Annotated in this window: 55 protein-coding genes (2 of these 55 running past the window's edge); 33 read left to right on the forward strand and 22 right to left on the reverse strand. The window is 62.3% G+C overall.

The window, feature by feature from the left end; genetic code table 11:
- From AC0QUY_RS18575 to AC0QUY_RS18585, 3 genes are all read right to left on the reverse strand, one after another.
- On the reverse strand, positions 1-128 hold the 5' portion of the coding sequence (locus AC0QUY_RS18575; RefSeq protein ID WP_475387857.1) for a hypothetical protein. Its footprint begins 106 nt before the window's first position; 128 of the gene's 234 nt are visible here — the first part of the coding sequence; the start codon lies at positions 126-128; the stop codon falls past the left edge of the window.
- Positions 129-252: 124 nt separating this feature from the next.
- Positions 253-1,278 carry a histone deacetylase family protein gene (locus tag AC0QUY_RS18580; RefSeq protein WP_475387858.1) on the reverse strand — a complete coding sequence of 342 codons (1,026 nt, stop codon included), beginning with the start codon at positions 1,276-1,278 and terminating at the stop codon, positions 253-255.
- The gene (locus AC0QUY_RS18585) at positions 1,275-2,015 is read right to left on the reverse strand and encodes a GntR family transcriptional regulator (protein WP_475387859.1); all 741 of its coding nucleotides are present in this window, start codon (positions 2,013-2,015) and stop codon (positions 1,275-1,277) included. Before AC0QUY_RS18585 ends, AC0QUY_RS18580 begins: the two co-directional genes overlap by 4 nt.
- A 127-nt stretch (positions 2,016-2,142) precedes the next feature.
- Between AC0QUY_RS18585 and AC0QUY_RS18590 the strand changes: the two genes are divergently transcribed.
- From AC0QUY_RS18590 to AC0QUY_RS18625, 8 genes are all read left to right on the forward strand, one after another.
- The gene (locus AC0QUY_RS18590) at positions 2,143-2,934 is read left to right on the forward strand and encodes a class II aldolase/adducin family protein (RefSeq protein ID WP_475387860.1); all 792 of its coding nucleotides are present in this window, start codon (positions 2,143-2,145) and stop codon (positions 2,932-2,934) included.
- 93 nt (positions 2,935-3,027) lie between these two features.
- Positions 3,028-4,545 (forward strand): ABC transporter substrate-binding protein, encoded by a 1,518-nt coding sequence (locus AC0QUY_RS18595; protein WP_475387968.1) that lies wholly within the window; start codon positions 3,028-3,030, stop codon positions 4,543-4,545.
- Between the two features lie 72 nt (positions 4,546-4,617).
- Positions 4,618-5,589: an ABC transporter permease gene (locus AC0QUY_RS18600; protein WP_475387861.1), complete on the forward strand. Its 972-nt coding sequence runs from the start codon at positions 4,618-4,620 to the stop codon at positions 5,587-5,589.
- Positions 5,586-6,425 (forward strand): ABC transporter permease, encoded by an 840-nt coding sequence (locus AC0QUY_RS18605; protein ID WP_161853168.1) that lies wholly within the window; start codon positions 5,586-5,588, stop codon positions 6,423-6,425. Before AC0QUY_RS18600 ends, AC0QUY_RS18605 begins: the two co-directional genes overlap by 4 nt.
- 2 nt (positions 6,426-6,427) lie before the next feature.
- Positions 6,428-8,035, forward strand: a complete 1,608-nt coding sequence (locus AC0QUY_RS18610; protein WP_475387862.1) for an ABC transporter ATP-binding protein — start codon at positions 6,428-6,430, stop codon at positions 8,033-8,035.
- Positions 8,036-8,052: 17 nt separating this feature from the next.
- Positions 8,053-8,988, forward strand: a complete 936-nt coding sequence (locus AC0QUY_RS18615; protein WP_475387863.1) for a 2-hydroxyacid dehydrogenase — start codon at positions 8,053-8,055, stop codon at positions 8,986-8,988.
- 5 nt (positions 8,989-8,993) lie between these two features.
- Positions 8,994-10,079: a phosphotransferase gene (locus AC0QUY_RS18620; RefSeq protein WP_475387864.1), complete on the forward strand. Its 1,086-nt coding sequence runs from the start codon at positions 8,994-8,996 to the stop codon at positions 10,077-10,079.
- 4 nt (positions 10,080-10,083) lie between these two features.
- Positions 10,084-11,379 carry an aspartate aminotransferase family protein gene (locus tag AC0QUY_RS18625; protein ID WP_475387865.1) on the forward strand — a complete coding sequence of 432 codons (1,296 nt, stop codon included), beginning with the start codon at positions 10,084-10,086 and terminating at the stop codon, positions 11,377-11,379.
- Between the two features lie 299 nt (positions 11,380-11,678).
- On the opposite strand, the gene AC0QUY_RS18630 is transcribed toward AC0QUY_RS18625, so the two are convergent.
- Genes AC0QUY_RS18630 through AC0QUY_RS18640 form a run of 3 tightly spaced genes read right to left on the reverse strand, consistent with a single transcriptional unit; the run spans position 11,679 to position 14,462 of the window.
- A complete protein-coding gene (locus AC0QUY_RS18630; RefSeq protein WP_475387866.1) occupies positions 11,679-12,515 on the reverse strand; it encodes an SDR family NAD(P)-dependent oxidoreductase in 837 nt (278 codons plus the stop codon).
- A gap of 6 nt (positions 12,516-12,521) precedes the next feature.
- Entirely contained in the window at positions 12,522-13,394 is an 873-nt protein-coding gene (locus tag AC0QUY_RS18635; RefSeq protein WP_475387867.1) for an alpha/beta fold hydrolase, read from the reverse strand.
- A gap of 18 nt (positions 13,395-13,412) precedes the next feature.
- A complete protein-coding gene (locus tag AC0QUY_RS18640; protein ID WP_475387868.1) occupies positions 13,413-14,462 on the reverse strand; it encodes a hydroxyacid dehydrogenase in 1,050 nt (349 codons plus the stop codon).
- Positions 14,463-14,781: 319 nt separating this feature from the next.
- On the opposite strand from AC0QUY_RS18640, the gene AC0QUY_RS18645 reads away from it, so the two are divergent.
- The 3 genes from AC0QUY_RS18645 to AC0QUY_RS18655 all read left to right on the forward strand — a co-directional run bounded on the left by AC0QUY_RS18645 (position 14,782) and on the right by AC0QUY_RS18655 (position 16,386).
- Positions 14,782-15,336 (forward strand): thiamine pyrophosphate-binding protein, encoded by a 555-nt coding sequence (locus tag AC0QUY_RS18645; protein ID WP_475387869.1) that lies wholly within the window; start codon positions 14,782-14,784, stop codon positions 15,334-15,336.
- Positions 15,337-15,344: 8 nt separating this feature from the next.
- Positions 15,345-15,959 carry a thiamine pyrophosphate-dependent enzyme gene (locus AC0QUY_RS18650; protein WP_475387870.1) on the forward strand — a complete coding sequence of 205 codons (615 nt, stop codon included), beginning with the start codon at positions 15,345-15,347 and terminating at the stop codon, positions 15,957-15,959.
- Between the two features lie 73 nt (positions 15,960-16,032).
- Positions 16,033-16,386: a VanZ family protein gene (locus AC0QUY_RS18655; protein WP_161853158.1), complete on the forward strand. Its 354-nt coding sequence runs from the start codon at positions 16,033-16,035 to the stop codon at positions 16,384-16,386.
- 62 nt (positions 16,387-16,448) lie between these two features.
- On the opposite strand, the gene AC0QUY_RS18660 is transcribed toward AC0QUY_RS18655, so the two are convergent.
- From AC0QUY_RS18660 to gcl, 4 genes are all read right to left on the reverse strand, one after another.
- Positions 16,449-16,832 carry a DUF1236 domain-containing protein gene (locus tag AC0QUY_RS18660; RefSeq protein WP_161856515.1) on the reverse strand — a complete coding sequence of 128 codons (384 nt, stop codon included), beginning with the start codon at positions 16,830-16,832 and terminating at the stop codon, positions 16,449-16,451.
- 130 nt (positions 16,833-16,962) lie between these two features.
- A complete protein-coding gene (locus AC0QUY_RS18665; protein WP_475387871.1) occupies positions 16,963-17,850 on the reverse strand; it encodes a 2-hydroxy-3-oxopropionate reductase in 888 nt (295 codons plus the stop codon).
- A 26-nt stretch (positions 17,851-17,876) separates the two neighbouring features.
- Positions 17,877-18,662: a hydroxypyruvate isomerase gene (gene hyi / locus AC0QUY_RS18670; protein WP_475387872.1), complete on the reverse strand. Its 786-nt coding sequence runs from the start codon at positions 18,660-18,662 to the stop codon at positions 17,877-17,879.
- Positions 18,663-18,676: 14 nt separating this feature from the next.
- On the reverse strand, positions 18,677-20,476 hold the full coding sequence (gcl, locus tag AC0QUY_RS18675; protein ID WP_475387873.1) for a glyoxylate carboligase: 1,800 nt from the start codon (positions 20,474-20,476) through the stop codon (positions 18,677-18,679).
- Between the two features lie 394 nt (positions 20,477-20,870).
- Between gcl and AC0QUY_RS18680 the strand changes: the two genes are divergently transcribed.
- Positions 20,871-21,839, forward strand: a complete 969-nt coding sequence (locus tag AC0QUY_RS18680) for a tetratricopeptide repeat protein (RefSeq protein WP_475387874.1) — start codon at positions 20,871-20,873, stop codon at positions 21,837-21,839.
- Between the two features lie 240 nt (positions 21,840-22,079).
- Positions 22,080-23,273, forward strand: coding sequence for a metalloprotease (locus AC0QUY_RS18685; protein WP_475387875.1), 1,194 nt, complete (start codon positions 22,080-22,082; stop codon positions 23,271-23,273).
- Positions 23,274-23,365: 92 nt separating this feature from the next.
- Here the strand turns inward: AC0QUY_RS18685 and AC0QUY_RS18690 are convergent, their stop codons facing one another.
- Positions 23,366-23,617, reverse strand: coding sequence for a PepSY domain-containing protein (locus AC0QUY_RS18690; protein ID WP_475387876.1), 252 nt, complete (start codon positions 23,615-23,617; stop codon positions 23,366-23,368).
- A gap of 51 nt (positions 23,618-23,668) precedes the next feature.
- Between AC0QUY_RS18690 and AC0QUY_RS18695 the strand changes: the two genes are divergently transcribed.
- Positions 23,669-25,315 (forward strand): APC family permease, encoded by a 1,647-nt coding sequence (locus AC0QUY_RS18695; RefSeq protein WP_475387877.1) that lies wholly within the window; start codon positions 23,669-23,671, stop codon positions 25,313-25,315.
- A 119-nt stretch (positions 25,316-25,434) separates the two neighbouring features.
- Here the strand turns inward: AC0QUY_RS18695 and AC0QUY_RS18700 are convergent, their stop codons facing one another.
- The 6 genes from AC0QUY_RS18700 to AC0QUY_RS18725 form a co-directional block, all read right to left on the reverse strand.
- On the reverse strand, positions 25,435-25,935 hold the full coding sequence (locus AC0QUY_RS18700; protein ID WP_475387878.1) for a DUF421 domain-containing protein: 501 nt from the start codon (positions 25,933-25,935) through the stop codon (positions 25,435-25,437).
- 81 nt (positions 25,936-26,016) lie between these two features.
- Positions 26,017-26,376, reverse strand: a complete 360-nt coding sequence (locus AC0QUY_RS18705) for a hypothetical protein (protein WP_475387879.1) — start codon at positions 26,374-26,376, stop codon at positions 26,017-26,019.
- Positions 26,373-28,907, reverse strand: coding sequence for a cytochrome c oxidase subunit I (ctaD, locus tag AC0QUY_RS18710; RefSeq protein WP_475387880.1), 2,535 nt, complete (start codon positions 28,905-28,907; stop codon positions 26,373-26,375). Before ctaD ends, AC0QUY_RS18705 begins: the two co-directional genes overlap by 4 nt.
- The gene (coxB, locus tag AC0QUY_RS18715) at positions 28,904-29,809 is read right to left on the reverse strand and encodes a cytochrome c oxidase subunit II (protein WP_475387881.1); all 906 of its coding nucleotides are present in this window, start codon (positions 29,807-29,809) and stop codon (positions 28,904-28,906) included. Before coxB ends, ctaD begins: the two co-directional genes overlap by 4 nt.
- Before the next feature lie 17 nt (positions 29,810-29,826).
- Positions 29,827-30,939, reverse strand: coding sequence for a c-type cytochrome (locus AC0QUY_RS18720; protein WP_475387882.1), 1,113 nt, complete (start codon positions 30,937-30,939; stop codon positions 29,827-29,829).
- Between the two features lie 3 nt (positions 30,940-30,942).
- Complete coding sequence (locus AC0QUY_RS18725; protein WP_475387883.1) at positions 30,943-31,581, reverse strand: cytochrome c oxidase assembly protein; 639 nt, start codon at positions 31,579-31,581, stop codon at positions 30,943-30,945.
- A 210-nt stretch (positions 31,582-31,791) separates the two neighbouring features.
- Between AC0QUY_RS18725 and tenA the strand changes: the two genes are divergently transcribed.
- Complete coding sequence (gene tenA, locus AC0QUY_RS18730) at positions 31,792-32,460, forward strand: thiaminase II (RefSeq protein ID WP_475387884.1); 669 nt, start codon at positions 31,792-31,794, stop codon at positions 32,458-32,460.
- Between the two features lie 123 nt (positions 32,461-32,583).
- On the opposite strand, the gene AC0QUY_RS18735 is transcribed toward tenA, so the two are convergent.
- The gene (locus AC0QUY_RS18735) at positions 32,584-33,219 is read right to left on the reverse strand and encodes a ketopantoate reductase family protein (protein ID WP_475387885.1); all 636 of its coding nucleotides are present in this window, start codon (positions 33,217-33,219) and stop codon (positions 32,584-32,586) included.
- Positions 33,220-33,376: 157 nt separating this feature from the next.
- Complete coding sequence (locus AC0QUY_RS18740) at positions 33,377-34,312, reverse strand: LysR family transcriptional regulator (protein ID WP_475387886.1); 936 nt, start codon at positions 34,310-34,312, stop codon at positions 33,377-33,379.
- Between the two features lie 115 nt (positions 34,313-34,427).
- Here AC0QUY_RS18740 and AC0QUY_RS18745 point away from each other — a divergent pair, with 115 nt between their 5' ends.
- From AC0QUY_RS18745 to AC0QUY_RS18770, 6 genes are read left to right on the forward strand one after another with little or no spacing between them, the layout of a single operon-like run.
- Positions 34,428-35,237: an SDR family NAD(P)-dependent oxidoreductase gene (locus tag AC0QUY_RS18745; protein WP_475387887.1), complete on the forward strand. Its 810-nt coding sequence runs from the start codon at positions 34,428-34,430 to the stop codon at positions 35,235-35,237.
- Positions 35,238-35,282: 45 nt separating this feature from the next.
- Positions 35,283-35,816 (forward strand): YkgB family protein, encoded by a 534-nt coding sequence (locus tag AC0QUY_RS18750; protein WP_475387888.1) that lies wholly within the window; start codon positions 35,283-35,285, stop codon positions 35,814-35,816.
- Positions 35,817-35,862: 46 nt separating this feature from the next.
- Positions 35,863-36,306 carry a cupin domain-containing protein gene (locus tag AC0QUY_RS18755; protein WP_475387889.1) on the forward strand — a complete coding sequence of 148 codons (444 nt, stop codon included), beginning with the start codon at positions 35,863-35,865 and terminating at the stop codon, positions 36,304-36,306.
- On the forward strand, positions 36,303-36,758 hold the full coding sequence (locus AC0QUY_RS18760; RefSeq protein WP_475387890.1) for a carboxymuconolactone decarboxylase family protein: 456 nt from the start codon (positions 36,303-36,305) through the stop codon (positions 36,756-36,758). Before AC0QUY_RS18755 ends, AC0QUY_RS18760 begins: the two co-directional genes overlap by 4 nt.
- Before the next feature lie 60 nt (positions 36,759-36,818).
- Positions 36,819-38,132, forward strand: a complete 1,314-nt coding sequence (locus tag AC0QUY_RS18765) for an epoxide hydrolase family protein (protein WP_475387891.1) — start codon at positions 36,819-36,821, stop codon at positions 38,130-38,132.
- Between the two features lie 27 nt (positions 38,133-38,159).
- The gene (locus AC0QUY_RS18770) at positions 38,160-39,035 is read left to right on the forward strand and encodes an alpha/beta fold hydrolase (RefSeq protein ID WP_475387892.1); all 876 of its coding nucleotides are present in this window, start codon (positions 38,160-38,162) and stop codon (positions 39,033-39,035) included.
- A gap of 16 nt (positions 39,036-39,051) precedes the next feature.
- Here AC0QUY_RS18770 and AC0QUY_RS18775 read toward each other — a convergent pair whose 3' ends face one another.
- Positions 39,052-39,900, reverse strand: a complete 849-nt coding sequence (locus tag AC0QUY_RS18775) for an IclR family transcriptional regulator (protein WP_475387893.1) — start codon at positions 39,898-39,900, stop codon at positions 39,052-39,054.
- 160 nt (positions 39,901-40,060) lie between these two features.
- Positions 40,061-42,226 (reverse strand): acetate--CoA ligase family protein, encoded by a 2,166-nt coding sequence (locus tag AC0QUY_RS18780; protein ID WP_475387894.1) that lies wholly within the window; start codon positions 42,224-42,226, stop codon positions 40,061-40,063.
- Between the two features lie 219 nt (positions 42,227-42,445).
- On the opposite strand from AC0QUY_RS18780, the gene AC0QUY_RS18785 reads away from it, so the two are divergent.
- From AC0QUY_RS18785 to AC0QUY_RS18840, 12 genes are all read left to right on the forward strand, one after another.
- Complete coding sequence (locus AC0QUY_RS18785) at positions 42,446-43,141, forward strand: GntR family transcriptional regulator (RefSeq protein ID WP_057837076.1); 696 nt, start codon at positions 42,446-42,448, stop codon at positions 43,139-43,141.
- A 68-nt stretch (positions 43,142-43,209) separates the two neighbouring features.
- Positions 43,210-44,940: an oxalyl-CoA decarboxylase gene (gene oxc, locus AC0QUY_RS18790; protein ID WP_475387895.1), complete on the forward strand. Its 1,731-nt coding sequence runs from the start codon at positions 43,210-43,212 to the stop codon at positions 44,938-44,940.
- Between the two features lie 63 nt (positions 44,941-45,003).
- The gene (gene frc, locus AC0QUY_RS18795) at positions 45,004-46,281 is read left to right on the forward strand and encodes a formyl-CoA transferase (RefSeq protein ID WP_475387896.1); all 1,278 of its coding nucleotides are present in this window, start codon (positions 45,004-45,006) and stop codon (positions 46,279-46,281) included.
- Between the two features lie 200 nt (positions 46,282-46,481).
- Positions 46,482-46,619 carry a hypothetical protein gene (locus tag AC0QUY_RS18800; RefSeq protein WP_475387897.1) on the forward strand — a complete coding sequence of 46 codons (138 nt, stop codon included), beginning with the start codon at positions 46,482-46,484 and terminating at the stop codon, positions 46,617-46,619.
- Positions 46,620-47,144: 525 nt separating this feature from the next.
- The gene (locus tag AC0QUY_RS18805) at positions 47,145-48,158 is read left to right on the forward strand and encodes a Bug family tripartite tricarboxylate transporter substrate binding protein (protein ID WP_475387898.1); all 1,014 of its coding nucleotides are present in this window, start codon (positions 47,145-47,147) and stop codon (positions 48,156-48,158) included.
- 78 nt (positions 48,159-48,236) lie between these two features.
- Positions 48,237-48,734, forward strand: coding sequence for a tripartite tricarboxylate transporter TctB family protein (locus tag AC0QUY_RS18810; protein WP_161853133.1), 498 nt, complete (start codon positions 48,237-48,239; stop codon positions 48,732-48,734).
- A gap of 27 nt (positions 48,735-48,761) precedes the next feature.
- Positions 48,762-50,279: a tripartite tricarboxylate transporter permease gene (locus AC0QUY_RS18815; protein ID WP_475387899.1), complete on the forward strand. Its 1,518-nt coding sequence runs from the start codon at positions 48,762-48,764 to the stop codon at positions 50,277-50,279.
- Between the two features lie 311 nt (positions 50,280-50,590).
- Positions 50,591-51,883 (forward strand): oxalate/formate MFS antiporter, encoded by a 1,293-nt coding sequence (gene oxlT / locus AC0QUY_RS18820; RefSeq protein ID WP_475387900.1) that lies wholly within the window; start codon positions 50,591-50,593, stop codon positions 51,881-51,883.
- A gap of 261 nt (positions 51,884-52,144) precedes the next feature.
- Complete coding sequence (locus tag AC0QUY_RS18825; protein WP_161853130.1) at positions 52,145-52,576, forward strand: CBS domain-containing protein; 432 nt, start codon at positions 52,145-52,147, stop codon at positions 52,574-52,576.
- 156 nt (positions 52,577-52,732) lie between these two features.
- Positions 52,733-53,815, forward strand: a complete 1,083-nt coding sequence (locus AC0QUY_RS18830) for a ketopantoate reductase family protein (protein WP_475387901.1) — start codon at positions 52,733-52,735, stop codon at positions 53,813-53,815.
- Between the two features lie 238 nt (positions 53,816-54,053).
- Positions 54,054-54,656: a hypothetical protein gene (locus tag AC0QUY_RS18835; RefSeq protein ID WP_475387902.1), complete on the forward strand. Its 603-nt coding sequence runs from the start codon at positions 54,054-54,056 to the stop codon at positions 54,654-54,656.
- A 127-nt stretch (positions 54,657-54,783) separates the two neighbouring features.
- Positions 54,784-55,635, forward strand: coding sequence for a LuxR C-terminal-related transcriptional regulator (locus tag AC0QUY_RS18840; RefSeq protein WP_475387903.1), 852 nt, complete (start codon positions 54,784-54,786; stop codon positions 55,633-55,635).
- Positions 55,636-55,667: 32 nt separating this feature from the next.
- On the opposite strand, the gene AC0QUY_RS18845 is transcribed toward AC0QUY_RS18840, so the two are convergent.
- Positions 55,668-56,712: the 3' portion of an HlyD family type I secretion periplasmic adaptor subunit gene (locus tag AC0QUY_RS18845; protein WP_475387969.1), read on the reverse strand. Its footprint extends 329 nt past the window's final position; 1,045 of the gene's 1,374 nt are visible here — the last part of the coding sequence; its start codon lies beyond the right edge, outside the window; it ends in the stop codon at positions 55,668-55,670.

Consider the following 56,712-nt stretch of genomic DNA (forward strand, 5'->3'; position numbering starts at 1 on the left):
AAAAGAGCGGCGGCGACGTAGATCAAAAGCGGCGAAGCCGAGTGGTCGATCGCATCGCGCCGCGCAGCCGTCCGCGCTCGGGAATAGCTCCATAACGGAGCCAGCACAGCCCGCAAGGCATCGAGCATTCGGCCCGCTCTTCGCTGCATCGTCCCCCGAGCCTAGATCGGCCCCTGGCCAATGTCGAGATTTGGACGTCAGGACATCGTGCCACACCTGCAAGCAGGCGTGGCACGAGCATCGATGCGCGGGCTAGCGCGCCTCTTCGAAGCCGCCGAGCACGGCGGTGAGATTGGCGCCGAGAATATCGGAGAGATAACCGCCCTCCTGAACGAACACCGTCGGCAGGCCGAGCCGCGCGATCGCCGCGCCAATGCGCCGGAAACCGGCGGTCGTCACCGCAAGGCCGGCGAGCGGATCGTGTTCAGAAGCATCGAGGCCGAGCGCCACCACCAGCGCGCCGGGTGCAAACGCGCGGATGGTTTTTTCCGCTTCCCCAATCGCCTTGATGTAGTCGTCATCCCCAGTGCCCTTCGGCAACGGGATGTTCAAATTGGCGCCGAGGCCCGGACCGGCGCCGCGCTCATGCGCGTATCCCCACACGAACGGATAGAAGAAGACGGGGTCGGCGTGGATCGACACCGTGAGCACGTCTGGCCGTTCGTAGAAGATGCCCTGCGTGCCGTTGCCGTGATGCACGTCGACGTCGAGGATTGCGACGCGCTCATGCGTGAGCCGAAGCTGCGCCGCAGCCACCGCGCTGTTGTTGAAGAAACAGAAGCCGCCCGACATGTCGGCATAGGCATGATGGCCCGGCGGCCGGCACAGCGCGTAAACGGCGTCTTCGCCATCCATGACGAGTTGCGCCGCGGTCGTGGCCACATCGGTGGCGGCGCAGGCGGCGGCGTAAGTGCCCTTGCCGATCGGAGCCGCCGTATCCGCCGCGTGCCAGCCGAGGCGGCCGACGATATGGGTTGGATACGTCGCGCCATAGCGGACGGGGTGGATATTGGCGATCATCTCCGCACCGGAATCGCCGAGCGCGACCCAGGCGTCCCAGGCTTCCTCCATGAAGCGCAGATATTCCGCGCTGTGCACCCGCGCGCGCGGGCCCTGACCGAACACCGTCGGCTCGACCAGAGTGTGCTTGCCCGCCTTCAGCCCCGCCAGCAACCGATCGGCGCGTTCGGGCTGCTCGGTGGTGCGCTTGATCACGCCGCGCACCAGAAAGAATTGCGGATCGTGGCTGCGATGCAGTTCGGTGTAGACGGCCTTCACACGGTTACTCCGTTGGTTGGAATGAGAATCCCGCTCGGCGGTTCCGCGGTATTACCGGCCGGCGGCGCAAGCTCTCGCACCAGCTTGCCGACCTCGCGCCAGGCGTGACCGATATGGTAGTCGACATGCGCGGTGATGCGCTCGGGATGACCGGCTTCGATCGCTGCCAACAGCGGCTCATGCGTCCGCGCGATCTCGTGCGGGTCATCATACAGGCGGCCGATCAGCCCGATCACCATGCGCAGCTCTGCCGCGAGATCATCGAACAGCCGCAGCAGGCGGCGGTTATCAGCGATTTCAAAGACCAGCCGGTGAAAACGATAGTCCTCTTCCACCTGCCGCGCCGGATCGTCGAGATCGGCGGTCCTGTGCAGGACATCGATCTGCCGCCGCAGCATATCGCGCGACTCCGGCGTCAGGCGCCGCGCCGCCAGCACGCCGGCGTGCCGCTCGATGCACAGACGCAAATCATAGATCTCGTCGATGTTCCTGATTTCGAGTTTGCGGACAAAGAAGCCGCGCCGCGGGCTCGCAACCAAAAGCCCCTGCTTCTCCAGAAGTCGCGCCGCCTCGCGAACCGGTGCGCGGCTGACACCCAGTTCGCGGGCAATCCCCGCTTCGACCACCTTCGAGCCCGGCGGCAGGCGCCCCTGAACAATGGCCTGCATCAGGATGCGCGCGATCTGGCCGACCAGATCGCTGTCCGCGATCGCCGGTAATCCAACTGGAAGAGACATAGGCCGCATCGGCTAAACCCGCGCCAGTCCGTGACTATTTTTTAATCGTCGATTGTCGACACTTTAATCTTGCCCATGTGCTGGGCCGCACGCAAGCTGAAAATGTTGAAACTCAGTGAAGGCGGAAATGACAAGCGCAGCCCACAACACCGCGAAGGCATGGCCTCCGGCGGTGGACGACAAGACCTTCCAAATCCGGATCGACCTCGCCGCGGCCTACCGGCTGATTCACCGGCTTGGTCTCGACGACAGCATCTACACCCACATCTCCGTCCGCCTTCCCGGCCGGCAAGACCGCTTCCTGATCAATCCCTATGGGCTGCGTTTCGAGGAAGTGACGGCGTCCAACCTGGTGACGGTCGACCTCGACGGAAACGTCATCGACGATCCCTTGGGGCTCGGCATCAACCCGGCGGGCTTCACGATTCACAGTGCCATCCATGCCGCGCGGCATGATGCCATCTGCGTCCTGCACACGCACACGGTGTCGGGCATCGCCGTCGCCTGCCAGAAGCGGGGGCTGTTGCCGCTCAATCAATGGTCGCTGCAGTTCAGCGGCTGCCTCGCCTATCACGACTACGAAGGCATCGCGCTCGATCTGGATGAGCGTTCGCGCCTCGTCGCCGATCTCGGCGACAAGTTCGTGATGGTGTTGCGCAATCACGGCATGCTGACCTGCGGGCGCTCGGTCGCCGAAGCCTTCAAGCTGATGCATAACCTGGAGCGCTCCTGCCGCGCCCAGCTCGCCGTCCAGTCATCCGGCGCCGAGATCATCGAGCTTTCTGACGCGGTGGCCCACAAGACGGCCGGCCAGTACGCGACTTTCTACGATGCGATCGAGCTCAACGGCGTGCCCGACAGCGAATGGGCCGCCTTCAAGCGGATGCTGGAACGGACCGATTCCGATTTTGCGAACTGACGACGCGCTTGACGATGTGAGAGCGCGAAGCCCCTTTTTCTTTAAACGAGGTATGCGATGTCCAAGCGTAGGATTTTGATAAGTCTCGCCACGATGTGCGTGCTGAGTACGACCGCAATGGCCGAGGGGCCGAAAGCAGGCGGCGTCGTCAACGCCGTGATCCAGCCGGAGCCGCCGAGCCTGATGGTCGGTCTGGTGCAGAACGGTCCGACCCAGATGGTGGCCGGCAACATCTATGAAGGCCTGCTGCGCTACAGCCCAAAGCTCGATCCCCTGCCCGGCCTCGCCGAAAGCTGGTCGGTCAGCGAGGATGGCAAGGTCTACACGTTCAAGCTCGTGAAGGGCGTGACTTGGCATGACGGAAAGCCGTTCACGTCAGCCGACGTCCTGTTCTCGATCGAATTCCTGAAGCAGACGCACGCGCGCGCCCGGGGCAATCTGGTTCAGCTCGACAAGGTGGAAGCGCCGGACGAATCGACCGTCGTCTTCACGCTGAAGCAGCCATTCGGCCCGTTCATCGGCATCTTCGAAGTCGGCTCGCTGCCGATGATCCCGAAGCACATCTATGAAGGCACCGATTTCAAGTCCAACCCGGCCAACAACACGCCCATTGGCACCGGCCCCTTCATGTTCAAGGAATGGCAGAAGGGCTCGTTCATCCGCCTCGTCAAGAATCCGAACTACCACGTCAAGGGCAAGCCGAACATCGACGAGATCTATTGGCACGTGATTCCGGACGCCGCCGCGCGCTCGGTCGCCTACGAGACCGGCAAGGTCGACGTGCTGCCGGGCGGCTCGGTGGAAAATTTCGACGTGCCGCGCCTGAGCAAGCTGAAGAACACCTGCGTCACCGGCGCGGGCTGGGAATTCTTCAGCCCGCATTCCTGGCTCTGGCTCAACAACCGCTCGGGTCCCACAGCGAACAAGAAATTCCGCCAGGCGCTGATGTTTGCGATCGATCGCAACATGGCCAAGGACGTGGTCTGGAACGGCCTCGGCAAGGTCGCCACCGGCCCGTCCGGCTCGGCAATCAAGTACTACACGGGCGCGGTGCCGAAATACGATTACGATCCCGCCAAGGCAAAGGCCCTGCTCAAGGAAGCCGGCTACAAAGGCGAGAAGGTTCGCATGCTGCCCCTGCCCTATGGCGAGACGTGGCAGCGCTGGGCCGAGATGGTTCGCCAGAACCTGCAGGACGTCGGGATCAATGTCGAAATGATCGCGACCGACGTGCCCGGCTGGAACCAGAAGGTCTCAGAATGGGACTACGATATCGCCTTCACCTATCTCTATCAGTACGGCGATCCCGCGCTCGGCGTCGGCCGCAACTACGTGTCCAGCCAGATCGCCAAGGGTTCGCCCTTCAACAACGTCGAAGGCTATTCCAATCCCGAGATCGACAAGCTGTTCGCCGACGGCGCGGTGGCCTTCCCCGATGCGGCGCGTGAAGAGATCTACGCCAAGGCGCAGAAGATTCTTGTCGAGGACGTGCCGGTGGCATGGATGCTCGAACTGCAATTCCCCACGATCACGCGCTGCAGTGTCAAAAACCTGGTCACAACAGGCATCGGCGTGAACGACGGTTTCCGCGACGCCTGGATCGAGAAGTAATTCCCCACTCATCGGGCGTCAGGCCTCAAGTCTGACGCCCGGACACCGCACCTCCAACGCCATCGACAGCTCATGATTTCCTTCATCGCCCAGCGGATCGCGAAGGCCGTCATCGTCCTTCTCGCGCTCGTCGTGCTCAACTTCTTCCTGATCCGCATGGCGCCGGGTGATCCGGCGGTGGTGATGGCCGGCGAAGCCGGCGCGGGTGACCAGCTCTTCATCGCTCAACTGCGCGAGAAGTTCGGGCTCGACCAGCCGCTGCCGGTGCAACTCTTTCTCTATGTCAAAGGCATTCTCAGCCTCGATCTCGGATTCTCGTTTCGCCAGCAGATGCCGGTGTCGAAACTGATCCTCGATCGCCTTCCGGCGACCCTGCTCCTGACGGGGACCGCGTTCGCAATCTCGCTCGCCTTCGGCATCCTGTTCGGCGCATTGGCAGCCCGCTTTGCCGGCACCTGGGCCGACACCGCGATCACGATCGCCGCCCTGATCTTCTATGCCACGCCGCTGTTCTGGGTCGCGCTGATGGCGATCCTGCTGTTTTCAGTCACGATGGATTGGCTGCCGAGTTTTGGCTACGAGACGGTCGGCGCAGGCTACACCGGGCTGGCGCATGTGCTCGACGTCGCCGCCCATCTGATCCTGCCGGCCACCACCATCGGCCTGTTCTTCATGGCCACCTACGCCCGCATGACCCGCGCCTCGATGCTCGAAGTCAACCGGCTCGACTTCGTCAAGACGGCGCGCGCCAAGGGCCTGTCGGATGCGGTGATCCAGCGCCGACACGTGCTGCGCAACGCGCTTTTGCCGGTCGTCACCCTCGCCGGCCTGCAGGCCGGAACGCTGGTGGGCGGCGCGGTGCTGACCGAGACCGTGTTCGCATGGCCGGGCATCGGCCGGCTGATGTACGAGGCGCTGCTGCAGCGCGACTACAATCTCTTGCTCGGCGTCTTCGTCGTGTGCTCGGCGATGGTGCTGGCCTTCAACCTGATCACGGACCTGGTCTATCGCTCCGTCGATCCCCGCATCGAGTTCGCATCATGAAACAGGCCTCGCGCGTGCTATTGCGCAATCCCGGCGGCATGATCGGTATCGCGATCCTTTCCATCGCGGTGATCATCGCCCTGTTCGGTCCCCTCCTGTTTCCGACCTCGCCCTGGCGCATGGTGCAGCGGCCATTCCTGCCGCCGTTCACGCTATCAGGCTTTCCACTCGGCACCGACGCGCTCGGCCGCGATGTCATGGCCGGCATCATCTACGGCGCGCGCGTCTCGCTGCTGGTCGGCCTGATCTCGACCCTGGCTTCGCTCGCCGTCGGCATTCCGCTCGGCGCGACAGCCGGATATTTCGGCGGCAAGGTCGACGATGCCCTGATGCGCTTCACCGAGTTCTTCCAGACCGTGCCTAGTTTTGCGCTCGCGATCGTCCTCGTCGCCATCATGCAGCCGTCCATCGTCTCCATCGTCGCGGCCATCGCCATCGTGAGCTGGCCGCCGGTGGCACGGCTGGTGCGCGGCGAGGTGCTGTCGTTGCGCACGCGCGAATATGTCCAGGCGGCGGTCGTGACGGGACAGACCAATTGGTGGATCATCTGGCGCGAGATCCTGCCGAATGCGCTTTCTCCTGTCATCGTGCTTGCCTCGCTGATGGTGGCGACCGCGATCCTGCTGGAATCCTCGCTCTCCTTCCTCGGCCTCGGCGACCCGAACCTGATGTCGTGGGGCTACATGGTCGGCGCCGGCCGCACCGTCATCCGCCAGGCCTGGTGGATCACCGTCTTTCCCGGCATCGCCATTCTGGTCTCGGTGCTGGCGCTGAACCTGATCGGCGAAGGCCTCAACGACGCGCTCAACCCTCGCCTCGCCAAAGGGGGACGCTGAGCATGACCGTCGTCGTCAAGAACCTGAAGCTCGCACTGCCGCCGGGCGGCGACCGCGCTTACGCCGTGGACGGGGTCTCGTTCGAACTATCATCCGGAAAAATCCTCTGCGTGGTCGGCGAATCCGGGTCCGGCAAGTCGATGTGCGCCCACGCGCTGATGGGGCTGCTGCCGGATACGGTGGGGGCCGAATCCGGAGAGATTCTGTTCGAGGGAAAGAACCTCTTGTCGCTCGGCCCTGCGGAATGGCTTGCGCTGCGCGGCCGCGGCATCGCCATGGTGTTCCAGGAGCCGATGACGGCGCTCAATCCCTTGATGCGGATCGGCGACCAGATCGCCGAGATGTTCGAGGCGCACGATCTCTTGACGCCGAAGGAGCGGCAGCAGAAGGCCCTCGCCCTGATCCGCGAGGTCGGCCTGCCCGATCCCGAACGCGCGGTGCGCGCCTATCCCCATCAACTGTCCGGCGGACAGCGCCAGCGCGCGATGATCGCGATGGCGCTGGCGCTCGAGCCCGCCGTGCTGGTGGCGGACGAACCGACCACGGCGCTCGATGTCACGACGCAGGCGCAAATCCTAAAACTGATCCGCGACCTGCAGCGCCGACGCAACATGGCGGTCATGTTCATCACCCACGATTTCGGCGTCGTCGCCGAGATTGCCGATCGCGTGGTCGTGCTTCAGCACGGCAAGGTGGTCGAACAGGGCACCGCCGACGACGTGCTGCTGCGCGCGCAGCATCCCTATACCCGCGCCCTGCTCGCCGCGGTTCCGACGCTGCAGCCGCCGCAGCGGACCCCCCTGCTCGACCGCAGCAAGGCGGTGGAAGTGGTCGGCCTCGGCAAGACCTATGTGAGCGGCGGCGGTTGGTTCCGCAGCCAGCGCCGCGTGCAGGCAGCAAAGGACGTCAGCTTCGACATCTTTCGTGGCGAGACGCTCGGTCTGGTCGGAGAATCCGGTTCGGGAAAATCTTCCGTCGCACGGCTCGTCATGCGCCTGATCGAACCTGATGCCGGTACCGTGCGTATCGGCGATGTCGATCTCACCCGGATTGGCGGCAAGACCCTGCGCGAGCAGCGCCGCCGCATCCAGATGGTGTTTCAGGATCCGTTCGCTTCCCTCAACCCGCGCCGGAAGGTCGGCAGCATCATCACCGACGGCCCGATCGCGCATGGCGTCGATCCCTCGGCGGCGCGAAAGCGCGCCGGTGAGTTGCTCAGCCTCGTCGGCCTCAATGCGGGCGCGATGGAACGGTTTCCGCATGAATTTTCAGGTGGGCAGCGGCAGCGCATCGGCATCGCGCGCGCGCTGGCGCTCGATCCGGAAATCCTGGTCGCCGACGAGGCCGTCTCTGCGCTCGACGTATCCGTTCAGGCGCAGGTTTTGGACCTGCTGGAAGATCTCAAGGCGCGCCTCGGCCTATCGATGCTGTTCATCACCCACGACCTGCGCGTGGCCGCGCAGATCTGCGACCGCATCGCCGTGATGCAGCATGGCGCGATCGTCGAGCTCAAATCCGCATCCCTGCTGTTCGCTGCCCCCGAGCACGCCTACACCCGTGAGCTGCTCTCCGCAGTGCCCGGACAAACGTCGTCGTCCAAGGCGGCATGAACAGGGCCGCTTGAACGATGCGTTGTGTTCTCGTCAGCAAGAGCCTCGATCTCCGCGGATATCTCGGCGCGCAATTCCTCCGTGCCGCCGATCGCATCGAAATCGTCAATCATCCACACCATGGACCCGCGACGGACATCCGCCTCGCAGTGGCTTGGCACCCGCCGGACGATGCATTCGATCACTACCCCAATCTGCAGGCGGTCTGCTCGATCGGCGCCGGCGTCGACAACATTCTGGCTTGTCCCAGCCTGCGCCCCAATGTCGACGTGATCCGCGTCGTCGATCCCGCACAGGCGCAGATGATGTCGGGTTTTGTGGCCTGGCACGTCATCGGCCATCAACGAAGATTTGCGGCCTATCAGGCGCAGCAGCGCGAGGAACGCTGGCAGCGTCTTGCCCTGCGCCGGGCGCAGGACGTGCCGGTCGGCATTTTGGGCTTTGGCAAGATTGGCCGCACGGTAGCCACCGATCTCGCGCAACTCGGCTTTCCGGTCATGGCGTGGAGCCGGACTGCAAAGCCCGCGCCGCAGGGTATCCGCGGCTTCGACGGTGCTGCGGGCCTCGATGCCATGCTCGGCCAGGCCGAGGTTCTCGTGAACCTCTTGCCGCTGACGCCGGAGACCCGGGGCATCCTCAATCGCGAGACGTTCGCCCGGATGTATCGCGGCGGCTATTTGATCCAGGTCGGCCGCGGTGAGCATCTGGTCGAAGCCGATCTGCTTGCCGCGCTGGAGGATGGGCAGCTGGCTGGCGCTGCGCTCGACGTCTTCGCAACCGAGCCGCTGGCGCCGCGGCATCCGTTCTGGCGGCATCCGCGCATCTTCGTCACGCCGCACGATGCCTGCGAGGTGAGCGTGGAAGCGATCGGCGCGACGTTTCGCGCGACCGCGGAAGCGATACGCGCCGGCCGGCGCCCGCCGCACTCCATCGACCGCGAACGGGGCTATTGAGCGCGATGGTACAAACTGATGTTGTCGCGCCGGACTCTTCGCCTGCGACGGCCCCCGCGCATTCGATCGACGGCCTCCGCGCGGCGTCCGCCGTCCCGGAAGCGCAGGCGCAAAGACTGGCGGCCGAACACTTCGGCCTGATCGCCGCCGTGCACCGGCTCGACAGCGAGCGCGACCAGAATTTTCGGCTGCGCTCACTGAGCGGCCGCGAATATGTCCTGAAGATCGCCAACCCAGCGGAAAACCGCGCGGTGACCAACCTGCAGACGGAGGCCCTGCTTCACCTCGCTACAGCAGATCCCGACCTGCCGGTCCCGCGAATCTTTCCGGCACGAAACGGCATGACCGAACTGGATATCGCGTTCGACGACGGCTCGACCCGGGTCGTGCGCCTGTTGTCGTTTCTTCCGGGAACCCCGATGCATGCGGTGGCAGGATCGACGGCGCTACGGCGCGATCTCGGCCGGTGCGCGGCAAGGCTGGCGCGAGGCCTTTCCGACTTCAGCCATGGCGGCGCCAATCACAAATTGCTGTGGGACCTGCAGCACGCTGCCGAAGTGCGACTGCTGGTCGACGCAGTTCCGGCTGAGCGGCGCGGCCTGATCGAGGACGCTCTCGGTGGTTTTGAGACCCACGCCCTGCCAGTGCTTGCGCAGTTGCCCAGCCAACCCGTCCACAATGACCTCAACCCGCACAACGTTGTCGTCGATCCCGGAACCTGCGCTGGCGTTGCCGGTATCATCGACTTCGGCGACCTCACCTGCACGGCGCGGGTCAACGACCTCGCGATCACGGCGGCGTATCAGGTTGCCGATAGCGACGATCCGCTGGCTCCGGCCTGCGAGATGATCGCGGCCTATCACACTGTGCTTCCGCTCGATGCTGCCGAATTCGATGTGCTGTTCGACCTGATCGCCACGCGCATGGCCATGACTGTCGTCATCAGCAGTTGGCGGGCTACCCGTTATCCTGCTAACCGGAATTACATTCTGCGCAACAATGCTGCGGCCTGGGCGCGGCTACAGCGCATGGTGAAACTCTCGCGGGATCAGGCGAGATCTCTGATCCAACGCACCTGCGATGTGGAGTAGAGAGATGCCCGCCGCCGACGAGGCCATTTCGACAAAGGACCTGATCACGCGCCGCAACCGCCTGCTCGGGCCAGCATACCGGCTGTTCTACGAACAACCAGTGCAATTCGTCCGTGGCGAAGGCGTCTGGCTATATGACACGGCCGGACATCGTTATCTCGACGCCTATAACAACGTCGCTTCCGTCGGCCATTGTCACCCGCACGTCGTGCAGGCGATCGCACGGCAGGCCGCCGTGCTCAACACCCATACGCGCTATTTGCATGAGACCGTGCTCGACTTCGCGGAACGGTTGCTTGCGACGTTTCCGCACCAGATCGGCCACGTCATGTTCACCTGCACTGGGAGCGAGGCCAACGATCTCGCTCTTCGGGTGGCGCGAACCTGCACCGGCGGCACCGGCTTCATCGTCACGGCAAACGCCTATCACGGCGCCACCAGCGCGCTGACCGAGCTGTCTCCTTCGCTCGGGCTGCCGCTTCCGCAAGGAAGTCACGTACGGTTTGTGCCGGCGCCGGGCTCGGGCGAGAACGCCGGTGAAATCTTTGCCGGTCACGTCAGCGCCGCCCTGGAGGATATGAAGCAGAGCGGCATCCGCCCGGCGGCGCTCCTGGTCGATACGATCTTTTCAAGCGACGGCGTATTCGCCGACCCGCCCGGCTTCCTGCGGCCGGCGGTCGAAGCCGCACGCGCGGCAGGCGCGCTGTTCATCGCCGACGAAGTGCAACCCGGGTTCGGCCGCTGCGGCGAAGGGATGTGGGGCTTTTCCCGCCACGGCCTTGTCCCCGATCTCGTGACCATGGGCAAGCCGATGGGGAATGGCCATCCCGTCGCCGGCATGGCGGCGCGGCCGGAACTTCTCGCAGAGTTCGGCCGAAGGTCGCGCTACTTCAACACTTTTGGCGGCAACCCGGTTTCGGCGGCCGCCGGAATTGCGGTTCTCGACGTGATCGAGGGGGAAGAATTGATGGCGAACGCGCGGCACACCGGCGCGTATCTCGTCAAGCGGCTCACCGAGTTGCAGGCGCGCCACGCATTGATTGCAGAAGTGCGGGGTACCGGCCTCTTCGTCGGCGTCGAACTGCGGAAAGGCGGAGCCGAGGGGACACCCGTTACCACTGAAGCCGCTCGCATCGTGAACCGATTGCGTGAACGGCACGTGCTGATCAGCTCTGCTGGCCCGCACGGCAATGTTCTCAAGATCCGGCCGCCTCTGGTGTTCGGCACGGAGCATGCAGATTTGCTTGTCCAGCGTCTCGATGAGGCGCTGGACGAACTGGAGGTGATGTCAGAGCAATAAGGAGGCGCGCCTTTAAGCGCCGGCGGACGGCAGGCTGGCGGCCGCGATGGCCACGATCTGGGACAACCGGCGGCCGATCCGGGAGGACGCGCTGCTCAGCAATGAACGGACCTGTCGCATCTCTTCGTCTTCCATATGCGCCGGGGGGCAAGGCGCACAGGGAAAATGGTCTCTGGCGGCTAAGTAGTCGAGATGCCAGGAAAAATAGCAATGCGCGCTTCGTCGGAGCGCCCCTTGGCAGTGGAATTATTGCCGCGATCGCCCCGCAGGCGGAGCGAATTTTCTCCCCGGATTCGGACCTATAATCCGGTGATGCCGCTGTCGACTGCGAGCGTCTGGGCGTTAACGTAGACGCTCTCGTCCGAAATGAAAAACAGCGCCGCGTAGGCGATTTCCCACCCCGTCGCCATCCGCCCGAACGGCACGCCCGCGGCGCTCCGCGACGGCCGGCCGGCGCTGGTGTAGCGGCCGAGCGGCGTGTCGACCAGGCCGGGGCAGATGGTGTTGGCGCGGATGCCGCGCCTTGCGCCTTCCTTGGCGACATTGCGCATCAAGCCGCCGAGCGCTGCCTTCGACGTGTCATAGGCGATCAATTGCGAGCCGGAACGAAGCGCTGCGATCGACGAGATGAACACGATCGAGGACCCGTCGGCGAGATGCTTGAGCGCCTTGCGGCAGCAGAGCATCGGCCCGGTCAGGTTGACCGCAAACGTGTCGTTCCATTCCTTCAGATCGACCCCGTCGAGGCCGAGCGCGCCAACGCCGATGCCGACATTGAGCACCATGCCGTCGAATCCGCCGAGGCCTTCCCGTGCTTCGTCGATCATCCGGTTCACGGAGTCTTCGCGCGAAATGTCGGCTTCGATCGAAAACGCCTGACCACGTTCGGCAACGATACGTTGGACGGTATCATCGGCGCTGGCCCGGTTCACGTCGGCGACCGCAACATGGGCCCCTTCCCGCGCAAACAGCAGCGACATCGCCCGGCCGTTGCCGACGGGATCGGTGGCGGCGTCGAACGTTCGCTGTCCGCCGCCGACGACCAGAATCTTGCGGCCCTGAAGACGTCCGCGGCCCGGCGCCACGCCCGCGGATTCCGCGCTGAGCTGGCGCACATAACGGATCTTGTCTGTCATGGTCTCTTATCCCACATTTTGCGCGGCCTGCGGCGCGCCCAGAAGTTTGCGCAGCGAACCCAAAACTTCTTCCAGCCTGTCGTGGTGAAGCCAGTGGCCGGCCCCTGCGATCTTCACCAGTTCGGCCTGCTTGAAATGCGCGAGCAGGCCTTCGGGATCGGGAAGAAAGCTTTCGTCACCCCACATCAACAGCGTCGGACAGGTGATGCGCGACCACAGGGCGACATATTCATCCGATGTCAGCCGATACGGCGCCCTCGCCCGCTGATAGTGGTCGAACTTCCAGCGGTAGAGGCCGTCAGTGCCTTTCCGGACACCATGGCTGGCAAGATGAAGCGCCAGTGCCGGCGTCAGCCGCTTGTTGCGCGTTGAAAGCCGCTGCGCGGCTTCCTCGATGTTGCGGAACGTACTCTCTTGATGCTCCGCGATGCGGTCGAGCTGACCGATCCATCGTGCCATCTGCTCGTGGATCGGCGAAGGCTGCGAGCCCGAGAGGAACGCGCCGTCCAGTATGCCGAGACGCGATACTGTTTCCGGATAAGTCCCGGCATAGGCCAGTGCGACCATGCCGCCCATCGAATGGCCGACGATCGCCGCGTCCTGCAGCCCCGCAAAGCGCATCAGCCGGGTGAGATCATAGACATTGTCGGTCAGGCTGTAGCTGCTTCCCTTCGCCCATTGGGAATCGCCGTGCCCGCGCAGGTCCGGCGCCATGATGTGGAAATGCGGCTGCAATTCTCGCGCGATCGCATCCCAGTTGCGGCAGTGGTCGAGGCCACCATGGACCAGGATCAATGGCGGCGCGGCCTCGTTGCCCCAGTCGACATAGTGCAGTTGCAGCCCCTGCGACTCATAAAAGCGATCTGCCGGTTCGGCCATCGTATCTCTCGCGCAGGCCTATTTCGGCGCAAATCCGAACGTCCGCTCGAAGCGCTTGGCGTAATCGGGCCACACCTCGGGATTGACGATGCGCGGCGGCCGCTTGCCGTCGAGCGCATCGAGAATCTGCTCGGCAGCGATCTTGCCCATGTTGATACGCGCTTCCCTGGTCACGCCCGCCGTGTGCGGGCTCGCCAGCACATTGTCGAACTGCAGCAGCGGATGCTCCGGCGGCGGCGGCTCCTTGTCCCAGACATCGAGGCCGGCGCCGGCAATGCGCTTGTCGCGCAGCACTTCGTATAGCGCCTCTTCGTCGTGAATGAATCCGCGCGCCGTGGTGACGAAGAATGCGTGCGGCTGCATCAGCGCGAATTCACGAGCGCCGATCATGCGGCGATTGTCCTTGGTGAGTGGACAGGAGATCGAAACGAAATCCGAACGCCGCATCAGATCGTGCAGCTCGACCTTCTCGCCGCCGCGGGCAGCGATTTCTTCCGCGGTGAGATAGGGATCGTAGGCGATCACCTTCATATGCAAGAGACCCTTGCAGAGCTCGGCGATGCGGCGGCCGACATTGCCGATGCCGACGATGCCGACGGTCTTGCCCTGCACCTCATTGCCGATCAGCGAATTGCGATTGACGTTGGCCTGGCGCCGCAGCGCGCGGTCGGATTCGAGGATGCGCTTGGAGAGTGTCAGCATCATGCCGAGCGCATGTTCGGCGACCGAATTGGCATTGCCGCCGGTTTGATTGACGACGAGCACGCCCGCCGCCGTGCACGCGTCGACATCGACGGGATCGAAGCCCGCGCCGTTCGAGGATACGATCAGCAGGTTCGGCGCCCGCCGCAACAGATCCTGGTCGACGTGAAAGTGCCTTGCGATTTCGTCACGAGCTGCGCCGACCTGATAGGCATGCGCCGCCGACAGTATCGGCGCCGCGACCGTATCGGGGCTGTCATTCTCCAGCCGATCGAGCCGCACGTCGGCGCGGCCTTTGAGGATATCGACATAGATCTCGTGGGCGAGATATTTGACATAGAACACGCGCTTGTTGTTGACGGTCATTTTCCTTGGCAACTTTCAGTTCGGAAACGTGGAGCTTTCGACGGGGGTGGCCACTCGCGAGCAGATCAGGGTGCAGATCTCGGCGGACGTATGGGCGGACGGCAGCCGCCGACGCATTTGGCAGCAGTCCGGACACATCCAGCCATGGCACCCCTCCCGATTTCTTTCTTGATTATCTCACATGGTCGCATGCTGGCAGCGGCGCGAGGCGCAGAGCCGGATACGATCAGGACATGTTGACAATCCCGCCGACGGCGTCAAGTTTTGCCGCTCCAGGAATGAGCGCGAACGAAAGATGTCGCGGGTAAGGAGACCAAAAATGGCGGTTGCGGAGGAAAAAACCTCGCCCGAAACCTCCGAGAGGAGCTGGCACGGCATCGTGCTGCAGACGCTCAAACGCAACGATGTCCGCCTCATCCCCTACGTGCCCGACCGCGTCCTGACGCCGCTGATCAAGAACCTGCACGCCGACCCGTTTTTTACGACCTTCGCCACCGCGCGCGAGGAGGAAGCGGTCGGCATCGTCTCCGGCGCCTGGATGGGCGGCATGCGGAGCGCGGTCCTGATGCAGACATCAGGGTTTGCCACGCTCGCGAACGTGCTGGCCTCGCTGGCGATCCCCTATCAGATCCCGCTGATCATGTTCGTGTCCGAACGCGGCACGCTTGGCGAATTCAATTACGGCCAGTCTCTCGTGTGCCGCACGATGCGCCCCGTGCTGGATTCGCTCGCGATGGAGCACCACACCATCACCCGACTGGATGAACTCGAATTCATCGCCGACCGCTCCATCAAGCAGGCCATCACCACGCAGGCGCCGGTGGCACTGATCCTCTCGCCGCTTTTGACCGGCGGCAAAGTCTTCGACAAGTGAGCGATCTCATGAACAGTGCCAACGACACCCCTGCCCGCAACACCAAGATCATGAACCGCTTCGATCTCACCTCGCGGCTGATCGCGAAATTGAAAAACGAGGAAGCCGTGATCGGCGGCATCGGCAACACCAATTTCGATCTTTGGGCCGCCGGCCACCGGCCGCAGAACTTCTACATGCTCGGCAGCATGGGCCTCGCCTTCCCGATCGCGCTCGGCGTCGCGCTGGCGCAACCGGATCGCCACGTGTTCGCGCTCGAAGGCGACGGCTCGCTGCTGATGCAATTGGGATCGCTGTCGACGATCGCGACGCTTGCCCCAAAAAACCTCACCATGGTGGTGATGGACAACGGCATCTACCAGATCACCGGCGCGCAGCCGACGCCGGGGGCGGCCGTCGCCGACATCGTCGCCATCGCGGTCGCGAGCGGGCTCACCAACAGCAGCTGGGCGGCGGACGAGGACGATTTCGAGCGCCTGATCGATGGATCCTTATCGGCCGCAGGTCCGACGCTGATCGGCGTGCGCATCGACGACAAGCCGGGTGTCGGCACCACGCGGCGCGACCCCGTGCAGATCCGGGAGCGCTTCATGCACGGTATGGGCGTACGGGAACCGCTCTGAGGGATTAACCACAGGGCATTGCCTCGTTTGGGCGCATGGACTAACCGCGCGGAATGTGTGCTATGCCGTCCCCATGACGATCATATTTCGCTTTGTCGCCTGGGGCCTCGCCACCGCCATCGCATTCGCAACCCTTGGGCCGGCGAGCCAACGGCCCCACTTGAGGCTGGGGCAGAACGGCGAGCACGCGCTGGCCTTTGTGCTACTGGGGCTCGCTTTCGGGCTAGCCCACACGCGCAACCGTTCGCTTACAGCGGCCTTCGTCATCGCCTTCACCGGCGTGATCGAAGTCCTGCAGTTCTTGGCGCCCGGCCGGCACGCGCGGATGTCAGATTTCGTGGTCGACGCGTTGGCTGCATCGCTCGGCCTTGTAATTGCCGCGGCGCTCGACTGGAAGCTCAGGCGAACGCAGCGATCGCTGCCGTAACCCACAAAAAATTCCTCGCAGGCGTCGCCCGCGAGGAATTGTCAGCCAGTTGCTTGAGTGCGTCAGTCGAGGATCCGCACCACCCTGCGCGTACGCGGCTCCACGATCACGCGGCGATCGTTGACCACCGCATAACGGTATTCGGTGTGCTGCGGCACGGTGCGCAGTTCGACGGTCGGCGGCAGCGGTTCACCCACCACTACGCGTTCGCGCACCACGACAGAACGATCGCGCGGAACCGAATTGATCACCGCGTTCGGAATTTCCACGGCCGCGCCGACCGCAGCACCGACGGTACCGCCGACGATGGCGCCGACTGGACCTGCGGCTTCACCACCCCTCGCGGCGCCTTCCGCCGCGCCCTGGGCGGTGGTCGACTGAGCAAACGCCGCGCCCGACATCATTAGCGAGGCGGCAAGCACGGAAACAGCCAAACGATTATTCATTTCATCCTCCAGTAAATCGATGATGTGTTTCAACCACTGGCGGCGTCGGAAGTTCCGGTTCCAATGCGGCAGCAAAAAGGGCCGCGCCGAAATCTCGACGCGGTTCCAAGTCACAGGGAGTTACAAGAAATCAGGCTTTGGCGACCTCGTGGCTTGCCATCATTTCGAGCGCGCGCACCATTCCCGAATGGTCCCAGGCCTTGCCGCCGTGCGCGGTGCAGGAAGAGAACAATTGCTGCGCGACCGCCGTGCTCGGCAGCGAAATGCCGAGCGCACGCGCGCCCTCCAGCGCCAGATTAAGATCCTTCTGATGCAGCTCGATACGGAAGCCCGGTTCGAAGTTGCGCTTCACCATACGCTCGCCATGCACTTCGAGAATGCGCGACGAGGCAAAGCCGCCCATCAGCGCCTGTCGTACCAGCGCCGGATCCGCGCCGGCTTTCGACGCAAACAGCAGCGCCTCGCCGACCGCCTCGATCGTCAGCGCGACGATGATCTGGTTGGCGACTTTTGTCGTCTGCCCGTCGCCATTGGCGCCGACGAGGGTGACGTTCTTGCCCATCTTGTCGAATATCGGCTTCACCGCGTTGAACGCCCGCTCCGGCCCGCCGACCATGATGGTCAGGCTCGCCGCCTTGGCGCCGACTTCACCGCCGGACACCGGCGCATCGAGATAGTCGGCGCCGAGCGCCTCCACCTTCTTGGCAAACTCCTTGGTGGCGAGCGGCGAGATCGAACTCATGTCGACGACGATCTTCCCCTTCAAGGGTCCCTTCGCAACGCCATCAGGCCCAAACAGCACGGCTTCGACATGTGGCGTATCCGGCACCATGATGATGATGATTTCGGCCTGCTCAGCGACGTCCTTGCCGGATTTGCAGACGATGCCACCGGCGGCAACCAGCTCCGATGCGACAGGCACGACATCGTGCAGGAACAGGCGGTGGCCGGCAGCCTGGAGATGGCCCGCCATCGGGCGCCCCATGGTGCCAAGGCCGATAAAGCCGATATTGGTCATTTCAACTCCCCTTTATCGTTTCTTGTTCAGGTGTCGGCCGTCAACGCGGCGTGCCAACCGAGACCTTCGACCGTCGTCGTCCTCGGTTTGTATTCGCAGCCGATCCAGCCGCGATAACCAATAGCGTCGAGATGGCGGAACAGGAAGGGATAGTTGATCTCACCGGTCCCCGGCTCGTTGCGGCCGGGATTGTCGGCAAGCTGGACATGGGCGATGCGCGTCAGATGTTTTTGCAGGCTTCGCGCAAGGTCGCCCTCCATCACCTGCATGTGGTAGATGTCGTACTGCACGAACAGATTGGTCGAACGTACGTCGGCGATAAGCTGAAGCGCCTGCGCCGTCCTGTTCAGGAAAAAGCCTGGGATATCGATCGTGTTGATCGGCTCGATCAGCAGCCTGATCTGCTCCCTGGCCAGCGCATCCGCCGCGAAGCGCAGATTGCCGATCAATGTCTCGTTGAGATCTGTTGTATCAGCGCCGTCGGGGGCGATGCCGACGAGACAGTTGAGCTGGCGGCAATCGAGCGCCTTGGCGTAGTCGATGGCGCGCGCGACGCCGTCGCGAAACTCGTCGACGCGGTCGGGCAGGATCGCGATGCCGCGCTCGCCGGCGCCCCAATTGCCGGCGGGAAGGTTATGCAGCACCTGCGTCAGCCCGTGCTGGTGCAACTGCTCGCGCAGATCGGCCTTGTCGAAATCATAGGGGAACAGATATTCGACCCCGTTGAATCCCGCGGCCTTGGCGGCGGCGAAGCGATCGAGGAACGGCTGTTCGCCGAACAGCATGGTGAGATTGGCGGCAAATTTCGGCACGATCTACTCTCCTCTTACGCCGGCAGCAGCTTGGCAGATTGCGGCGCGCTCGATTTGGCCGGCGTGTCGTCCAGCGGCAGGTCGAGCACCTCCTCGAACTCGATGATGTTGTCGATCTCGGTACCCATCGAGATGTTGGTGACCCGCTCGAGAATGAACTCGACGACGACAGGCACCTTGAATTCCGTCATCCATTCCCGCGCGGTCGCGAACGCCGCCTGCGCATGGTTCGGATCGGTGACGCGGATCGCCTTGCAGCCTAGTCCCTCGGCCACCGCGATATGGTCGACGCCATAGACGCCGATCTCCGGCGCGTTGATGTTCTCGAAGGAGAGCTGGACATGGTAGTCCATGTCAAAACCGCGCTGCGCCTGGCGGATCAGCCCGAGATAGGAGTTGTTCACGACGACGTGGATGTAGGGCAGCTTGAACTGGGCACCTACCGCAAGCTCCTCGATCAGGAACTGGAAATCATAGTCGCCCGACAGCGCGACGATGTTGCGAGTCGGATCCGCGACGCGCACGCCGAGCGCTGCGGGAAGTGTCCAGCCGAGCGGACCGGCCTGCCCGGCATTGATCCAGTTGCGCGGACCGTAGACGCCCAGAAACTGCGCGCCGGCGATCTGCGACAGCCCGATCACGCTGACATAGCAGGTGTCGCGGCCGAATGCCTTGCTCATCTCCTCATAGACGCGCTGCGGCTTGATCGGCATGTCGTCGAAATGGCTCTTGCGCAGCATCGTGTGCTTGCGGTCCTGGCACGCCGCCGGCCACGCCTGCCGCTCCCTGAGCTTGCCCGCCTTGCGCCACTCCTTGGCAACAGTGACGAACAATTCCAGCGCCGCTTTGGCGTCGGACACGATGCCGAAATCGGGATTGAACACGCGCCCGATCTGCGTCGGCTCAATGTCGACGTGCACGAACTTACGACCCTTGGTGTAGGTCTCGACCGAACCGGTGTGGCGGTTGGCCCAGCGGTTGCCGATCCCCAGCACGAAGTCGGATTGCAGCATGGTCGCGTTGCCGTAGCGGTGGCTGGTCTGCAGTCCGACCATGCCGGCCATCAGCACGTGGTCGTCGGGAATGGCGCCCCACCCCATCAGCGTCGGCACCACCGGAACGTTGACGGCCTCGGCAAATGCCACCAGCAGGTCGGACGCATCGGCATTGATGACGCCACCGCCCGCCACGATCAGCGGCCGCTCCGCCGCGTTGAGCATCTCAAGCGCCTTCTCGATCTGCCTGCGCGTCGCCGCGGGCTTGTAGACCGGCAACGGCTCATAGGTCTCGTCGTCGAACTCGATTTCCGCAAGCTGCACGTCGAGCGGCAGGTCGATCAGGACCGGACCCGGACGGCCCGAACGCATGATGTGAAACGCCTGGCTGAACACGCGCGGCACCAGCGCCGGCTCGCGCACCGTGACCGCCCATTTCGTCACGGGTTTTGCGATGGATTCGATATCGATGGCCTGAAAGTCTTCCTTGTAGAGCCGCGCCCGCGGCGCCTGCCCGGTGATGCAGAGGATCGGGATCGAATCCGCGATCGCCGAATAGAGCCCGGTGATCATGTCGGTGCCGGCCGGCCCCGAGGTGCCGATGCAGACCCCGATATTGCCTGATTTGGCGCGGGTATAGCCCTCGGCCATGTGGGAGGCACCCTCGACATGCCGCGCCAGAATGTGCCCGATCGAGCCGCGCTTCTTCAGCGCAGAGTAAAGCGGATTGATCGCAGCCCCCGGCACGCCGAAGGCGATCGTCACCCCCTCCTTCTCCAGGATCCGCACGGCCGCATCGATCGCCCGCATCTTCGCCATGTCGCGCCTCGCTCACCAGTGTTGGCTCTGGCTGCGATCTTCGTGGTGACGGGATGCAATCTCAACGCGGACGATTTTATTTCCCGCGGAGTGGAAGTGAGTTGCGAAAGTCACAACAAATCAATTGCTTGCCGCCATGATGGGATGGAAAGGCCGTGTCTCAGAGATATCGCTGGACAGACAAGCTAACTAGTTTGCTGGCAACGATACATGCTAACGTTGTATCAGAGGTCGGCGGAAGAAATTGCGAATGTCTTGGTTGGGAAGTCGTGAGGTGGTCCGTTCATACGCGGACAAAAAGTTATGGCGTTCGCATCACCGACTTGCCCTTCAAACGGGCCCATTCAGGCAACTGGCCTTCACCCTGCCGGCATGCTTGGTCATCCTTGGTGGCATGGCTGACCCGGCTCAGGCGGAAGTTCAGCAGCCACAACGGATCGTCTCGGCCTGCCGCGGCAATGGCCCAGCCTCGGCCGCGGGCAAGATTCCGGATGGGCCGCCCAAGAACAGAGAGGCAGGCCGCCTGGCCGCTAGCGCGGCTCCAGTGATGTTCGCCGGCGGCTTTGAAAAGGCGATCAAACGGTTGAATCAGGCTATCGAACTCGATCCGGACAACCCTCACTTCCGCCTGAACCGAGGGTCGGCCTCTGCCGGAAACCGGCAGTTCGACAAAGCCATCGAAGACTATGATCGTGCGATAGCCCTCGATTCCAGCTCTTCACTCGCCTTTCTCGCTCGCGCAGAGGCCTATCTTAAAATAGCCGACCATGAACATGCGATCGAGGATTTCGGCGAAGCCGTCAGGCTGTTTCCCGGTAACGCTCGCGCCTACATGGTCCGCGGTACGATCTACGCGAACAAGCGCGTATATGACCGGGCTATCGAAGATCTGGATCAGTCGATCAGGCTCGATCCCGACTGCCCCACTGGTTATCTGACGAGAGCGCAGATCTTCAGGCTGAAGGGTGACCCTGGTCGCGCCGACGCCGACTATGACCACGCGATTAAACTCGACCCTAATCCCGGAAATGCCAGGACATTCGTGCGTCGAGCCGGCGCCTATGGAGGTAAGCAAGACTATAGTCGTGCCGTGGAAGACCTCGGCCACGCGTTGAAGCTCGAGCCCCGTAATCTCTATGCCTTGAGTAATCGCTGCCTGTTTCGAGCGATCCTCGGCATGTTCGACGCCGCGCTGGCCGATTGCGATGAAGCGCTGCGGATACGGGCCGACGATGCCAACATCCTCCACATCCGCGGCACTGCCTACTTCAAGAAGGGCGCGCTTGATAGGTCCATAGACGACTATGACGCCGCGCTCCGGATCGACGTAAAAAAGGCAGCCTCGCTGTACGGAGCGCAATAGCCAAACGGCAAAAGGGCGATGTCGCGGGCATTGAGGCCGACATCTCCGCGGCGCTGGCCCTCAAACCAAGTGCCACGGACGAACTGGCAATCTACGGCATCAAGTGACGGCTTTCGTCCATGACAACCTCACCTCGCCGCCGGCGTTGGCCGTGCGTCATGGCCCTCGCGCCGGCTGCACACACCTGATACCCCCACCACGAGGCCTCCCATGCTCGGACTACTGACACTGCCAATCGAGTTGTTGCGCCTCGCCTTCTATGCGTTTCAGGGTCTGGTCGATGCACTGAGAGGGCGCAGTCGGCTGCGCTTCGAGTTCACCGCCTTGATCAATGCATCGCGCGATGCCGTGTGGCGGCTTGGTACCGCGAACCACGTCGTTCTGGACGGGCCGCCGACGATAGAGATGTCATCCGAACCATTACCTGACAGCCCTGACCTTTGGCTGACACGTATCACCATCAGTGGCCAACCGCAGTCGCGGGTCGTCTCGTACGAGCTCGAGCGCGATGAGACCAAGGGGATCTGGCGCGCGCGGCTGGTGGAGCATCCGTTATCCAAGCCGCCCGAGGACGGGCGGGATATCGAAACGGGACTTATCGTCGAAGCGACGCCAGAGGGGACGGCGCTTACGATGTTCAACGAATTGACCGTGCGCTCTTTTCGCGACCGCATCATCTATCCGACGGCACCGCGCCGGATGGGGAACCTGATCAAGCAGCAATGCGAAAAGGATGCCGGTACCCACAGCCGCCTCGCCGCCCTGGGCAACCATGGCTTGCTTCTGTCGGCCGTGGCGCTCTTGAGCTTTTGCTACCTGTTCGGCTGGAAATTGGGGCTGCTTCTTTCGATCGTCATCGTCGTGCACGAGGCCGGACACGTCGCGGCGATGCTCATGACCGGCGTCGGCGTACGCGGCATCTACCTCATTCCCTTCTTCGGCGGGGCGGCCGTCCCCAAGACGGCTTATCGGACCGAGGGCCGGCTAGGCTTCATTGCGCTGATGGGACCGGGCCTGAGCCTCATTCCGACGCTCGGCCTCTTCGCACTCTATCGATCAACCGGCGACACTCGACTCAGGCATGCGGTGGAAATGTTCGCCGTCGTCAATGCAGCCAACCTGCTGCCGATCTATCCGCTCGATGGCGGAATGATTCTTAACGCGCTCATTGGCTCGGTGAGCCGGAAGTCCGCACTTATCGTAGGTTGGATCGGGGTACTGGTTGGCCTCGGCCTCGCCATATATCTGCAATCCTTTCTTATCGGGATCCCGTTTCTGCTGTTTGCATTGCAGCGCTACCTCAGCGGTGGCCAAACTCTCGAACTCGAACGGCTGTCGGTCGGCGGCGGATTAGCCCTTGCCCTCGCCTCGATCGCAGCGTTCATCCTGTATGTCGCTGTCATCGCTTTGATGAGTCCGGCCGTTCGCATCTAATGCGCTGCGGCGCATCCAAACGGATTGTGTCGCCTGTCATCGGGCGCCATTCGAGCGAGCGTTGGCTCGCAATAGCCCATGCCCGCCGGAACTCAGTCCAGATTCTTCCGCTTCAACTTCATCTGCATATCGAACTTGAGGTCGTACTTCTTGCCATCCGCGCACACCGCATCGTCGACCTCGAACTGCTGGTCGTCTTCATCCATTTCCAGCTTGCCGCCTGAGCACCCCTCGGCCAGGACCGCCGCGACGAGCTTTGCCCGCTCGTCTTCAGTGACCGGGCGATCGGCGAGCGCAGGAAGCACCGATAGGACGAGGATCGCAGTTGATGTGGTCAATCGCATGGTCAAATCCTCCTGTGGAGCCGCTTCGAGCCAGCCTGTTCGCATCCCCTGGTGGAGCGGCCTGGCGAGAAAGAAGCCCGGCGTGTTCGACCAAGGTCGTCTCCGCATCCCGTCTGTTGCGTGACTCCGAAACGCGCACTAGCCGAATGCCCGCGACCGGAGTTTGTTCCGCACAGACAATTCAGTGGTGCACTGCCCAATCACCGGGTGGGTTATTGCACAGTCCCTTCAACTACCGATAGACTGCACTGGCGTCACCGGATTGAAAGAGGACGTGCGATGACCGATATCCCCGCCAACGTCGCCCCGCAATCAAGCAGTGCTGAACCAAGCCTTCATCGGGTCATGGGCCCCTGGTTGCTCCTGCTGTTCATCGTCGGCGACATTCTCGGCACCGGGATCTACGCGCTCACGGGACAGGTGGCGAAGCAGGTCGGCGGTGTCGTTTGGCTGCCTTTCGTGGTCGCGTTTGTGGTCGCCCTGGTGACGGCGTTCAGCTATCTCGAGCTGGTTACGAAGTATCCGAGAGCTGCGGGCGCGGCGCTCTACACTCACAAGGCTTTCGGTATCCATTTTGTCACCTTCATCGTTGCCTTTGCGGTGATGTGCTCGGGTATCACCTCGGCATCGACCGCTTCCCGGGCTTTCGCCGCGAACATGTCGCACGCCATGGGGCTCAATCTAACGGGCTTCGGCATTACGATGACCGGTCTCGCTTTCATGGCAATCGTTGCGGCAGTCAATTTCCGCGGTGTCGGCGAAAGCGTGAAGGCCAATGTCGTTCTGACCTGCGTGGAGCTAACGGGGCTGTTGATCATCATCGTGATCGGCCTTTGGGCGATCGGGCTGGGCCAGGGCGATGTCTCGCGCGTCGTTCAGTTTCGCTCGACGCCGGACGGCGGCATGTTCTGGCCGGTGATTGCCGCGACCACGCTGGCCTTCTTCGCCATGGTAGGTTTTGAGGATTCGGTCAACATGGCCGAGGAATGCAAGGACCCCACCCGTCACTTCCCGAAGGTGTTGCTGGCTGGCCTTGTGATCACCGGTGTCATCTATGTTCTGGTCTCGATCTCGGCAATCACGCTGGTGGCGCCGGAGCAACTGGGCGAAGGCGAAACACCGCTGTTGAAAGTCGTCCAGCAGGGCGCGCCTAATTTTCCAATCTGGATCTTTGGATTCATCACCATGTTTGCCGTGGCCAATAGCGCGCTCATCAACATGCTCATGGCCAGTCGCCTTGTGTACGGCATGAGCCGCGAGCATGTGCTTCCACCATCGCTCGGGAAAGTCCACAAGACGCGGCGGACGCCCTATGTCGCCATCGGCTTCACGACCTTGCTGGCATTTGCCCTGATCACATTTGTCGGGGAAGTGCCGGCGCTCGGAGGCACCACCGCGCTGCTTTTGTTATGCGTTTTCACTGTGGTGAATGTCGCGGTTCTGGTGCTTCGGCGCGATCCTGTAAATCACCAGCATTTCCGCACGCCGACCATTCTGCCGATCCTGGGCGCCGTGTTTTGTGCCTTCCTCACGGGTCCCTGGACCGGCCGCGCCATTGTTCAGTACCACGTCGCCGGTGTCCTGCTCGGGATAGGCGTCGTTCTTTGGCTGGTGACAATCATGGTCAACCGGAGTACCGGGGTGAAGCGAGTCGAGCCGGATCTGGAACATTTGGGTCGCGGCGGGCCGGTGAACTAGCGAAGTACCGGACGACGAGAAGCAACTCAAATTCACGCAGTCGGCGAGATGGCTCGCTTCATCGCTTGGCTGCTCGCTCCACTGCTGCTGTCCGCGACCTGTAACGCCTCTCCAGTCCGTTATCGTCCAGCCGGAGCTTCACGCCTAAGTACGCTGATCCGTCCGTCGCCTTCGAGCTTTGCGAGCCTTACTTCAGCAATGTCCTCGACTTGCTGCTGCCGCAACAGAGATGCGAGTTCGTCCATCGACAGCATTTCCTTGCGCATTGCCTCTTCGACAATCCGCCCTTCTCTTACCAGCGTCAGAGACGGAGGTCTGAGGACAGGCCTTAGGGCTGGAAACCGGTAAGCCAGCCAGTCGATGACGTATTCCCAAGCAACGATGGTTATGACCAGGACAAGACCTTCGGTCACGGACTGATATTCTTTGCCAAGCCCGTTCTGCGCCGCGTCCGCGATCAGCACGATCACCAGAAGATCTGCCGGTCCAAGATGCCCCGCCTGGCGACGCGCCATGAAGCGCAGGATTATGAAAAGGCCGAGATACATGAGCGTACCCCGGACGACAATCTCAGCGATACCAAGACTGGGAAGGAAGATGCTGTTCCAATCGATCTGCATGACAAGAGCCCTCGCGTTTCCGTGCCAACGCGGCATGGAAAAGCGAAGTTCCTGCCAAGCTACCCAACAAGGGGCGCCGGACTAGCTCGCTGCCTGCGCGCAGGCAGGCACCAGGACGACCGCGAGAGCGTTCCAGATCACGCCAATAGCGGACAAGAAGGCGAGTAACCGTGTCGTATAGTGCAGGTATGCCGCACCCGTGTGCTCACTCGGTCGACCGTTCGCGCGTGGCGCTGGAACCGCGGCCAGAAGCAAAAGAGCTCCAAGCGCCGCCACGGTCGCCGCAATACCAAGCCACACCATCGCACGTCCCGAGCCCACCGGCGGCGTACAGATCAGAGCTTCCGCGCCGTACAGCAGAGCAAGATGCAAGAACCAGACGGCCGGCCCAACGAACAGGCGCAGTAAATCGGCAAGAGGCCGGGTGCGAGGAGCGTTCATACGATCCTCGGAAAGCCGTGCACGAGCAGAAGACCGAACAGGCCTTGCGCGACCGTGTAATGCCAAAGCAGCGCGAGATTGTCGAACACGACGCGACGCCGGCGGCTGAGCATGCCAGCAAGGCAGCGCGCGATGGCAAAGCCCGCCATGACGACAAGTGCCAGCACGAGCTGAAGTTGAAGAAACGACGCCATGTAGGCGAACGCAGCGTGCGCGTCGGCATCAGGACGAAAGCCGGCGCGCCAGTGCGACAGGACTTCGACGCCGAAGCTTCCGCACAGCGATACGACCGCCAGGCCGATCGTACCAACGAAGGCGACGCGGTTGGGCGTTCGAACCGGAAGCGCGCGGCCACCGAGGACGATCAAGCCGCTGCTTGCTCCGAGCAACAACGCAGAGACGAAGGGCCACAGCGGGGGCGGCATTTGCTCAGGTTTAGGCCACACCTGCGGCGAGACTGTCCAAAGGAAGAGATAGGCGAACACAAACGAAAGGTAGAGCGAGCCTGCAACAAGCATCAAAACGACCATCGCCCACCAGGAATGCGAGAGCGGACCGCTCACATACGTCGGCACCTGGATGCCATGGCCGATCTCGGCACGAGGCAACGGCCTCGGATCGCTGCCCCACATCCAGATCAGGATCATCACGAGCGCGAGCACACCCGAGATGAAGGCGAGCGTCACATACTTCACGGTGAGCAGCATGAAGAAGCCGGCCGTGAACACCGCGCCGAGCATTGGTGACCAGCCATAGCCGGGCAGACGCTGTAGCGCCTGCGGCGTTGCCTCGATCGGCGAGGTGATGATGGTTTCGCGCTGTCCCGTCACCGTACCGGGCAGATAGTGGCGCCCCTCTTTCGATTCCTCCGAAAGTTGCGGCTGATCCCAGAGCGGATCACGACTCATTACCAGCGGAACACTGCGCGGCCCGTAGACGTGGTTGTGCATCCATTCGAGCGAGGCGCCCTTCCAGACGTCCCCGACCGGCTCGGACACGGTCGGCCGCAGGTTACGAACGAGGTCGAAAAGGAAAACCAGCACGCCGGCGGCAAACAGAAATGCTCCGACCGTCGAGATCATGTTCAGCTCGTTCCACTCAGCAACGGCAGGATAGGTGTAGACGCGGCGCGGCATGCCCATGAGGCCCGTGACGTGCATGGGGAAAAACGCGACGTTGAATCCGATGAACATCAGGGAGAATGCCGCCTTGCCAAATCGCTCCGAGAGCACGCGGCGGCTGAAGGCGGGCGCCCAGTAATAGAAGGCACCGAACAGCGGAAATACCATGCCTCCCACCAGCACATAGTGAAAATGCGCGACCACAAAATAGGTGTCGTGCACCTGCCAGTCGAACGGCACCATCGCGACCATCACGCCCGTCAGCCCGCCCAACGTGAATATGAACAGGAAGCCGAGCACGAACAGCGATGCGGTCGTTACCTGCAGCCGTCCCGCCGCGATCGTGGCGATCCAGGCAAAAACCTGGATGCCGCTTGGGAGCGCAACCGCCATGCTGGCAGCCGAGAAGAAACTCAACGAAAGCGCCGGGATGCCGGTGGTGAACATGTGATGCACCCACAGGCCAAACGAGAAGAAGCCGGTCGCGATCAACGCGACGACGATCAGCCGGTAACCGACGAGCGGCGTGCGGGCCATCGTGGGCACGATCATCGACACCATGCCGGCGGCCGGCAGGAAGATCATATAGACCTCCGGGTGACCGAAGAACCAGAACAGATGCTGCCATAGCAGCGCGTCTCCGCCCTTCTGCGGAATGAAGAATGGCCAGCCGAATGCGCGCTCAAGCTCAAGCAGCAGCGTTGCCAGGATTACGGCCGGAAACGCAAACACAATCATCCCGGCGAAGACCAGCATCGTCCATGCGAACATCGGCATGCGATCGAGCGTCATGCCGGGCGCGCGCGTGCGCAGCACGCCGACAATCAGCTCGACCGCGCCCGCGATTGCCGAGATTTCGATGAAGCCGATGCCGAGCAGCCAGAAATCCGCGCCGAGCCCGGGCGAAAACTGCACTCCGGTGAGCGGTGGATACATGAACCACCCGCCAGACGGCGCGACATCGTAGAACAACGTGCCGAAGAAAATGATCCCTCCGACGAAATAGGCCCAGAATGCGAAGGCGCCGAGGCGAGGAAACGGAAGGTCGCGCGCTCCCAGCATCTGCGGCAGAAGGAGAATGCCCATCGCTTCGACCACCGGCACGGCGAACAGGAACATCATCATGGTGCCGTGCATCGTGAAGATCTGGTTGTAGGTCTCCGGCGATAGGAAGGTGTTGCTCGGCACCGCGAGCTGGAGGCGCATCAGCAGGGCGAGGATTCCCGCGAGCAGGAAGAACAGCACTGCGGCCGCCACGTAAAAGTAGCCAACGACCGTGTTGTTGACCGCGGTGACGATCCGCCAGCCCTTCGGCAGCTCCCAGGCGGCCTCAAGCGCTTCCAACTCGCCCTTGGGACGCGGCAGCTTGTTCGGATGGCCTGCGAGGTACGCTGGTAAGGGTTCGCTCATCGCAGGCTCATGAGGTAGCTGGCGAGCGCAGTCTGCTCGGCCGAAGAGAAGATGCGAAATTCGGGCATGCGGTTGCCCGGCTTGATGTGTTGCCCGTCGCGGATGAAGCGGGCGAGATTTTCGGCCGTGAGCGGCAACGTGTCGATTCCAACAGAACCGCGCGCGGCGAAGTGCGTCAGGTCCGGACCGATTGTCCCTGCCGCATCGGTGCCGCGCACGGCATGGCAGGCGCCGCAACCGGCCGCCACGAAGAGAGACTGGCCGCGCCGTTCGATGTCGGTTGAGCGGGCGGCCGGCGGATCGGCCACACGCGCAAGCCATGCGTCGTATTCGTCGGGGAGCATGGCGATGACCTTGAAGGCCATCAGCGCGTGCGGCCCGCCGCAATATTCAGCGCACTGTCCGCGATAGACGCCCGCGCGTTCGGCGGTAAGCCGCAGGCGCGTGATCCGGCCGGGGATCATGTCGACCTTGCCGCCGAGGCTCGGGACCCAGAAGCTGTGAATCACGTCGGCTGCCTTGAGCGTGAAGTCGACCGGCTGCCCGACGGGAATTCGGATCTCGTTCGCGCTCATGACCGGCGTCGGACCATCGTAAACGACACGCCACCACCATTGCTCGCCGGTCACCTCGATGCGCAGGGAATCGCCCGCATGCCCGGTCTGGGCGCGCGTGAGCCATACGCCACAGCCGAGCAGGATCGTGAGCGTGACGACCGGCAATGCGAGGCCGAGCACCATGATGGTGCGCTCGCGGGCGAGCACCTCGCGGATGCGCGGCGCACCGCGCACCGCGAGCCAGATCGCGGCCATGACCAGCCCGAGGATGACCGAACCGAATGCGAACAGCGCCCAGGCAAGCGTGGCGATCTGTCCAGCCTGCGGGCCGTGCGGCGCAAGCACGGACTGAAGGATCCCGTTCATCGCGAGGCACCGGCAGAAGGATCGCCCGAAGCGTAATAAGCCGCGACGTCTTTGACCTGCCGCTCACTCAGCGCACGCGCGATCGGCGCCATAATGGTTTCGGTCGCCGTACCCGGCGCGAGGCCTCCCTTCCAGAGCCGCAGGCGATTGAGCATGTAGGGGAGATTTTGCCCGGCAAGGCGAGGATAGATCTTCAAAGCCTCTTCGCCATGGCAGCCCGCGCAAGCCGGTACTCTTGCCGTCGGATCGCCATTCTCCGCGACATTGCGTCCACGCTCGATCGCGGATCTATCCGTTGGTCCTTCCGGGACGTGCGGCGCTTGAAGCGCCGCATAGTAGTCGGCCACACGTCTGAAATCGTCGCCGGTGAGCGCGCGCGCGACGGGCTGCATGATCCCGCTGGCGCGCTGCGCGCTCGCGAAAGCCTCAAGCGACGCGACGATGAATTCGGCTGGCTGACCGTGCAAGATTGGAACGAGAGAGCTCGCCGGCCTCGCGTCGCCTGCGCCGTGGCAGCGGGCGCAGGCGCCGGCCGCGGGGGCCGTCGTCTCGCTTGTCGCCAGGCTCTCACCGCCCTGCGGCGGCACCCGCAAGCCTCCAAGCGCGAGGTCACGGTACTGCGCCGCGTCGAGGCTCGGAAGACGGCGCAGGAACGCGGCGAGTGCCCACACCTCGTCGTCGCGCTGCTGCGCCGACCACGCCGGCATGCCGGTGTATTTGATGCCGTGCTTGATGATCCAGAACAACTCGCGGTCGCGCCACGGCCGCATGTTGGTCGCAAGGTCGGGCGGCGGAGGCAGCATGGCTCGCGCGATCGGGCTGATCGGGATACCCGGAGCGCCATGACAATACGCGCAGCCGCTCTGGAAATGCGCGGCTCCAAGCGTCACGAGATCGGCATTGTCGAGCGGCGGGACCTCGATGCCGAGCGCGTGCGTCTTGACCGAATTGCGCATCGCGAATGTCAGCAACCATTCGGTCACCGCAAAGTGCCCGCGACTGGCCGCGACGGTGTAGACACCGGACCATATGAACAGGAAACCAAGCAGCAGCGCTGCCAGCCCGGCTAACAGGATGAAGCGGATGCGCACGGGCGGGTCGATGCGCATGAGCTAGCTGGCGGTTCGGTGGATCGGCGGCCCCTGCCGCGGCGGCTCGTACGCACCGATCAAATGAACCGTCATGAAGACGGCCGCAACGAGATAGCTCAGCGGGCAAGCCGCGAGCATCAACAGACCCGCAAGGTGCTGATCGCCGAGCCCGTGCGCGGCATGGTCCGCGGACCCGTAAAGCGCCCGCGGTGCGAAGACGAGGAGAGCCGCGAGCAGGCAGACCAGCTTTCCGTTGAGCAGAAGGGCCGGAATAGCCTGCCAGCGCGAGGAGCCCGTGAGGGAGAGCAACGACGCCCAGAACGCTGTGGCTACCAGCAATAGCGCAGCGTGTGCCACGATCATTGCAATGGGCGCATGCAGGATCAGGTTCTGCGCGACAGGGGCGTGCCAGACCCAAAGCCCGGCGATCTGGCCAAAGGTTGTGAACCAAAGCAAGGATACGCTCCCCGTGGGCCGCCTCCACCGCGCAAGCGCGATCAGAGCAAGCACGGGGGCAGCAACATTCATCGCCAGGATATGGCCGGCCATGTGCCGGGTATGGGGGCCAAATTCCAGGAAGCCTGCGAGAAGCGTGCCGACCGCGAGAACGCAAGTGGCGCTCGCGACGAGAGCAAGGACCTGCGGAGGTCGAGATTGCATGGCCCCCTCTTCCCTGGAAGTCGCCGGAGCGAACGCGACGCGGTTACCTCAACGTCTCAGGCACGATTCGGTTTCGTGACGGATTGCCGCTGGCCACCCTCATGCAGCAGCCGTTTGGCCAAACTGACGTTGTTCCCTGGCTGAGAGGTTTGTTATGACGGGGTAGCGTGCAAGAGCATTCATTGAGAAGACACCCCCCTGCGAGGGATCATGAGTTTCTTCGATCGACTGAAAAATGCGGCGTCCACCGAATGGCGGGCCTATACCGAACACCCCTTCACCGAAGGGCTGGCGGACGCTTCGCTCGCTGAGGCGGCATTTCGGCATTACCTCGTTCAGGATTACCTGTTTCTCATCGAGTTTGCGCGCGCCTACGCGCTCGCCGTCTACAAGTCGCCGACGCTTGCCGACATGCGCGAAGCGGCCGGCGGCCTCTCGGCCATTCTCGATGTCGAGATGAACCTGCATGTGAAGCTCTGCGCCGGCTGGGGCCTGTCGGCCACCGATCTTGAGCAAGCCCCTCCGGCGGTCGAAATGCTGGCCTATACGCGCTACGTGCTCGACGCCGGAATGCGCGGCGATCTGCTCTCGCTCAAGGTGGCGCTTGCGCCTTGCGTGATCGGCTACGCCGAGATCGCGACGAGGCTCGCCGCGCGACCCAATGCGCTCGCTGCGACGAACCCGTATCGCGTCTGGATCGCCGAGTACGCCGGGGCTCCCTATCAGGAAGTGGCGGCGAATGCGCGGGAACACCTGGAGCGCCTCGCCAATCGCTACGCTACTCCCGCCCGCGAGGCTGAGCTGATCGCGATCTTCAAGGAGGCCACCCGGCTCGAAGCCGACTTCTGGGAAATGGGATGGCGGGCCGGTAAGCGGTGAATAGCGACTGATCGTACCAGTCTCGCCGGAGCAAGCGCGAGGCGGCTCAGTTTAATCGCAGCTCCGTAATATGCCGTGGATCCGGGCTCAGCTCGCCCCGCTCCACGCGCTTGACGATGTCCGTCAGGCGGAGAGCCCGTTGCCCATGACGTTCGCGACCAGCTTCGACCAGCGCTCGCCCCAGAGATTCTCCGTCACCTTGGCGCTGTCGGAATAGCCGACCAGGCGGCAGACTTCCTCCGCCCGCGGCGTGATGCGGCCATGCACTTCGCCGGCGCGAAACACGGTGTGCGCCACCCCGCCCTTGCCGGCGCCGCGGTGGATGTGGCCGGGCTCCGGCAGGTTCACCGTGATGCTGCTGGCGATGCAGCCCAGCGTCTTGCCCCAGCCGACGATGCCCGCAATCGTCTCCTCGTTCATGCAGTTCTGCAGCGACACCACATAGCCGTCCGGCGCCAGATATTGCTGGATCAGCATGGTCGCCCAGGCCGTGTCGTAGGATTTCATGCAGACGAAGGCGATGTTGACCGGCTGCTCCTTGGCAAGCTGCTGTGCGTCCGTCACATGCAGCGCCCGCACCGGCACCGAGAACTCCGCGACGTCCATGGCGTGGGTGACGCGCAGCCCGTGCTTGCGCATATGCTCGACATGTTCGGGCCAGGGATCGATGAAGGTGACGTCCTCACCCGCCTGAGCCATATGCGCGCCCGCATAGCCGCCGACGGCGCCCGCTCCGACGATTGCGATCTTCCGGCTCATGTTCTCTCCCGAATTTTCTTGCAGCAGAGGACTGCCCTCGCCGTTCATTCGTTGGAGACAGTCTAGCGGATCGCAGGCTTTCGCCAACGGGCCGTTTCGCGCCTGGAGCTGCCATCCCACCAAGCCCCATGTGAGTCCACGCGAACGTTGCGCAACTTTATTCACGAGCAACACGGTGACGGGCCGCACCTTTTGGCAGGTCGGCAAGCTGCGCCCTGAGACGTGGCACCGCGAAGTCGAGAAACGCACGCAACTTGGCCGGCATAAAGCGGTTCGGCGAATACACAAAGCTGACGGGTTGCGGTGGCGGCTGAAAATCCTGCAGAAGCGGCACCAACTCCCTGGATTTTATCGGTTCGGCAACGAGATAAGAGAACGCCACGGTGATACCGAGGCCTGCGCGCGCAGCGTCGCAGGCCGACTCGAGATTGCTCGCAATGAAGCGCGACCGAACCGGCACCGCATACTCCGTCTGGTCTCGCCTGAATCTCCATGTGCTTGGCGACTGCATCGGAGGATAGCTGATGCAGTCGTGCGCCGAGAGATCATCGGGCGACTTGGGCGTTCCGCGAGATTTCAGATAGGCCGGGCTGGCGCAAGCCACGCGGTGGATTTCCCCGACACGTACCGCGATCAGGCTGCTATCGGCGAGATCGCCGACCCGAAGCGCAACGTCGATGTGCTCTTCCAGGAGATCGACGGTCCGATCCTGCAGATTGAGGTGAACGTCCACCTCCGGAAACGTCACCAGGAACTCCGCCAGAACCGGCTGCAAACACAAGCGACCGAGCGCGACAAGGGTCGACACACTCAGATCTCCGCGTGGCGTCGTGTACTCGCCGGACGCGGCGCGCTCGGCTTCGGCAATATCGGCAAGGATTCGCTTTGCGGCGGCGATGTAGGAGAGCCCTGCGTCAGTCGGGACGAGTGCGCGGCTCGACCGGTTGAACAGCTTCGTGCGCAGGTGCGCTTCGAGCTCGGACACCTTTCGGCTGACGGTCGCCAGCGGCAATTTCCGCCGGCGAGCCGCGGCCGACAGGCTTCCGGCTTCCGCAACCGCCAACACAATCGACATGCCTTCGAGACGGTCCATGGACGCTTCCATTTTTTGGAAGGATACATCTCGATTTTGCCAGATACCCATCAATTTCGGAAGGGCCTATCCATCACCGCGAGGCAACAAACCCGACCAACCGACGGAGATGGAAATGACCCACCCCAAAGGAACCGCCCTTATCACCGGCGCATCCACCGGCATCGGCGCGATCTATGCCGATCGCCTGGCAAAGCGCGGCCACGATCTTATTCTTGTGGCGCGTAACAGGCAGCGGCTTGCGTCGCTGGCGCGCCGGCTCAGCAACGAGACCGGCCGGAAAGTGGAAACGGTCGAGGCCGACCTCACGTCGCCAGCAGACCTGCAACGCGTCGAAGACATCCTACGGACCAATGCCGGCATCTCGGTGCTGGTCAACAACGCCGGCGTCGGCGCTTCAGCCCCGCTGGTCGCCTCCGACGTTGACAAGATGGAGGACATGATCCGTCTGAACGTCACCGCGCTGACGCGGCTGACCTATGCGGCGGCCCCGGGATTTGTCGCCCGCGGCAACGGCACGATCATCAACATCTCGTCGATCGTCGCGGTCGCGCCGGAGGTGCTGAACGGCGTCTATGGTGGCACGAAAGCGTTCGTGCTCGCATTCAGCCGCTCGCTCGTTCACGAGCTCGCCGACAAGGGCATCCGCGTGCAGGCGGTGCTGCCGGGCGCCACCGCCACCGAATTCTGGGACATTGCCGGCACGCCGGTTCATCAGCTACCGGCGCAGATCGTGATGTCGGCTGACGACATGGTCGATGCGGCGCTCGCCGGTCTCGACCTTGGCGAGACCGTGACCATCCCGGCGCTGGCGGACAAGTCCGAGTGGGATCGTCATGAGGCAGCGCGCCTTGCCATGACGGACAAGCTCTCGAGCGTCATCCCGGCCCCTCGCTACAACCTGCGCAAGCGCGTGAATGCGTGAGCACCGAGTCAATCAAGCAGAGATCCCATCAAAAAGGAGGTTACCATGTCACACATCATCACCCAGCACGCGGCGCCGGTTCTCGCACCGGGCTCCATTGTCCGGTGGCGCGATCATGCCGAACGCGTGCTCGCTTACGCCGAGCCGGCCAGCCGAGTCGGCCTCTACGTGTCGCTGGCGATCATCTACGCCTGGTTCGGCGGCATGAAGTTTACCGAATACGAGGCCAACGGACTGGTGCCGCTGGTGGAGAACAGCCCGCTGCTGAGCTGGTTCTACGCTCTGTTCTCGGTCCGCGGCTTCTCCACTTTCCTCGGCTTCATCGAACTCAGCATCGGGCTGCTGATCGCCCTCAGATTGGCGAACCCGGTCTTTTCCGCAGCCGGCGGTCTTCTCTCGGCCGGGCTCTTCGTCACGACCGTCAGCTTCATGGTCTCGACGCCGGGCGTCGTCGTGCCGGAGCTCGGGCCGCCCGCGATCTCGGTCGCGCCGGGTCAGTTCCTGCTGAAGGACATCGGCCTGTTCGCCGCTTCGTTCTGGGTGTTCGTCGACTCGCTGAAGACCATCATTCGCCGCTGAGCACCGACAACCATCAGCACCTCACGCAACCAAAGGAGACGCTACCATGAAAATGCGATCCATCTTCAGCGCGGCTTATGCTGCCATTGCCATCGCCATGGCGACGCCTGCCGCCGCCCACGGCATCGGCGAAACGGTTACGCCGCACTTCTCGCAGACGATACCCAACATCCCCGGCAAGTCACTGGTCACCCTGATTGTCGACTATACGCCGGGCGGGGCATCGCCTTCGCACATCCACGCCAAGTCGGCTTTTATTTTCGGTTACGTCCTCGCTGGCGAAATCGAGTCCCAGGTGAATGACGGACCGAGGCGGGTCTACCGCGCCGGCGAAAGTTTCTACGAGACACCGGGCTCTCGTCATCCGGTCAGTCGCAATGCGAGCAAGACCAATCCGGCAAAGCTGCTCGCCGTGTTCCTCATCGATACCGGCGAGAAGGAACTGACCACTTCCGTTGAGCAGGACACGTCATCAAGGAGCAAAAAATGAGCAAGCGCCTCGAATACAACCAGATCGCACCGGCAGGCGTGAAAGCGCTGGGCGGCGTCTACGGATACATCATGCAGAGCGGCCTTTCCCCTGCGCTGGTCGAGCTGGTCTATCTGCGCATCTCGCAAATCAACAACTGCGCCTACTGCCTCGACATGCACACGCGCGATCTCCTCAAGAAGGGACTGAAGATTGAAAAGCTGGCGCTGGTGCAGGCGTGGAAGGAAGCCGGCAACCTCTTCGACGAACGCGAACGCGCCGCCCTTGCATGGGCCGAAACGGTGACGCGCGTCGCAGAGACCAACGTGCCGGATGAAGCGTACCAGGCAGCCCGCACCGTGTTCGAGGAGCGAGAACTCGTGGATCTCACGATCGCGATTGGCTTGATGAACGCCTACAATCGCCTTGCAATCAGCTTTCGGAATACGCCGCAGGCCGCGCTCGAGAGATAGGCGCGGGTTGATCGAAGGACATCGCGCTTCCGCGGTGAAGCAAATCGGCAGGAGAAGGCCATGAAAATATTGAACTCTCACGCGAGCCCCGAGCTCATCGACCGCGACCGCCGCCGGCTCTTGAGCGCGGCAATGAGGGGCATCGTTGGCATGGGCGCCGCGAGCCTACTGCCGTCGCGGTTGATGGCCGCCTCCTCAGGTGACGTCATTCGACCTTTCCGCATCAACATTCCGGAAGAGCAGCTTGCCGACCTCCGCAGGCGCATCCTTGCCACGCGCTGGCCGGATCAGGAGACCGTGAATGACCGGTCGCAGGGCGTCCAGCTCGCGAAATTCCAGGAAACGATGCGCTACTGGGCGACCGATTATGACTGGCGAAAGCTGGAAGTGCGGCTTAACGCCTTGCCGCAGTTCATCACCGAGATCGACGGGGTCGACATCCACTTCATCCACGTCCGTTCCAGACACGAAGATGCGCTGCCGCTTATCGTCACGCATGGTTGGCCGGGTTCAATTGTCGAACAGCTCAAGATCATCGCTCCGCTCACCAATCCTACGGCACATGGCGGAAAGGCATCGGATGCCTTCCATCTCGTGATCCCGTCGATGCCGGGTTACGGCTTCTCCGGCAAGCCGAAGGACACCGGCTGGAATCCGGACCGCATCGCCCGTGCCTGGGCGGAATTGATGAAGCGTCTCGGATATACAAGCTACGTCGCCCAGGGCGGTGACTGGGGCTCGCCCGTCTCCAGCGCCATGGCGCGTCAAGCATCGGCCGGATTGCGCGGCATCCACATCAACCTGCCGGCGACGGTTCCTCCCGAGGTCGCCATGGCGATTGCCGGCGGCGGGCCTGCGCCGGCGGCACTTTCCGAAAAAGAACGCGCGGCATTCGAGCAGCTCGATACGTTCTTCAAAAAGTACCGCGCCTACGGCGCCATCATGGGCACGCGCCCGCAGACGATCGGTTACGCTCTGGCAGACTCTCCGGTGGGTCTTGCAGCCTGGATCTACGACTACAACAACGGCGAGCCCGAGCGCCTGCTCGGCAGGGACGATGTGCTCGACGACATTACGCTGTACTGGCTGACCAACACGGCGACGTCGGCTGCTCGCCTGTACTGGGAAACGGCCGGCCAAAGCGTCGTTCTCTCGGCTGCGCAGAAGACCGCCGACATCTCGCTTCCGGTCGCCATCACCGTATTCCCCGGCGAAGTCTATCGAGCCCCCGAGACGTGGGCCCGGCGCGCCTATCGCAACCTCATCTACTTCAACGAGGCCGACAAGGGCGGCCACTTCGCGGCCTGGGAGCAGCCGGAGCTGTTCGCCGCCGAACTCCGTGCCGCCTTCAGATCACTTCGGCCGGCCCACTGACCAGAGAACAGGACGAAAGGACACATCATGTCACAGCGGATCAACGACGACGCGATCGGTTTCTTCGAGATCGACAAAGACATCACGCTCAGAAGGATGGTGCTGCGCAACCCGAAGCCGAAGGGGACCGTGCTCTTCCTGCATGGGTTTCCAGAGACGTTGTACGCCTGGAAGGATATTTCCCTGGCTCTGGCCGATGACTACGAAGTTCATGCTTTCGACTGGCCTGGCTATGGTCTTTCATCCAGGCCAACGGTCGACAGGTTCTTCTATGCGCCCAAGGACTACGCGCACATTCTCCATCAATACATCGCGAAAGCAGGCATCGACACGTCGAAGCTTGCGATCTACGCAACCGATATCGGCGCCCTGCCGGCGCTCCTGCTGGCCGTGGAAAAACCTGATATCGCAAGGACGATCATCGTCGGCGACTTCGCCCCGTTCAACAGGCCCCAATACATGTATGAGAGCCTGCAAAACCTGAAGGCTGGGCCTGCGATGGATCAGGTCCGCGCCAGCCTGAACAAGAATCGCGACGAGATCCTCGCGAACACCTTCACAAGAGGTCTACCCAAGGAAGCCCAATTCGAAGTTTCGCGGGAATTCAAGGACGACATGTCCCGGGGATGGAGCCAGGGCGCGATGACGACGGCAGACGCGTTCTCCCACTACTACTCGCACTTTACGCGGGACCAAGACCATTTCGAATCGCAACTGCCCCTGCTCAAAACTCCAGTGAAGGTGATTTGGGGCGAGAAGGACCTCTACATCAAGAACGAGATGGGAGCAGAGCTCGCCCAGAGGATCGGCGCGGAATTCGCGCCTCTTCCGGGCATCGGGCACTTCCCTCACCTGCAGAACCCGAAGCTGACCATCGATGAGGTTCGTGCCTCATTCGGATGAGTGCGAGGTGAAAGGCTCAACCGGCCTTCATCTCCGGCATCACCCCGCCGAGCGCCACCGTCAGCTCCGCCGCCACCTCGCGCACGGTCTGGCCGAGTTGCGGCAGCCGCTCGTCGGTCAGGCGGCTGGTCATACCTGAGACGGAAATCGCCGCTAAGGGCTCGGCGCAGTCGTTGTAGACGACGGCGGCGATGCAGCGCAGGCCCATGCAGGCCTCCTCGTCGTCGATCGCAAAACCCTGGCGGCGGATTTTTTCGAGTTCCTTGAACAGATCGCTCGGCCGCACGATCGATTTTTCGGTCAGCCGCGGCATGCCGTGATGATGGATGATGGCGCTGACGTCTTCGTTCGAATAGGTTGCCAGCACCGCCTTGCCGACACCGGAGGCGACCATCGCGACTCGGCCGCCGACCTTGGTCAGCGAACGCATGATCTCGCGGCTCTCCATGCGCGTCAGCACGATGATGAATTCGTCGTCGACGACGGCGAGATTGGCGGTCTCCCGCGTCAGGTCGCGCAGCTTGCGCAAATATGGCACCGCCTGCGCCGAGAAATTGCGGCGGCGGGCAAATGTCGCTCCCACCGTGAAGCAGCGCGCCCCGACATGCCATTTCGATTCGGTGCGGTCGAACTGCACGAAGCGGCGGTTTTCCAGCGTCGCCAGCAGCCGATGCACGGTCGAGGTCGACAACCCGGTGCGGATCGCGAGATCGCTCAGGCGATAGCCTTCGTCGTCCTCGGCAAGCGTCTCGATGATCGAGAGCGCACGATCGACGGACTGGACGCCGCCATCGCGGGCATTCTCATCCTGGTCTGCACTGGATTTCGGCTCAATGGCCTTGCGCCGGATCACGTCTTTCTTCATCGCGACCTGCCGCTTTTTGCGTTCGTCATTCCGGGATGGTCCGAAGGACCAGACCCGGAATGACGAGATCCCGGGTTCGATGCTTCGCATCGCCCCGGGATGACCTAGAGAAATGCCGCTCCGGGTTCGCTCCGAAGCGGCATTTTGTTGTTGATAGATCCTACAGCAAGCCCGCGCCGCGCGCCCACTTGTACTTCGCGCCCAGCACTTCGACCGGCAATTCGGTCGAATAGGCATAGGCCGGGATGCCGTTCTCGTAGAGATATTCGGCGGCTTGCTCGACCTCGACGTCACCGGCGAGCGAGGCGACGATCGGCTTGACGAAGCCTTTCGCTTCCATCTCCTTCTTCACCTCGACCATGTTGCGGGCGAACACCATCGGCGGCGTCACGATCGTGTGCCAATAGCCCAGGATCAGCGAATGGATGCGCTCGTCCGACAGGCCGAGCTTCACCGTGTTGATGTAGGTGATCGGCGGCTCGCCACCGGTGATGTCAACAGGATTTCCAGCCGCGCCGAACGGCGGGATGAATTTGCGGAACGCGGCGTCGAGATCCGGCGGCATCGACATCAACGACAGGCCGTTATCCACGCAGGAGTCCGACAGCAGCACACCCGAACCACCGGCACCGGTGATGATCAGCACGTTCTCGCCCTTCGGCGTCGGCAGCACCGGCATGCCACGCGCGAATTCGAGCAATTGCCGCAACGACCGGGCGCGGATCACGCCCGACTGCTTGAACACGTCTTCGTAGATCTTGTCGTTACCGGCGAGCGCGCCGGTATGCGACGAGGCCGCTTTCGCGCCGGCCGAGGTCCGGCCCGCCTTCAGCACCACCACCGGCTTCTTCTTGGAGACGCGCTTGGCGGCTTCCGCGAAGGCGCGGCCGTCCTTGAGGTCCTCGCAGTGCTGGGCGATCAGATTGGTGTTCGGATCCTGTTCGAAGAAGGCAAGCAGATCGTCCTCATCGATATCGGACTTGTTGCCGAGGCCGACGATCGCGGAGACGCCCATTTTCGCCGAGCGCGAAAAACCGATGATCGCCATGCCGATGCCGCCGGACTGGGACGACAGCGCCGCATGGCCCTTGACGTCATAGGCGGTGCAGAACGTGGCGCAGAGGTTCGACCAGGTATAGTAGAAGCCGTAGATGTTCGGGCCCATCAGGCGGACATTGTACTTCTTGCCGACCTCGACGATCTCGGCCTGCAATTCAGGCGCGCCGGCTTCGGCAAAGCCCGACGGAATCAGCACGGCGCCGGGAATTTTCTTCTCGCCGCATTCGGCAAGCGCACCGGCCACGAACTTCGCCGGAATCGCGAATACCGCGGTGTCGATCACGCCGGGCACGTCCTTGACGCTCTTGTAGGCCTTGTAGCCCAGGATATCGGGCGCCTTCGGGTGGATCGGATAGATGTCGCCCTTGTAGCCGCCGTTGATCAGATTCTTCATCACGGAGTTGCCGATCTTGCCGTCCTCGGCGGAGGCGCCGATCACGGCAACCGCCTTCGGCTGCATGATGCGGTTCATGGCAGCCACGATTTCTTCGGTCGGGCGCGGCGCCGGGCGCGGCTTGTAATCGAAGTCGACGACGATGCGCACGTCGGCGGCAATCGCGTCCTTCTTGGTGGCGAACACCGGATTGAGATCGAGTTCGACGATTTCGGGGAAATCGCTGACGAGCTGCGACACTTTGACAATGACGTCGGCCAGCGCGTCACGGCTGACCGGATCGCCGCCGCGCACGCCCTTCAGCATATCGTGGGCCTGGATGCCGTCGAGCATCGACAGCGCATCGTCCTTGGTGGCGGGCGCAAGGCGGAAGGTGATGTCCTTCAGCACTTCAACCAGCACGCCGCCGAGGCCGAATGCCACGAGCTTGCCGAACGAGCCGTCGGTGATCGAGCCAACGATGACCTCGGTGCCGCCGGCCAGCATCTGCTGAACCTGGATGCCCTCGATCTTGGCGTCGGCCTTATACTTCTTGGCGTTGGCGAGAATGGTCTCGTAGGTCTTTTCTGCATCGGCCGCGGTCTTGACGCCGACCACGACGCCGCCGGCTTCGGTCTTGTGGAGGATGTCCGGCGAGACGATCTTCATCACGACAGGGAAACCCATGCCGGTTGCGAGCTTGGATGCTTCAGCGGCGGATTTCGCCACGCCCTCTTTCGGAACCGGGATGCCGTAGGCATCGCACACCAGCTTGCCTTCCGGCGCGGTGAGGCTGGTGCGCTTCTCGGCCTTCACTGTATCGAGCACCCGGCGGACAGCCTCATGGGCGTTGGGCTCGGCGATCTTGCGGGCCGCATCTGCAGAATTTGACATTGGCTTCCTCCTGGGGCTAGTTTTATGGCATTTGGTATGCCAGAGATTAGATTGTCAAGACAAACTATCGCGCGGAAACAGCGAAAACATAGGCATCTTGACATTCTGGTATTTGGTATGCCAAAAATATTCGGGTGTTTCTTCTGCTAAGAAGACGTCTCCAAAACAGGGAGGAGACGAGTCGTGCCCGCACCTAAACAAACCAAGGCGCCGCCTGTCATGGCTGATGCTGACATCGCAATCGTCCGGATCGCGCCGGAGACGAGCTTCAAGAACAAGGCCTATGAGGCCTTGAAGGAAGCCATTCTCAAGATGGACATTTATGCGACGCCCGAGCAGGTGATGCTCGACGAGCGCGCTCTGTCCGAGCGCCTCGGCGTCAGCCGCACCCCAATCCGCGAAGCCATCGCGATGCTGGAACAGGATGGCTTCGTCAAAACGGTGCCGCGCCGCGGCATCGTCGTAGTCCGCCGCACCAAGACCGAAATCGTCGACATGATCCGCGCCTGGGCCGCGCTCGAGAGCATGGCCGCACGCCTGATCACGACCACCGCGCGCAAGAAAGACATCACGGCGCTGCGCGATTTCTTCAAGGATTTTGGCAAGGACCGGCTGCCACAGGATCATGTCGAGGAATACTCCAAGGCTAACATCGCGTTCCATCAGGCGCTGATCTCGCTGTCGGAATCGCCGGTGCTGGTCGACATGACCAACGACATCCTTTTGCACGTGCGCGGCTACCGCCAACTGACCATCGGGCGGAAGGATCGTACCGCGACTTCGCTGCCTGAGCACCTTGCCATCATCGAAGCGCTCGAAGCGCGCGACACGGAACTCGCCGAGAAGCGCGCACGCGATCACACGCTTGGCCTTGCCGCTTACGTCGAAGCGCACGGGCAGGAACTTTTTAGCTAGACGCAACCTTCGCACCAGAAGACGACCAAAAATCGTCCGAACCAAAAACGATCAGGGAGATGAAGCCCATGCTGAATACCGCTACCAAGTCCGAAGCACCGGGCACCGAGCAAGAGCTGACGGATGGCTTCCATCTCGTCATCGATGCGCTCAAGCTTAACGGCATCAACACCATCTACAATGTGCCGGGCATCCCGATCACGGATTTGGGCCGCATGTCGCAGGCCGCCGGTATTCGCGTGATTTCCTTCCGCCACGAACAGAACGCCGGTTATGCCGCTGGCATCGCCGGCTTCCTCACCAAGAAGCCCGGCGTCTGCCTCACCGTGTCGGCGCCTGGCTTTTTGAACGGCCTCACCGCACTCGCCCACGCCACCACCAACTGCTACCCGATGATCCTGATTTCGGGCTCGTCCGAGCGCGAGATCGTCGACCTGCAGCAGGGCGACTATGAAGAGATGGATCAGCTCGCGATCGCCAAGCCGCTGTGCAAGGCGGCCTATCGCGTGCTGCACGCCCAGGACATCGGCATCGGCCTTGCCCGCGCAATCCGCGCCGCCGTCTCGGGCCGTCCCGGCGGCGTCTATCTCGATCTGCCGGCAAAACTGTTCGGACAGGTGATGAATGCGGACGCCGGCGCGAAGTCGCTGGTAAAGGTGATCGACGCAGCTCCCGCGCAGATCCCCTCGCCTGCCTCCGTCAAGCGCGCGCTCGATGTGCTCAAGAGCGCAAAACGTCCCCTCATCATCCTCGGCAAGGGCGCGGCCTACGCGCAGGCCGACGAGGAAATCAAGAGCTTCGTCGAGAAGAGCGGCGTGCCGTTCCTGCCGATGAGCATGGCCAAGGGTCTTCTGCCCGACACGCATCCGCAATGCGCCGGTGCGGCCCGCTCCACCGTGCTGAAGGAATCCGATGTCGTGATGCTGATCGGCGCGCGGCTCAACTGGCTGCTCTCGCACGGCAAGGGCAAGACCTGGGGCGAAGCGCCCAAGAAGTTCATCCAGGTCGACATCGAGCCTAGGGAAATGGACTCCAACGTCGAGATCGTAGCCCCCGTCGTCGGCGACATCGGCTCGGCCGTCTCCGCCTTCGTGCAGGCGATGGGCTCGGGGTGGACCGCACCGCCGGCCGACTGGACCAAGGCCGTACAGTCCAAGCGCGAAGACAACGTCGCCAAGATGGCGCCGAAGCTGATGAACAACAAGTCGCCGATGGATTATCACGGCGCGCTCGGCGTGCTGAAGAACGTCATCAAGGAGCGTCCCGACGCCATCCTCGTCAACGAAGGCGCCAACACGCTCGACCTCGCCCGCGGTGTCATCGACATGTACAAGCCGCGCAAGCGTCTCGACGTCGGCACGTGGGGCGTGATGGGCATCGGCATGGGCCAGGCGATCGCGGCGGCGCTCGAGACCGGCCACCCCGTCCTTGCGGTGGAAGGCGACTCGGCCTTCGGCTTCTCCGGCATGGAGGTCGAGACCATCTGCCGCTACAATCTGCCGATCTGCGTCGTCATCTTCAATAATGACGGCATCTATCGCGGCACCGACGTCAACAACGTCAACTCCGATCCCGCGACCACCGTGTTCGTCAAGGGCGCGCGCTACGACAAGATGATGGAAGCCTTTGGCGGCGTCGGTATCAACGCCACCTCGCCCGACGAGCTGAAGCGCGCCGTCAACGAGGCGATGGATTCCGGCAAGCCGACGCTCATCAACGCGGTGATCGATCCGGCGGCCGGCTCCGAGAGCGGCCGCATCGGCAACCTCAACCCGCAGAGCGTTCTGAAAAAGAAATAGCCCCCTTCAACCCATTTCACCCTGCAGGCGCAGGGCCAACAGACACAGTACGGAGCAAAGACGATGACAAAGGCGCTTACGGGCGTTCGTATTCTCGATTTCACCCACGTTCAGTCGGGCCCGACCTGCACGCAATTGCTGGCCTGGTTCGGCGCCGACGTGATCAAGGTCGAGCGCCCTGGCGTCGGCGACATCACGCGCGGTCAGTTGCAGGACATCCCCAATGTGGACAGCCTGTATTTCACCATGCTGAACCACAACAAGCGCTCGATCACGCTCGACACCAAGAACCCGAAGGGCAAGGAAGTCCTCACCGCCCTGATCAAGAGCTGCGACGTGCTGGTCGAAAATTTCGGCCCCGGCGTGCTCGACCGCATGGGTTTCCCCTGGGAGAAGATCCACGCCATCAACCCGAAGATGATCGTGGCCTCGATCAAGGGCTTTGGCCCGGGGCCTTACGAAGACTGCAAGGTGTATGAGAACGTCGCCCAGTGCACCGGCGGCGCCGCCTCGACCACCGGCTTCCGCGACGGCCTGCCGCTCGTCACCGGCGCGCAGATCGGCGACAGCGGCACCGGTCTGCATCTGGCGCTCGGCATCGTCACCGCACTCTATCAGCGCACCCACTCCGGCAAGGGACAGCGCGTCACCGCCGCGATGCAGGACGGCGTGCTCAACCTCGCCCGCGTCAAGCTGCGCGACCAGCAGCGCCTCGCCCATGGTCCGCTCAAGGAATACAGCCAGTTCGGTGAAGGCATTCCGTTCGGCGATGCGGTGCCGCGCGCCGGCAACGACTCCGGCGGTGGCCAACCCGGCCGCATCCTCAAGTGCAAGGGCTGGGAGACCGATCCGAACGCCTACATCTATTTCATCACCCAGGCGCCGGTCTGGGAGAAGATCTGCGATGTGATCGGCGAGCCCACCTGGAAGACCGATCCGAACTACGCAAAACCCCCGGCCCGCCTGCCGCGCCTGAACGAGATCTTCGCCCGCATCGAACAGTGGACGATGACCAAGACCAAGTTCGAGGCAATGGAGATCCTCAACAAGGACGACATCCCCTGCGGCCCGATCCTGTCAATGAAGGAGATCGCCGAGGACCAGTCGCTGCGCGCCACCGGTACCGTGGTCGAGGTCGATCACCCGACCCGCGGCAAGTACATCTCGGTCGGCAACCCGATCAAGCTCTCGGACTCACCGAGCGAAGTGACCCGCTCCCCGCTGCTCGGCGAGCACACCGATGAGATCCTGCGCCAGGTGCTCGGCTTCTCCGACCACCAGGTCGCCGAGATCCACGATTCGGGCGCGCTCGACCCGCCGCGCAAACAGGCGGCGGAATAAGCTCCGTTGTACCTGGAATGCAAAGGCCGCCGGTTTCCGGCGGCCTTTTTCATTCTGGAATGCCACTTTCGTTAGTTTGCTGCAATGCAACTCACCAATGCTGCTATGCAAACAAGGCTATTGTAGCTGGCATCTGGTATACATAATCTGTTCCCAGATCCGAAGCGGAATGGTTCCGCGACCAAGAAAAGGGGACATCCATGTCCAAGACTGCACCGATCAGCCTCCTGCCCTCCACCACCCTGTTCGCGCGCGTGATGGCTTCGATCGACCGCCTGCTGACCGCCAGCAGCCGCATTGCCGTCCGCAACGGCGACCTGCCCCGTTTTGGTCTCTAAGCCCTGAAAATAAAGGCTTTCTGCAAACGGACTCGATCCGAAAAACGATCGAGCCTTCGATGATCTGAATTTGATGGCCCCGGCTTCCGGGGCCATTTTTTGTTTGCGCGCCGCCGCCGCCTTTACCAACGACTGCGACAAATCAGCCGGGGTGACGATCGGAAGCATTATACAGTTGCTTCCTGGCATATCGCATACAAAGATGCCTTCCACACAGCGCTCGACAAAAACAAGAGCGCTTCGGGAGGTGGGCCGTGCAGTCCAAAAGGACAGTCAGGGCGTTGGGGCGACAGGTGCGAATGGATTTCGCGCGCCGCTTCCTGCTTTCCACAATTCCACCATTGGCCGAAAGGAGCGGATGCCGCCCCGAACGGTCCCTCCTACAGTTCGAGCTTGAAATCCTTGCATGGAAGGAACCGTTGCGGTGTGACGGCCTTGAGTGCGAGAAGTCCGCATGGGCATTGGAATTAAATGACCAAACCGGCAACAGACCGGCATAACGACAATTGGATGGGAGTGAAACAAATGAAACATGCTGCACATACTGCGTTGGGGGCACTTGCTACGTTGTGCACCGTCGGGATGTCGGTTCCTGCGTCAGCCGCATGGGAGCCGATGCGGCCCGTCGAATTCATCGTTCCTGCCGGCACCGGCGGCGGCGCCGATCAGATGGCGCGGACGATCCAGGGCATCGTCACCAAGCATAATCTGATGAAACAGCCTTTGGTTGTCATCAACAAATCGGGCGGCGCCGGCGGCGAAGGCTTCCTCGACCTCAAGGGTTCGGGCGGCAATCCGCACAAGATCATCATCACGCTCTCCAACCTCTTCACCACTCCGCTCGCGACGGGCATTCCGTTCAACTGGAAGGATCTCACGCCGGTAGCCATGCTGGCGCTCGACGAGTTCGTACTGTGGGTGAATGCGGACAAGCCCTACAAGACCGCGAAAGATTACATCGATGCGGTGAAAGCTGCGCCCGCGGGCAGCATGAAGATGGGCGGCACCGGCTCCAAGCAGGAAGACCAGATCATTACGGTCGCGGTCGAGAAAGCCACCGGCAGCAAGTTCACTTACATCCCCTACAAGGGCGGCGGCGAAGTCGCCGTCCAGCTCGTCGGCAACCACGTCGATTCGACCGTCAACAATCCGATCGAGGCGGTCGCGCAATGGCGCGGGGGCAAGCTGCGGCCGCTCTGCGTATTCGACAAACAGCCGATGGCCTATGACGAGCAGGTCGCGGACGGCAAGAGCTGGAAGGACATTCCGACCTGCAAGTCGCAGGGCCTCGACATGGAATACCTGATGCTGCGCGGCATCTTCATGTCGCCCAGGGCGACCAAGGATCAGATCGAATATTACGTCGAGCTGTTCAAGAAGATTCGCGCCACGCCAGAGTGGCAGGACTTCATGAAGAGTGGCGCGTTCAACACGACCTTCCTGACCGGGGCCGATTACGCCAAGTGGGTCGAAGTCGAAGAGAAACGTCACGAGGCGCTGATGAAAGACGCCGGCTTCCTCGCGGCCGCAGGAAACTGACGAACGATTGACCCACGACGGATCGTAACCCCGACGCCGGGCCTTTAGGCCACAGGCCCGGTTTCGCATGGAGTTTTGATGACCACAGGCAGCTCAAGCAACACCGGCCCCACCCACAAATTGGTGGAGGCAGGAATCACGCTGTTGATCGCCCTCTTCGGCGTGATCGTTATCGCCGGCAGCCTGAAGGCAGGCATCAACTGGGGTGCGGAAGGCCCGCGCGCCGGGTTCTTTCCGTTCTACATCGGAATCTTCATCGTCGCTTCGAGCGCGATAAATCTGTGGAACGGACTGCGCGACGACAATGACGGGCTGTTCGCTGAATGGGGACAGCTTCGCCAGGTCCTGAGCGTGGTCATCCCTACAGCGATCTATGTCGGGTCCATGCCGTTCACCGGGCTGTACCTCGCCTCGATCATCTTCATCGCATGGTTCATGCGATGGCTGGGCAAATACCCCTGGCTGACCGTGCTGGCGGTCTCGCTCGGCATGCCAATCATCACTTACTTCATTTTCGAGCGCTGGTTCATGGTCCCGCTTCCCAAGGGGCCGGTTGAAGAGTGGCTTGGTCTGTAATTACTCGCACCGGCAGGGATCACGGGGATGGAAGAACTCGTCAATCTTTTTCACGGCTTTGCAGTAGCGCTGCAGCCTTTCAACATCATGGTGATGGTCGTCGGCATCGTGCTCGGCGTCCTGATCGGCGTTCTTCCCGGATTGGGCGGCGCCAATGGCGTGGCGATCCTGTTGCCGCTGACTTTCAGCATGTCGCCGACGTCAGCCATCATCATGCTCTCATGTATCTATTGGGGCGCGTTGTTTGGCGGCGCGATCACCTCAATTCTGTTCAACATACCAGGTGAGCCATGGTCGGTCGCGACGACGTTCGACGGTTATCCGATGGCGCAGAAGGGCAAGGCCGGCGAAGCGCTGACGGCGGCCTTCACCTCATCGTTCGTGGGCGCCCTGTTCGCCGTTGTCATGATCACGCTGGTCGCGCCGCTGGTTGCCAGCTTTGCGCTGCAATTCGGGCCTGCCGAGAAATTCGCGGTCTACTTTCTGGCGTTCTGCAGCTTTGTCGGCCTCAGCAAGGAGCCGCCGTTCAAGACCATTGCGGCCATGATGATCGGATTTGCGCTTGCCGCCGTCGGTCTCGATTCCATCACCGGGCAGTTGCGGCTGACGTTCGGCGTCACCCATCTGCTTAACGGCTTCGACTTCCTCATCGCCGTCATCGGGCTGTTCGGCATCGGCGAGATCCTGCTGACGATGGAGGAAGGGCTCGCCTTCCGCGGCGGCACCGCCAAGATCAATCTGCGGGTGGTGCTGCAGACCTGGAAAGAGCTGCCGGCCTACTGGGTCACCTCGCTGCGCTCCTGCCTGATCGGTTGCTGGATGGGCATCACGCCGGCCGGCGCAACGCCCGCATCCTTCATGAGCTACGGCATCGCAAAGCGCATGGCCAAGAAGGGCAACAATTTCGGCAAGGGAGAAATCGAAGGCGTGGTCGCGCCGGAGACCGCAGCGCACGCTGCAGGCACCGCGGCTCTGTTGCCGATGCTTTCGCTCGGCGTGCCGGGTTCTCCGACGGCTGCGGTGTTGCTCGGCGGCCTCCTGATCTGGGGCCTGCAGCCCGGGCCGATGCTGTTTGTCGAGCAGAAGGAATTCGTCTGGGGTCTGATCGCCTCGATGTATCTCGGCAATCTCGTCGGCCTGATCGTCGTGTTGACCTGCGTGCCTGTCTTCGCGGCCATCCTGCGCGTCCCCTTCAGCATCATCGCGCCGCTCATCCTGGTGCTGTGCGCAATCGGCGCCTACTCGGTCCACAGCTCCACGTTCGACGTGGTGCTGATGCTGGTGTTCGGCGTGATCGGTTATCTCTTGAAGAAATGCAATTATCCCCTCGCCCCGCTGGTGCTCGCCATCGTGCTCGGCGACAAGGCGGAAGAGGCCTTCCGGCAGTCATTGCTGGGATCCCAGGGCTCGCTCGGCATCTTCTTCTCCAACACGCTGGTCAGTTCGATCATGATCCTCGGATTGATCGCGCTGTTCTGGTCGGTGATCCAGCAGGGCTACACGCGCCTGCGCGGCACGACCGCCTCAAGTAGTCAGGCGCTTTAAAGCACCTCAAACGGATGTTGATGGCCGGGGCGCACTGTCCCGGCCATCAACTTTTTTGACGCTGGGATATCAGGCTCAAGATCGTGCAAGCTCTGGCAATGCAGAGACGCGACCAGAGCTCATCGAACAATTTCTTTTTGTTTCAGCCCTTTAGCGCGCGGCTTGATCACCGCTGCTTTGATGACGCCTGTTGCACGGGCCACAGGAAATGCGACAATCTGGCAAGATTTCTCTTGTCTACTGGCATAACATATACCAATGTCCGCCCTCGGAGCTGTCGGGTAATTGATAGAACAGCGTATGGAGGGAAGATGACGGATACAGTGCACGGAGCAGCCCCCGTCGAGGCGGCTCGAGTCAGCGATGCCTATCGCTGGACGCAATTGGCCATCGGCGTCTTGGCGATGGTGATGATCGCCAATTACCAATACGGTTGGACTTTCTTCGTCCCAGACATCCAGCAAAAATTCGGATGGGATCGCGCTTCGATCCAGTGGGCATTTACGCTGTTCGTGCTGTTCGAGACCTGGCTGGTGCCGGTCGAAGGATGGTTTGTCGATAAATACGGCCCGCGCCTCGTCGTCCTCATCGGCGGCATCCTCTGCGCCATCGGATGGGCCATCAATGCTCACGCCACCACGCTCAATGGCTACTATCTCGGCATGATCATCGCGGGCATCGGCGCCGGTGGCGTCTACGGCACCTGCGTCGGCAACGCGCTGAAATGGTTTCCCGACAAGCGCGGCCTCGCCGCCGGTATCACCGCGGCCGGCTTCGGCGCCGGCTCTGCGCTGACGGTCGCTCCGATCCAGGCGATGATCAAGGACTCCGGCTTCCAGACCACCTTCCTCTACTTCGGTCTCGGCCAAGGCCTGATCATCGTCATCCTCGCCTTCCTGATGTTCTCGCCGAAGGCCGGACAAGTGCCGACGGTGCAGAACACCAACGTGATTCAGACGCGCCGCAACTATCAGCCGACTGAAGTGATCCGTCAGCCGATCTTCTGGCTGATGTATTTCATGTTCGTGATCGTCGGCGCCGGCGGATTGATGGTCACCGCCAACCTCAAGCCGATCGCAGTCGACTGGAAGGTCGACAGCGTACCGGTGACGCTGATGGCGGTGACGATGACGGCCGTGACGTTCGCGGCCACCATCGATCGCGTGCTCAACGGCCTCACCCGCCCCTTCTTCGGCTGGATCTCCGACATGATCGGCCGCGAGAACACCATGTTTATCGCGTTCGGCATGGAAGGCATCGGCATCTGGGGCCTCTATATGCTGGGCCACGATCCGGTCTGGTTCGTGCTGCTGTCAGGCTTCGTGTTCTTCGCCTGGGGTGAGATCTATTCGCTCTTCCCGTCGACCTGCACGGACACCTTCGGCTCGAAGTTCGCGGCCACCAATGCCGGCCTGCTCTACACGGCCAAAGGCACCGCCGCATTGCTGGTGCCGGTGGCCAACTACATGCAGCAGTCTTCGGGCACGTGGGACACCGTGTTCATCGTCGCTGCCGGCGCCAACATCCTGGCCTCGTTGCTGGCGATCGCGGTGCTCAAGCCGTGGCGCAAGAATGTGATCGCCAAATCGCAAGCGTCGGCCTGATCCAACAAGACCGATCACAACAGACGCGCTCACCCTCCGGGGTGGGCGCGTTTTCTTTTGGCCGCCTGGTATACCTGATGGCTTTTTTTGCCGGACCTGGCCACTTCCCTCACCCCGAATATCGGCCACTCTCCTGCACAAACGTCAGTAATACTGCCTATTTACTGCGATCATCGCGAAGGATTTTCACTACCGGGCGTGTTGACAATTGGCATTATGTATACCAGAATTACGCCTAATAATTCAGCCAAGGAGGTTGCCATGCTAGTCGGAGATATCCTGCGCAAGAAGACCGCCCGTGTCGCAACGGTTCGCATGAACGAGACCGTCGCCATTGCCGCGCAACTGATGCGCTCCAGCAATATCAGCGCGCTGGTCGTCAAGGATGTCGTCCGCACCGAAGGCAACACGGCAGTCGGCATGTTCACCGAGCGCGACGTGGTTCGCGCCATCGCCGCACACGGCGCCGCCGGCGTGAACATGCGCGTCTCGCAATTCATTTCGGTGCAGCAGCTCGTCTCCTGCACGTCGACGGACACGCTCGAGCATGTCCGCCACCTCATGAGCAAGCATCACATCCGCCACGTGCCGGTGATCGACAATTACAGCCTGATCGGCGTCATCAGCATTCGCGATATCTTCAACGCGTTCGACGACGAAGCCACACCCTTCAATCTTGCCGCGTCGGCCTGACCAGTCACTTCGAACTCTGCCGGCATTCCCTGGAGTTGCACTCCAGGGAAGACGGTGTCGCACCGCAAAACTCGGCTTAACTCCTGTCGCAAAGCAGGCGCTCGCAAAATCTGCGTCGGAGTAGTGGCGCGCCGGAAATCATCTGTGGGAGGGCGCATGGCGCGTAACATTCTGATCCTTGGAGCCTCGTACGGCTCCTTGCTGGCGACAAAGCTTTTGATGGCGGGTCACAACGTGACCCTGGTTTGCCGGAAGCAGACGGCAGAACTCATCAATCGCGACGGCACCGAAGTTCGCATCAAGCTGCGGGACGAAGCGACCCACCGGCCGATCTTCTCGCGCGAGCTGCCTGGGAATTTGGATGCGGCCGAACCTGCCGGCGTCGATCTCTCCCGCTATGATCTGGTTGGTCTTGCGATGCAGGAACCGCAATACGTCGACCATGCGATCCGGGCTCTGATGATTAAAATCGCCGAGGCGAAGCTGCCTTGCCTTTCGATCATGAACATGCCGCCCCTGCCCTATCTCAGACGGATTCCGGCGCTGGCGAACATGGAACTGGACGAGGCCTATACCAATGCCGCGGTATGGGATCGGTTCGAGCCGGGTCTGGTGTCGCTCTGCTCCCCTGATCCGCAGGCCTTCCGTCCACCGGAAGAGGCGGCGAATGTTCTTCATGTCGGCCTGCCGACAAACTTCAAGGCAGCGTCATTTGCGGATGAGAAACACAATTTGCTGCTTCGGGAGCTGGAAGCCGACATCGACGCGGTGAAGCTGGACGGCCAGGACGTTCCGGTAAAGCTCAAGGTGTTCGATTCGATGTTCGTCCCTCTGGCCAAATGGTCGATGCTGTTGACGGGCAACTACCGCTGCATCACACAGCATGAGCCGCAATCGATCCGCGACGCGGTGCACGGCGATATCAATCTCTCGCAGTCGATCTACGACCATGTCGATGCCATCGCCCAGCGTCTGGGCGCCGATCCCACGGATCAGGTACCCTTTGCGAAATACGCCAAAGCGGCGGAAAGCCTTCTCAAGCCCTCGTCGGCGGCCCGGGCGGTCGCTGGTGGCGCGCCTTGCATCGAGCGCGTCGACCTCTTGGTGAAGCTGATTTCGCATCAGCTTGGCGTACCCAATGCCGAAATCGACCGTACGGTCCAGATCGTCAATCAGAAACTGAATGAGAGCATCGAGGCGGAGAGCGCGCCGCGGGGCGCTCCAGTCGCCGTGACGTAGAGCCTCTCGGTTCTGATTGAATCGAAGGAACCAGGAGCGCCCTCCACCGTCGCAACGCCCATCCACCGCGAAACCGCGTTGTGCCGGAATTAACGATGCTCGATCTCGCCGCGGCGAAGAATGGGCGTTTAACAACCAGTTAAGACTTTTGCGCAAATGATAGACAACCAGCGCAACATTTCAGATCGCCGCAAGAACTGCGAGCGGACCTCAGGCCCCTTTTTGATGAGGGATTTGCATGAGAACGCTTTTCGTGGGTTTTCTGGCTGCGACCCTGGTTGGTTGTAGCTGTATTTTGCCGCCGCAAGTGAGCATGGACGCATGCACGGACCCAAACGGGTTCGGCTGTTTCAACGGAATTGCGGCTGGCGAGCCGAGTGAACCGAAGCCGGCATCGTCCAGGACCAGCTCCGGGAAAGCAGCGAAGTCCACGATCGCGGCGAAGACGGAAAAGCCGTCGATTGCCCACGCCCGCGACAGGCCCCCACTCGCCGAGAAAAAGGCGAAGTCCACCATGATCGAAGCGAAAGTCGAAGCTCCGGCATCTGGTCGGCCCGCTGAGACGTCCGATCCGGTCATTATCAAGGCGAAGACCACGATTGCTGCGAAGTTGGAGGACCCGACATCTGCCGAGTTCGGTGAGATGAAACGGGCCATCCGCAAAAATACACTCGGGCAGTCCGTCGACACCATTTGCGGCCGTGTCAAAGGAAAAAACGCGGCGGGCGAAGATACTGGAGATAGGCCGTTTCTATATCTCGTGACAGAAGATGAAGCATACGTCGTCGATGGCCCCGCGAAGTCGGCGGTGGCGAGCGCGTATCGCAATATTTGCAGCTAACCTGGAACAACAGAACCGCTGCCAAGATCTATTGCAACGGACCAGAAGGTCCCCTGACGACGTTCCTGCGAACGAACTCGAAGTTCGGGAGAAACGTCGCGATAAGCAGCAACTAGCTGCAGAGTGTGTGGGGCAGACTTGCTCCATGGAAAATGGAAATCAAAACTGGAGTGATCGGCGTTTCTCTGAACTCGGGGATATCATGGACGATTTTACTAATCTCGCGGAACTGGCCCAGGGATCGCAAACCTCGCCGGTGATCGTGATCATCGAGCAGCATGTCCTGGCGCGTACATGCATCCTCAACATCCTCAAGAGAGAGCTCGCCGGATTCGAGATCGTCGAGATGGCAACGACGGGTGGCCTGAACTGGCTATCAGGCCGAGATATCCGCTTGATTGCACTGAATATCGGGGACAAGCAGATCACTGATCCTTCGATCGAGGATAGCCTCGCCCGCCTCGCAGAATCCTATCCAAAAGCGTCCCTTGCCGTGTTGTCAAATCGCGACGACGAAGCGACCGCTTCAGCCGCGATGCAACGGGGAGTGCGTGGCTTCTTTCCGAGATCGATCCCGATCGAAGTCGCTATCGCCGGACTCCGCCTGGTTCTTGCCGGTGGCGTCTACCGACCGCTACCAATCGTCGCGCAGGATGGGTCGTCGAGCCCCAAGGCGATATCGGAATGCCCCGAAGCGCCCGGGCCACTCGGAGCTTACGGGAGTAACGGCGCCACCAGGATTGTGCCGGAGCAGGCGATGGGTGACCTGACGCCACGTGAACAACATGTGCTCGAGGCGCTGCAACTCGGCCTTCCCAACAAGTTGATTGCCGTCAGGCTCAACCTTTCGGAAAACACCGTAAAGATGCATATTCAACGCATCATGCGAAAATGCTCTGCGCACAATCGTACCGAGGCGGTCGTTCGCTGGAGCCGAGCCAACGGTCACGCGCAGCCCTCACGCGTGCGGTCATCTTGAGAGCTGCATGAGCTCGCAGTTCGGGTCGCAGCCTAGTCCTCGCGGAACGCGCCGTGGAAGCTGTCGAGCAGCGGCCTGAGGGCATAAAGCGCCACGGTGCCGTGGCCTGTCTTGATGAATACCTGGGCCGGCATTCCCGGAACAATCTGGACACCATCGATCCCGGTGCTTGCGGGATACTGAACCCGGATCTTCGTTGCGTAGTAGGGCTGATCGGTGCGCTTGTCGACCAGACGGTCGGCAGAAACGTGCGTCACGGTGCCGTTGAGCCGTGGTACGCGGCGTTGATTATAGGGCAGAAGATTTACATCGGCACTCAGTCCGGGACGGACCACATCGATGTCCTCGGGCCTGACGCGCGCGATCACGATGAGCCGATCCTGCCGGGGAACGAGATCCATGAGAGCTGCCCCGGAGCCGATCACACCGCCTGGCGTATGGATCTTCAGGTCGGTTACAACGCCATCCTCGGGCGCCTTGACCGCCGTTCGGGACAGCTGATCGTTGGCCGCCTGCAGTCGCTCGCGTAGCTGAAAAATCTGATTTTGCACCTCACGCAGAGACTGCGCGATCTCGTTATGGCGGTCGTTCTCCATCTTGAGCAGAACTGCATGCGATTCGTTGATGACCTGCTCGGCGCGTGATATCTGCGCGACAATTTCACCCCGCCGTCCCTCGATGTCGGCGACTTCCCGCTCGAGGTTCAGAAGCCTCGGGCGCCGCTCAAGCCCCTTGTTGACGAGCATGGCGACGGTTGCCGCTTCTTCGCGGACGATTTCGATGCGCCTCGACGCCGCGCTTTCCTGCGCCCTGAGGCCCTCGATCTCCTTTTCGACCTGCAACCTTTTCTCCCGGTTCACGGCCACTTGCGACTGAAAGACCTGCCGGCGCGTCTCGAAGATGGCTTGCTGGCCAGCAAGGACATCCGCGACCGACTGACTGGCATTCTGTGCCGTCTCCAGCCTGGCCGGGAACGACACCCGCCAGTCGCCGTGCTGTTCCGCCTGCAGCCGTGCCTCTCGTGCCATCGCCTCCCACAACTGGCCTTGCAGGCTCTGGGCTTCGGCGCGGGCCTTG

It is taken from the genome of Bradyrhizobium sp. WYCCWR15520 (assembly GCF_056174665.1).

Excerpts from the sequence above, each read along its gene's own strand:
- AC0QUY_RS18585 (WP_475387859.1), bottom strand. The coding sequence starts at position 2,015 with ATGTCTCTTCCAGTTGGATTACCGGCGATCGCGGACAGCGATCTGGTC.
- AC0QUY_RS18590 (WP_475387860.1), top strand. The coding sequence starts at position 2,143 with ATGACAAGCGCAGCCCACAACACCGCGAAGGCATGGCCTCCGGCGGTG.
- AC0QUY_RS18595 (WP_475387968.1), top strand. The coding sequence starts at position 3,028 with ATGTGCGTGCTGAGTACGACCGCAATGGCCGAGGGGCCGAAAGCAGGC.
- AC0QUY_RS18600 (WP_475387861.1), top strand. The coding sequence starts at position 4,618 with ATGATTTCCTTCATCGCCCAGCGGATCGCGAAGGCCGTCATCGTCCTT.
- AC0QUY_RS18605 (WP_161853168.1), top strand. The coding sequence starts at position 5,586 with ATGAAACAGGCCTCGCGCGTGCTATTGCGCAATCCCGGCGGCATGATC.
- AC0QUY_RS18610 (WP_475387862.1), top strand. The coding sequence starts at position 6,428 with ATGACCGTCGTCGTCAAGAACCTGAAGCTCGCACTGCCGCCGGGCGGC.
- AC0QUY_RS18615 (WP_475387863.1), top strand. The coding sequence starts at position 8,053 with ATGCGTTGTGTTCTCGTCAGCAAGAGCCTCGATCTCCGCGGATATCTC.
- AC0QUY_RS18620 (WP_475387864.1), top strand. The coding sequence starts at position 8,994 with ATGGTACAAACTGATGTTGTCGCGCCGGACTCTTCGCCTGCGACGGCC.
- AC0QUY_RS18625 (WP_475387865.1), top strand. The coding sequence starts at position 10,084 with ATGCCCGCCGCCGACGAGGCCATTTCGACAAAGGACCTGATCACGCGC.
- AC0QUY_RS18630 (WP_475387866.1), bottom strand. The coding sequence starts at position 12,515 with ATGACAGACAAGATCCGTTATGTGCGCCAGCTCAGCGCGGAATCCGCG.
- AC0QUY_RS18635 (WP_475387867.1), bottom strand. The coding sequence starts at position 13,394 with ATGGCCGAACCGGCAGATCGCTTTTATGAGTCGCAGGGGCTGCAACTG.
- AC0QUY_RS18640 (WP_475387868.1), bottom strand. The coding sequence starts at position 14,462 with ATGACCGTCAACAACAAGCGCGTGTTCTATGTCAAATATCTCGCCCAC.
- AC0QUY_RS18645 (WP_475387869.1), top strand. The coding sequence starts at position 14,782 with ATGGCGGTTGCGGAGGAAAAAACCTCGCCCGAAACCTCCGAGAGGAGC.
- AC0QUY_RS18650 (WP_475387870.1), top strand. The coding sequence starts at position 15,345 with ATGAACAGTGCCAACGACACCCCTGCCCGCAACACCAAGATCATGAAC.
- AC0QUY_RS18655 (WP_161853158.1), top strand. The coding sequence starts at position 16,033 with ATGACGATCATATTTCGCTTTGTCGCCTGGGGCCTCGCCACCGCCATC.
- AC0QUY_RS18660 (WP_161856515.1), bottom strand. The coding sequence starts at position 16,832 with ATGAATAATCGTTTGGCTGTTTCCGTGCTTGCCGCCTCGCTAATGATG.
- AC0QUY_RS18665 (WP_475387871.1), bottom strand. The coding sequence starts at position 17,850 with ATGACCAATATCGGCTTTATCGGCCTTGGCACCATGGGGCGCCCGATG.
- gcl (WP_475387873.1), bottom strand. The coding sequence starts at position 20,476 with ATGGCGAAGATGCGGGCGATCGATGCGGCCGTGCGGATCCTGGAGAAG.
- AC0QUY_RS18680 (WP_475387874.1), top strand. The coding sequence starts at position 20,871 with ATGGCTGACCCGGCTCAGGCGGAAGTTCAGCAGCCACAACGGATCGTC.
- AC0QUY_RS18690 (WP_475387876.1), bottom strand. The coding sequence starts at position 23,617 with ATGCGATTGACCACATCAACTGCGATCCTCGTCCTATCGGTGCTTCCT.
- AC0QUY_RS18700 (WP_475387878.1), bottom strand. The coding sequence starts at position 25,935 with ATGCAGATCGATTGGAACAGCATCTTCCTTCCCAGTCTTGGTATCGCT.
- AC0QUY_RS18705 (WP_475387879.1), bottom strand. The coding sequence starts at position 26,376 with ATGAACGCTCCTCGCACCCGGCCTCTTGCCGATTTACTGCGCCTGTTC.
- ctaD (WP_475387880.1), bottom strand. The coding sequence starts at position 28,907 with ATGAGCGAACCCTTACCAGCGTACCTCGCAGGCCATCCGAACAAGCTG.
- AC0QUY_RS18720 (WP_475387882.1), bottom strand. The coding sequence starts at position 30,939 with ATGCGCATCGACCCGCCCGTGCGCATCCGCTTCATCCTGTTAGCCGGG.
- AC0QUY_RS18725 (WP_475387883.1), bottom strand. The coding sequence starts at position 31,581 with ATGCAATCTCGACCTCCGCAGGTCCTTGCTCTCGTCGCGAGCGCCACT.
- tenA (WP_475387884.1), top strand. The coding sequence starts at position 31,792 with ATGAGTTTCTTCGATCGACTGAAAAATGCGGCGTCCACCGAATGGCGG.
- AC0QUY_RS18735 (WP_475387885.1), bottom strand. The coding sequence starts at position 33,219 with ATGAGCCGGAAGATCGCAATCGTCGGAGCGGGCGCCGTCGGCGGCTAT.
- AC0QUY_RS18740 (WP_475387886.1), bottom strand. The coding sequence starts at position 34,312 with ATGGACCGTCTCGAAGGCATGTCGATTGTGTTGGCGGTTGCGGAAGCC.
- AC0QUY_RS18745 (WP_475387887.1), top strand. The coding sequence starts at position 34,428 with ATGACCCACCCCAAAGGAACCGCCCTTATCACCGGCGCATCCACCGGC.
- AC0QUY_RS18750 (WP_475387888.1), top strand. The coding sequence starts at position 35,283 with ATGTCACACATCATCACCCAGCACGCGGCGCCGGTTCTCGCACCGGGC.
- AC0QUY_RS18755 (WP_475387889.1), top strand. The coding sequence starts at position 35,863 with ATGAAAATGCGATCCATCTTCAGCGCGGCTTATGCTGCCATTGCCATC.
- AC0QUY_RS18760 (WP_475387890.1), top strand. The coding sequence starts at position 36,303 with ATGAGCAAGCGCCTCGAATACAACCAGATCGCACCGGCAGGCGTGAAA.
- AC0QUY_RS18765 (WP_475387891.1), top strand. The coding sequence starts at position 36,819 with ATGAAAATATTGAACTCTCACGCGAGCCCCGAGCTCATCGACCGCGAC.
- AC0QUY_RS18770 (WP_475387892.1), top strand. The coding sequence starts at position 38,160 with ATGTCACAGCGGATCAACGACGACGCGATCGGTTTCTTCGAGATCGAC.
- AC0QUY_RS18775 (WP_475387893.1), bottom strand. The coding sequence starts at position 39,900 with ATGAAGAAAGACGTGATCCGGCGCAAGGCCATTGAGCCGAAATCCAGT.
- AC0QUY_RS18780 (WP_475387894.1), bottom strand. The coding sequence starts at position 42,226 with ATGTCAAATTCTGCAGATGCGGCCCGCAAGATCGCCGAGCCCAACGCC.
- AC0QUY_RS18785 (WP_057837076.1), top strand. The coding sequence starts at position 42,446 with ATGGCTGATGCTGACATCGCAATCGTCCGGATCGCGCCGGAGACGAGC.
- oxc (WP_475387895.1), top strand. The coding sequence starts at position 43,210 with ATGCTGAATACCGCTACCAAGTCCGAAGCACCGGGCACCGAGCAAGAG.
- frc (WP_475387896.1), top strand. The coding sequence starts at position 45,004 with ATGACAAAGGCGCTTACGGGCGTTCGTATTCTCGATTTCACCCACGTT.
- AC0QUY_RS18800 (WP_475387897.1), top strand. The coding sequence starts at position 46,482 with ATGTCCAAGACTGCACCGATCAGCCTCCTGCCCTCCACCACCCTGTTC.
- AC0QUY_RS18805 (WP_475387898.1), top strand. The coding sequence starts at position 47,145 with ATGAAACATGCTGCACATACTGCGTTGGGGGCACTTGCTACGTTGTGC.
- AC0QUY_RS18810 (WP_161853133.1), top strand. The coding sequence starts at position 48,237 with ATGACCACAGGCAGCTCAAGCAACACCGGCCCCACCCACAAATTGGTG.
- AC0QUY_RS18815 (WP_475387899.1), top strand. The coding sequence starts at position 48,762 with ATGGAAGAACTCGTCAATCTTTTTCACGGCTTTGCAGTAGCGCTGCAG.
- oxlT (WP_475387900.1), top strand. The coding sequence starts at position 50,591 with ATGACGGATACAGTGCACGGAGCAGCCCCCGTCGAGGCGGCTCGAGTC.
- AC0QUY_RS18825 (WP_161853130.1), top strand. The coding sequence starts at position 52,145 with ATGCTAGTCGGAGATATCCTGCGCAAGAAGACCGCCCGTGTCGCAACG.
- AC0QUY_RS18830 (WP_475387901.1), top strand. The coding sequence starts at position 52,733 with ATGGCGCGTAACATTCTGATCCTTGGAGCCTCGTACGGCTCCTTGCTG.
- AC0QUY_RS18835 (WP_475387902.1), top strand. The coding sequence starts at position 54,054 with ATGAGAACGCTTTTCGTGGGTTTTCTGGCTGCGACCCTGGTTGGTTGT.